Consider the following 56226-nt stretch of genomic DNA (forward strand, 5'->3'; position numbering starts at 1 on the left):
TCCGGTGGTATGAAACAGCGCGTGGCAATCGCCAGGGCGCTTTCCTACAAGCCACGCATGCTACTGATGGATGAGCCGTTCGGGGCGCTCGATGCGCTGACACGTCGCGATATGCAGGAGCTCTTGATTGATGTCTGGCAACATCACCGCTTGACGGTGCTGTTCGTGACCCACGATGTCGAGGAAGCGGTTTTTCTGTCCGACCGTGTGGTGGTGATGGGTCGCTACCCAGGCTGCATTCGAGAGGAGGTAAACATCGATCTGCCTCGGCCGCGTAAGCCCGAGGTGACCGGCTCGCCGGAGTTCGCCGAGTTGCACTGGCGAGTTATGTCCAGCATCAAGCAAGAGGCGGCACTCGCAAGCTAGTTCAAACGATTCCTGCAAGGCTCGTCTGGAAGATGTCGAGTATGCCAATGTCAACTGACGGTCCCAGGGCGAGGATGTTATGACTCAAGCGCTTTCATCCAATGGTTTTCTGAACCATGAAACTGTCCGCTGTGAGCCTCTGGCTCCCGGCCCACTCGATGGCCTGCGTTTCGCCGCCAAGGATGTGATCGACGTGGCGGGGCATGTGACCGGACTGGGCAATCCCACCTGGCGGGCCACGCACGCGCCTGCTACCGAGCACGCCAGTTGCGTATCACGCATGCTCAACAGTGGCGCTAGGTTCGTCGGCAAGACACACACCGACGAACTCGCCTACAGCCTGGCGGGGCAGAATGCCCACTATGGTACGCCGCCCAACCCGGCTGCGGCGGGCCGCATTCCCGGCGGCTCCTCGAGTGGGTCGGCGTCGGTCGTGGCGGCCGGTCTGGTGGACTTTGCCCTAGGCACGGATACCGGCGGTTCGATACGGATTCCCGCGAGCTACTGTGGGCTTTACGGCCTGAGACCCACGCATGGGGTGATCGACATGCAGGGTGTGGCTCACCTTGCGCCCAGTTTCGACACCCTCGGTTGGTTTGCGCGGGATGCAGCCACACTGCTGGCAGTGGGGCGTAGGCTGCTACCGCCAGCGAGTACAAAACCTCCGATGACGCTGCGAACGCTATCCGAGGCGATGGCAACTGCTGACCTCGCGCTGAGTGAGCAGGTCACTGACTGGCACTCCGCGCTGGTCGATAAAGCTCCTGCACTGCAAATGGGCGGGGCGTTCGATATCGGTGACTTGGCGCCGCTGGCCGAAGCGTTTCGTGTTTGTCAGGCCGCCGAGGCATGGGCGGTGTTCGGTGACTGGATTCTGGAGCACTCACCGGAATTTGGCCCCGGCGTGCGGGAGCGCTTCGAGGCCGCACGCGGGGTGAGCGATAGCGAACGCGAATCCGCCGCGACGCAGTTCGCGGCGTTGCGTCAGCAGCTCCGCGACGGTTTAGGGACGGACACGCTGCTGTGCCTGCCAACGGCGCCTGCCTCCGCCCCGGCGCTGGACGCTTCGCCCGCGCAGGTCGATCAGGTGCGGCGCCGAACGCTCAAGATGACCGCCGTGGCGGGTATTGGTGGCCTGCCGCAGATCACGATACCGGCGCTTTCGTTGGACGGGCCAGTCGGTGTGTCGTTGATCGGCCCTCCGGGTGGCGATCTCTACCTGTTGGAGTTGGCGGCTTCGCTGGCCATGAGAGGAGAAGGAGCCCCATGAACGATACGATACCGCTTGAAATCGGTCTACCGGAGATCGTCGCTGAAGTCACTCGCGCGTTCGAGCGCTACGAGCGTGCGTTGACGGGCAATGACGTTGCCGTGCTGGACGAGCTCTTTTGGGAAGATCCGCGGACGGTTCGCTACGGCGCAGGTGAAAATCTCTACGGCTACGCAGCGATTGCCGAGTTCCGGCGACGGCGCTCGCCAGCCGGGCTGGAGCGCACGCTTCACAATACCGTTATCATCACCTATGACGCGACATAGCAACCGCCTGGACGGAATTTACCCGCCCCAGTAGCGACAGTGTCGGGCGCCAGAGCCAGGTGTGGGGGCGTCGGCCCGAGGGGTGGCGCATCGTTGCCGCTCACGTTTCCCAGATGCGCTAGGCATGCCAAGATCGCCATGTTGAAGGATTAGTGATCGGCAGCAGAAAGCTCATATCTCGTAACTTGAAGCATCCTGAGTGCCGGAAGATCGTTAATCTTGGGGCGGCGATTCACGCCCAGTTTCGTTACTTAAAAGCCCCGTGCAATTTCTGAACGGTACGGGGCTTGTCATTTCACTCAAACGCCCTTCGGGGCGTTTTTTTGGCCGTCAGCCAGGGTGGCGAGTGCCTTGAATCGACGGTGAGGTGGCATCCTTGCCGGTGTTCCTAGGGTCGTATCGTCCCTTGCGCGCATCATGGAGCCAATGCCACGTAATAGATAGAGCCCTTGAAAGAAATAACTCGGGGCTTCGATGATCCTCTGTAGGCGAGATCGCCGACCGCCCGCAAAAGCCCCGCTGGTGCAATTAACATTTTCCGTCGCGAGTGCGAGTGGCCTTCGGCACGGTGGATCCGATCATGATCATTCCGGTTCCCGCGCGAGGCTCCATCCATGACTTACCCGAAGAAAGCCCGGCTGTTCCCCTTAGCATTCCTCTTTGCGTTGATGGCTGGCTGTGCCCAGCAGCAAACGCAGCCACCCTCCGAGAGTGAACGCATCGCTGCGCAATACCCTGATGCCGACAAGGTGACGATCGATATCACCAAACCGACAGCCCGGCCAGGTTCATCCTCCCAAGTCGTCGCGACCGGGATGGATCAACCAACCCACGATGTCGAGCCGGATGTCTACCGTGACCGGCGTCGGGATCGCCAATCTCGCATCGAGGTGCTGCGTGGTGGGCGGTACTCCCTGGTTTCCGCCAAGGCCACGCTACAACAGCGCGAACTGCTGGAGCAGGTTGTCGATATCTCGATTCCCGCGTCACTCAATCCCTCCGTCGAAGACGGTATTCGATACACGCTGCAGCACACGGGATTCGGGCTTTGCCGACCGCAGGGCGAACCTCAGCAATTGCTCTACAGCCGTCCGCTACCGGCTGCTCATTTCGACCTGGGACCGATGCCGCTACGTGAGGCGTTACAGGTGCTGGGCGGCCCGGCATTCGAGGTGCAGGCCGATCCGATCGCGCGGATGGTGTGCTACCAGGTTCGCGACCAGCGTTTGGTCAAGGAGTGAACCATGACGGACAAGATCATTCCTGACATGCCCGAAGACATGGAATCAACGGCCAAGGAACACGGTTTTACATCGGTCGTCGAGCGCCAGAAGCGCTTCAGTCTAATGCGCGTGGCGATCTTCATCGTCGTGTTACTGGTAGTCCTGGTGGGTGTGTTTCTGTGGGTGAAAGGGCGCGAACAGAGCGCTGGGCCGACACTCAAATCCGTGGTGCTGGAGCAACAACAGACCATCGTTCAGCTTCGGGATTCGGTTAACTCGCTGCAACAGGCGAGGGACACCCAGGCACAGTCGCAGCAAGACCTTGCTGGGGGACTGTCTGCCGTTCGAGATGCGCTGGCCCAGCAGGCGGATCGTTTGGCGAATACGGCGTCGAAGGATTTGTCGGGGGAGCTGGAAGCGCTCTCGCAACGCGTAGACGAGCTCTCCGCGTCGGTCGATACCCGTTTCGAGGCCGCCCTCGAAAAGCAACAGGAGCTAGAAAAGGGGATGGAAGCCGTGCGTAAGCTACGCGCAACGTCACAGCCTCGCCAATCGGCGTCAACGACGACGCGCCAGCGTCGTCCCGCACCACCATCTCCCTCGTTCTCCATTGCCGGAAGTGAGTTGCGCGGCGGACGGCACTATCTGGCGATTTCATCGGGGCCGGCCACCCGTCTCCGCGATCTGCGGTTGCTTGGCGTCGGCGAGAGCCTGGGGGCCTGGCGTCTGGCGTCGATCGATGGTCACTCGGCTGCCTTCTCCATCAATGGCCAGACGGTCGTCATGCCCGTTCCATAAGGAAATTTCCATGACAATGTTTCCGGTGGGACGAAAAAAGGGGCTAGGCGCGATGGTCTTACTGTTCGCTATCACCGCCCCGGTTTGGGCGCAGCAAGGGCAGGACAGCCAGTCGACACGGATCGATCAGACACAGGTTGAACAAAGCGCTCAACGCCCGGCTCAAGCCTGGGGGCTCGATCAGCAGGAGTATGAGCGCTATCAGGCCATTATGCAGGGGCCTCGCGGCACCTGGTCGCCTGACCTGGATCCTCTAACGGCTCTGGGGTTGGAAGCGCAGAGTGATGCCGAGCGACAAAAGTATGCCGAGATGTTGGTCGAAGCCGAGCGTAAACGCGTCGAGGCCGAGCTTGCCTTCCAGCGTGCCTACGATGACGCCTGGCGTCGACTCTATCCGGATGACATGCCGGTGCATTCGTTCACGACCAAGGGAGGCGCCGATGCATCGCAGTCGGTATTTGGAGCTAGCAGCAGAGACGCTTCACAGCGCTTGAATGTGGTCGTGGCGTCTCAGGGATGTGAGCAGTGCGAGTCCACGGTCAGGCGGCTGATCAGCCTAGGTGCAGCGATGGACATCTGGGTGGTCGACTCGAATGGGAATGATAGCCGGATCCGCACCTGGGCCGCCAAGGTGGGCATTCCTCCCGAGCAGGTTCGGGCAGGCGGTATCACACTGAATCACGGTGGCTCGTTGGATATCGACCCCTCAGAGCTACCGCGCGTCGCGCCGAGGGGCTGAATTATGCGGCGCTGGTCGGAGGTGATTAAGGTCCTGATTATTGGCGCGTTCGTGGCGATGACTCTAATCCATTCGATACAGTCTTATGCCGCCGAGCCGGACATCCCATCGGCCTACGTCGTGGCTGCAGAGGATAATGGCATTCCCCCCGAAGTCCTTTATGCCGTGGCCAGTGCCGAATCCAAAACCCGGTTGGATGCGGGTGTGCGACCCTGGCCCTGGACGTTGAACGTCGCTGGAAAATCGATGCGTTTCGGTGATCGCCAGTCCGCGTGCGAGGCGCTGCTTGATGCGCTTGAGACGACGCAGATCGTTGATGTCGGCATTGCTCAGCTCAACTTTCGCTGGCAGCCCCAGTTGTTCGGCCAGGGGCGTCGCTTTTCCGATCCCTGCGAGGGGTTGAACCCCTACGCGAATCTGGATGAAGCGGCGCGGCTGCTGCGTCAGTACCACGACGAGGCCGGTGACTGGCTGGTTGCAGCCGGTCGCTATCACCGCCCGGCGGGAGGCAAACCCGCCGCTCGCTATCGCGCCATCGTCAGCCGAGAGCTCGCGGCGCTGGGGGCGGCCCCCTCCCTGCAAACACCCTCGGCGGCCGTTCTGGCTGCACGGTCGCCCTCATCCTCGGCTCGCGAGTCTGGTGGCTTTACGCCGCCGTCCAAGGTCGTTGCAGCACGTCGCGCACTGGCCCCCGGCGCTCTCACCTGGGTGACACCGCAACCCCTGGCTGCCGATGACAGTGCCGTCACCTGGGTGACGCCTACAAAGCGTCAGTGGATGGCCGAAGTCGCGAGTCGTTGATCTTTACAGGAGTGAAACCATGGCTGCCTGGAGTATGACGCATCGTATCTGTCTCACGCTGGCCTTGATGGCCTGTTTGCCAGTGGCTTACGCCCAATCGCCAGCGCAGCGTCCTCCAGGTCTCCCGGACCTGGAAGTGGTGGCCGATCATGGCGGTGAGTCGACACGCCGCTATTTCGCGCCGATCGCCGGTGCCGGTGTCTCGGGATCGGAGGGCTACTCGCCGCAAATTGGCGTGACCCAACGCCGTACACAGCCATTCAGCGAAGCGGACATGTTGCCCGTGGTCAGTGAACGGCTTTCGACCGGAACCGTCGCCAGGCGTGAGCTGCAACTGCCCGGTGGCTTTACTCCGATCTTCCTGATCGGTGACGACGATCTGTCTCGGCAGTGGCTCGCCCAGCGTGGCGACATCCTGCGCGAGATGAATGCGGTAGGGCTGGTCGTGCAGGTATCCGATGAGTCATCCCTGCAGGCGCTTCGCGCCGAGGCTGCGGGCCTGGAGCTGCGTCCTGTGTCTGGCGATGGTCTCGCCGAGAGGTTGGGACTACAGCATTACCCGGTGCTGATCAGTGCCAACGGCATCGAGCAATAAGCGGAGGGACATGATGACATCACCATTGCCCGACAAGGATTCGATGATGGCGTCAGTGGCTCGGTGCTTTCGACGCTACAAGCGCAGTGCCACGCGGCGAGAGAAAGCGGTCGAGCTGATGTGGTTGCACGTAACGAAGCTGATGGCGACCTGGCTGGCCGAGGCCAACGTGACTCGACTGATCCGGCGAGAAACTACCGGCCGAGGAGAGGTCGATCACATTCTCCTGGGGCTATGGAAGATCCGGCACACGACGTCGGGGGAGACACGCACCTATCGGCTCGATCTGGCGAGTGGGCGCTGGCGACGTGACCGATGTCTGGATCGCTGGCCAGAGCTGAAACTGTTGCCTGTTACAGCAGAAGGGGTGCTGGCTTTCACTTGGGAAAGTCTGATTGGAGACGCTTTCGATGAAGTCTTCCGTCAAGCGTCGAAGGCACTCAGGTTGCCGACATTCGAGTACGGCTACCTCAATGGGGAGCTGGTCCGACGTTGGGAGCGACGCGATCTGTCGAAGGTCTGTTTGATACTCGCCAACGATCAGTCGTTGGAGCAGCAAATACGGACGGATGTCCGTTACCCCATGGAAGTCGATGCCTGCGAAAGCTGTGATCGGTGGTGGGATGAGCAGGGCGCTTTCGATGTAGAAGGTCTCGAGGTTGAGCCAAGAGGGCCCGAGCACTGCCATGAGTGCGCGGAGAACGAGAGCACGGTGATGAAACGGCTGGCCACGGTAAATGCGCAGTTTGGTGACATTCGGGCCTTGAACCTGGGGGAGGGGCGCTCCTATGCCCAGCTCAAGACCCTGGGCGGCTATCGCGTCAAGGCGTTGACGACCGGCCTGTGGCGAGAAGCCCTCGATCGGCGATCGATCTCTCTGACGTCACGCATCGTGGGCACGCGCGCGTGTCTCTACCTGACGTCAGTATTGCGGGTTCAGGCCAATCTCGATGCGGTGGAGCGCATTGCCACCGAAAGACCGCAGTGGTTGCCGGCACTGTCCAGGATCCATCCCCGTCAATGGGATCGACCCGACTTGTTCTCGCGCAAGCTCTGGGTCCGTCGAGGAGAATCTGAGGTCCCCATCGATCGGCGAGCGTTTGGGTCCGATCGGATGCTTTGCAGTCTGGGAAGTCCCAGTAGCTTTCGTTTCCTCAACGATTCCTCCCAGGTTGGCGTAGCCATGATTCTACTGGGTTGGGCGAAGCTGTCGGAGCATTTCGGCAGCGCCCGTGGCCACATCGATGAATGGATCACCTTCCTGCAGGCGCTTGCGCCGTCTGCCGACCGTCGCCCCGCGGCCCGAATGCTGGCCATCAGGGCGGGATTGATATTGATGCAGTACTGCCTTGCACGATGTGACGCGTCGCTCGCACTCGACAAGCTGAAACAGCCAGCGGTCATGCGCCTGGGGCGCGCCTGGGTCGCCGAGCGAATGACTGTCTGGCAGGACCAGGGGTATCGCGAGTTGATGCGCTCCAAGTCGAGGGGCGAGGCCAGCCTCCAGCAGGCCAGCGATTGGTGCCTGTCCCAGAACTGGCGCTACCCGGACCACAACATGCACTGGACTGCCATTGAGCGGCATTCCCATACCTGGCATGAGCAGGTGCAGGCGGAAGCTCGCAGACGGCGGGAGGAGCAGCAGCGACTGGATCAGGGAAGGGAGGCGCTGCCAAAAGACCTCGCCTGGGCGTCACCCGTCGACACCATTCAGACGGATCGTTTCGTGGCGACGCCACTGACCGATAGCGAAGCCCTGCGTGTCGAGGGGGATGTGATGCACCACTGTGTCAGCGTCTATGACGAGTCCTGCCACTATGGTCGATATCTGGTCTTCTCGATCGTACCCACTGCCGCCGGCGCGGAAAAAGGAGATCGCGCCACGCTGGGGGTTCATCTCGGGGCGGGAGGTTTCCAGCTCAATCAGCTCTACAGCTATTGCAACCAACCCGTCTCCAGGGATGTGCGAGCGTTCGCCGATCATGTCCTGGCGGCACTCAATCAGTCTCTGAGGGAGAAGGCCGCATGAGCCGTAATCACCCCCTGGAATCCCTGCTGCGACCTGCCGTCGAGCTCTATACCTTTTGGGTCTGTCTTGGTTGTGCAGCACTGTCTCTGTGGGCGCCCTGGTCGCTGGCGTTGGCTCCCAGTGTAGGCATCATCACCGCCGCCGGATTTCTGACCTTCGGGCTCTGGCGTTTTCGCCAGGCGTGGATCGTGCTGCGCTATCGCCGCAACATGCGCCGGCTGCCACGCTTCGCGCTCTCCAGCCGGCAGGTGCCGGTCAGCAAGCGTCATCTCTGGCTGGGGAAGGGGTTTCAGTGGCAGGCGCGGCATACGCAGCGTGTTCATGAAGCGCGCCAGCCTGCCGCCGAGTCCTACGTCACACCCAGCCCAATCTATGACACGGTGCGGCGCTGGGAGCATCGGCTTCAACGCCACCGCCTCGGTGAGGCGATCGCGAAAGTGACCGCCCTGGATACGCCGCTCAATCCGGTGCGGCCGCTGCCCCCGGTGGGCGGAAGCCCGATTCTGCACGCGGTGGAGTGGAAGGAGCGTGATGCCTGGTTGCCGTTGGGGGAGCGGGTCGGCCACACGCTGGTCGAGGGCACCACGCGCGTGGGCAAAACCCGCCTGGCCGAGATCCTGATTACCCAGGACATTCGCCGGGGCGACGTTACCATCTGCTTCGATCCCAAGGGCGATGCCGACCTGATGATGCGCATGTATACCGAAGCGCAGAAAGCAGGCCGGGGAGACGAATTCTATATCTTCCATCTGGGCTGGCCGGACATCTCTTGCCGCTACAACGCGGTGGGGCGCTTCTCCCGGTTGTCCGAAGTTTCGACTCGCGTGACCGGTCAGCTCTCCGGCGAGGGTAATAGTGCGGCGTTCCGGCAGTTCGCCTGGCGCTTCGTCAATATCGTGGCGCGAGCACGCCACGCTCTCGGCGAGCGCCCGACCTACAACCAGATTCTGTCCGATGTGGTGAACATCGATGCGCTGTTGATGCAGTACGTCCAGGTGACACTGGAGCCACAGATGCCTGGGGCGAATCAGCAAATCACCGAGATCGAGGGCAAGCTCAATGACCGCAACATGCCTCGCAACATGGTGGGGCGTCACAAGCGGGTGGTGGCGATCGTGCAGTATCTGCAACTCCCCGAGGTGATCGAGAACCTGACCGACCCGGTGCTGGACGGATTGCTGTCGGCCGTGCGCTATGACAAGACCTACTTCGACAAGATCGTCGCCTCGCTGTTGCCACTGCTCGAGAAGCTGACCAGCGGCAAGATCGCCGAGCTGCTGAGCCCCGATTACACCGATATCGAGGACGAGCGACCGATCATCGATTGGCAGCAGATCATTCGCAAGAAGGGCATCGTCTACGTCGGGCTCGATGCGCTGTCGGATTTCGAGGTGGCCCAGGCAGTGGGTAACTCGATGTTCGCCGACATCGTGTCGGTGGCGGGCCATATCTACAAGTTCGGGACCGAAGATGGGTTGCCGGGGAGCGGTGGTCAAAAAGCGCCGATCAATCTGCATTGCGATGAGTTCAACGAGCTCATGGGCGATGAGTTCATTCCCCTCATCAACAAGGGCGGCGGTGCCGGTATTCAGGTCACGGCCTACACCCAGACGCTCTCCGATATCGAGGCGCGGATCGGCAACGCCGCCAAGGCGGGTCAGGTAGTAGGTAACTTCAACAACGTCATCATGCTCAGAGTTCGAGAGGAGAAAACGGCGCGCTTGCTGACCGATCAACTGTCCAAGGTCAACGTCAGCACGCGGCTGATGGTCTCCATGGCCAGCGACAATGCCGATGTAAACAGTGACCAGGATTTCTCCAGCTCGGCGGGCGATCGTATCGGTACCGAGTCCGTCGAGATGATTGTGCCCAACGATGTGATCAACCTGCCCAAGGGTCAGGCATTTGCGCTCCTCGAGGGCGGGCAGTTGTGGAAGCTGCGCATGCCTCTACCGAAGCATGACAAGGCCGAGGATCTACCCAAGGATGTCGCGGACATCGCCGCTCGTATGCGCAACCAGTACAGCACCGGCGAGCAGTGGTGGGAGCCGTTGCGGCCCGCGCCGATCGACTTCGAGTTCGTCCCCCCCGAGCCGGTTCGAGCCGCATAGGAGCGTTGATCGATGGCAAAGGCCGAAGCACCTGCGCAACGCGCCGAGCAAAAGCGAACCGGATTGGTCGGCACCCTGATCAAGTTGCCGTTCACCCTGCTGTGGATTCTGCTCCTCTCGATTCTGACCTCGATCGCGATCGAGTGGATGGGGATCTACTTCGACTGGTTCAGTCAAGCGGGTTCCGAGCATGCCCGCTTGACCATGCTTTCCGAGCTGGGCTATCTCGATAGTCAGTTCACGCAATCGCTCCTGGTGTCGTCACCGGTCCAGTTCGCGCAAACCTTCGTCGACACCAGCTATCAATGGATGTTCGTCAAGACCGGCATCGCCGGCTGGGTCGAATACGGAGCAGGTGAAGTGGGGTGGACTGGGACGCTCAAGACCTACCTGCAGGCGGCAATGTTCGTCACGTTGATGACCATGACGCGCTGTGTGATTCTTATCCTGACATCGCCACTATTCATCCTGGCGGCCGTGGTGGGGTTTACGGACGGTCTGGTGACACGCGATCTCCGCCGTTTTGGAGCAGGACGAGAATCCGCGTTCATCTACCACCATGCCAAACGAATGGTGACACCGATTTTTCTGACCGGCTGGCTCATCTATCTGTCCCTGCCGTTCTCGATTCACCCCAATCTGTTCCTGCTGCCCTGTGCCTTGCTGTTTGGTCTGATGATTGCGATCGCTACATCGAGCTTCAAGAAGTATCTGTAGCCAGTGGCATGGCGCGATATCGACTTCCCCGCTAGACCCCGCATTTGCGGGGTCTTTTTGGGTCTGGTTTAGTGAGAGGTGGGTGCTGCATTCGCGGCACCTCTCAAACCGTCACCTGATACGTTCCCGCTGGCTTTGCCGGCGGGTTTTTTCATTCGGCTCTCTGAGAATACCCACCCGATCGGCTTAACGTTTCCTGCTGATCCCTTCGGCTTTCCTCTCGACACTGGATCCATGTCGTCAACATCTTCGACGGGATCCCAACATGACGCTGCATTCGCAACTTCGACGTTCCTCCCGAGGCCTGGCTGTCGCCACCGGGCTCCTGGTCGGGCTGGGCGGGCTGTCTCTGGTCTACGCCAATGACATTGATGAGATTCAGCGTCGAGACCTGGCACTGATCCAGACCCAGATCGAGCAGATCAAGGTTGTCGTCGACCGGATCGATGCTCGTCAGGTAAAAGCGGATCCCGCCTCCACTCGCCTTTATTTCAACATCCCTCGGCTTCGTTCGGACCTGGATGCCATCTCCCATGGCATCGATGGCTACCTCGCGCCGGATCGTTTGCTACCGCGCGAGGTTCAGCCACTCGATGGCGACTACCTCGATGACCGGGGCCACTGATGGAAGCCTTCGAGGCCGGGTCGGGGATGGAAGCCGCCCCTCTCAATTGGATGTTGGCGGGGTTGGGCTGTGTCGCAGTGCTGCTCTGCGTGTCCTGGATCCTGATATCGGCCTATCGCGGTTACGCGCGGGGCCGCGTCGATGGCGACATCTTCGGCGTCGTTTGGTGGCGAGCACTGCTGCTGCTCGTGCTGTTTCTGTGGCTGTTCCTCTGACGAGGGCGGTCTGGAAAGCCCCAGTCGGGGCGCCCCTCGGGGCATCGCAAGTCGTAACGGGCAAACACACTCTCAGTGAGGACATTCAAGATGCAACGTCGATCGACACTCATGAAACCGATTCAGTGGATCCGCCATGGCGCTCGCCGGCTGGCCGTGGCAGCCAGCGTGGCCACCACCCTGCCGAGCCTGGCCTGGGCACAGGGGCTACCGGAGCTGGAAGAACCGACCCAGGGCGGCGGGGGGATTCGCTCCACCGCCCAGGGCTATCTCTATGACTTCGCCATCCTGGGCGGATTGATCGTGGCCACGGTCGCGTTCCTGTTCGTGGCGATTTCCGCCATTGCGGCGTTCCGCGAAGCCCAGGCGCGTGGCGAGTGGAGCAAGTTCGGTATCACCTTCTGCGCCGGTGTCATCCTCATCCTCGCCGTGATCTGGCTGGGGACCGAGGCTGGCCCGATTCTGTCGCAGTAACGGGGTGGAGGGGTCATGGCGAGCATCGATTTTCTCCCGAAGCGGATCAACGATCCCCCTGTAGTCTTCCGAGGCATGACGATGCGTGAAGTCATGCTGATGGCGGGGACGGGTTTCCTGGTCTTTCTGATATTGGGAGTTCCGGTCGCGATTCTCTTTGGGATGCCCGCCCTGGCTCCCTCCATTGCGGTATTGGGGATGGCCTGTGCGCTGGGGGCCGGCGGCACGATCATGCGCCGTCTGCGGCGCGGCAGGCCCGCTTCCCTGTTGTATCGACAGATTTCCTGGAAGTTGGCCTCTAGGGGTATCTCGCTGGGGAGTGAACGCTTGATCACCCAGTCCAGCGTTTATCGCATCGGTCGTGAACGGCGGCCACAAGGAGGGCTTCGATGAGTCGTCATCGTAACGCGCAATCGGCGCGAGATGCGCATATCGCGACGCTGCGCGCAGTGATTGCGGTCCTGGTCATCGCCTGCGGTGGCATGTGGTACGGCTGGCAGGCCGCGCCCAAGGATCTCACGATCAACATCCCACCGGACCTGCGAACGGGGTCGACGCAGAAGTGGTGGGAAAAACCGCCGTCGTCCGTTTATGCCTTCACCACGTATGTCTGGCAGCAGATCAACCGCTGGCCGTCCGATGGCCAGAAGGACTACAAGCGCAACCTCTATGCGTACCAGCCCTTCCTGACCTCCTCTTGCCAGGCTGAGCTGGCCGAAGACTACACCTTCCGTAATCAGCGCCATGAACTCGAAGGGCGCGAACGCAGTGTATTCGAGATTCCGGGGCGAGGGTTCAGCAACGAACCCACGGGGCCGGGATCCGTTGAGATCGTGTCCCGCGACGAGTGGATCGTCAACCTCGATCTTGCCGTCAAGGAGACCTATTCGGGTACCTCGATTCGGGATGTCTACATGCGCTTCCCGCTGCGTGTGGTGCGTGCCGACGATGACCCGCAGCACAACAAGTGGGGGCTCAAGATCGACTGTCTGGCCAGGCCAACCGAGCGCCTGGAAATCCCGGACCAGGAGGGGAATACATGACTCGCATGACAGCAAGGCCCTGGCAGGGCGGGCTCTGTGCCGCGCTCCTGGCTGCCGCGACACAAGTCCAGGCCGTTGAGATTTTGCACTGGGATCGGCGGCCGCTGCCGATCGATCTTCCGGTTGGGCAGGAACGAGTGATCGTCCTGGACCGCAATGTCCGTGTCGGACTGCCCACCGAGATTGCGGATCCCGAGGTGCTTCGCGTGCAGAGCGCCGGTGGGGCGATCTATCTCAAGGCCGACAAGGCATTCGATACCCAGCGCGTCCGTATTCAGGACGTCGAGACCAACGAGGTGGTGTTGTTCGATCTCACAGCCAAGACGTCAGGGGCGAGCGATGAAGAGATTCAGGTGGTTATCCCGAAACAAGGGGAGGGCGGTGCCGGCACGCAGGATCGCTCGGCTGGTGGGGCTGGAAGCGCGCAAGCGGACGAAGAGACTTCCCCGTCGTCGGGAACGCCGATCCCCGTCATTCTGACACGCTATGCCGCACAGTCGCTCTACGCCCCGTCCAGGACGATAGAAACGGTGCCGGGCGTCAACCGGGTTGCCATGAAGCTCCCGGACAGCATGCCGACGCTGCTGCCCTCGCTGCCGGTGACGGCGACGCCACTGGCTGCCTGGAAACTCGATGGCTGGACGGTGACGGCCGTGCGTCTGACCAACCGGGATCCTGCCAGAACCTTTGAACTGGATCCCCGTTGGCTCCAGGGCGATCTCTATAGTGCCGCCTTCATGCATTCGACCCTGGGACGTCGTGGCAGTCTGAAAGATACCACCACCGTGTTCATCGTCACCGACGGCCAAACGCTAGCGAAGGCGGTGCCTCTCTCGCAGGGCGAAGGTGCCGCGCTGTCGGCATCGTTCGAGGACGGCGTGCGTCTGGGAGGTGATTCATGACGCTCAAAGGTAACAAGCTCTTGCTGGTTGGAGTTCCCGTCCTGCTGGTCATGGTGGGATTGGTATTGCTCAGAAGCTGCAGTAGCAGCACGAATGAAACCCAGTCCACGCCTCAGTCGTCATCCGATCCAACGCGGCAACTCTCTCAGGAGGAGCTCGATGCCCTAGGCATCAGCGGTGACTCCCCACGCGACACCGTGGCCACCCTGGTGGGCAAGATGAATGCCTGGGAAGCACAGCGCGAGCGTGATGAAGCGCAGCGCCAGAAGTTGCTGGAGGAGAACTCGCGCCTGGCTGACAAGGCAACCAACGTCGACAGTGCGGTACAGGCAGCGATCCGTGAGGAGCGTCGGCGGGCACGGGAGGAGCGCGAGCGCAGCGAGCAATCCCTGGTGTCGCGCTTCGAGCAGCGCATTAATCGGCTGCTTCCCGAGTCCGAGAATGATGCCGCAGACGATGATCTGCCGATTGGGCTGGGCCTGGAAGGCGGTGGGGGGCCAACGGGCTCCTACCGTGGCGGCGGCAATCTTGCCTGGGTCGAGCCGATGGACAAGCGTCAGGAAGAAGGCCGCTATGGCCAACGCCAGGACGGCCCGGCCTTTCCGACCTCCTTCCAGGCTGCGTCGGATGCCGTGGGCGGCGCTGCCACGCGCACGGCCAACGCCGTCGAGTCGCGCGTGACCGGCGAACCCGATGCGTCGACCGTGGATCCGGTCTACACCATCCCGGAAAACTCGACCCTGATGGGCTCGCTCTCCATGACGGCGTTGCTGGGACGTGTGCCGGTCGATGGCACGGTCAACGATCCCTATCCCTTCAAGGTGGTTATCGGCAAGGACAACCTGACGGCCAACGGAATCGAACTGCCGGAAGTCCAGGCTGCCGTGGTCAGTGGCACCGCCACGGGCGACTGGACCCTATCCTGCGTGCGCGGAAACATTCGCTCGATGACGTTCGTGTTCGAGGACGGCACGATCCGCACCGTCCCGACCCCGGATGATGTCAATCAGAACACCAGCGATAGCAATCGCAACAGCAATCAGACCATTGGGGGCGGTGACTCCATTGGCTGGATCAGCGATCAGTACGGCATCCCCTGCATCAGCGGCATGCGCCGTTCCAACGCCCAGCAATACCTGGGCACGCAGAGTCTTTTGACGGCGGCCGGTGCCGGCGCAGCCTCACTGCTATCCGATGACGATTCTGGCTCCGTCACCTCGATCGGCGCCGATGGCACGATTTCCCAAGCGGTATCGGGATCCCAGGCCGTCGATCAAATCCTGACGCAGGGCGTCAACGACATGAGCGATTGGGTCAACAAGCTCTACGGCGAAGCCTTTGCCGCCGTCTATGTGCCGCCGGGTCAGGACGTGGCCATTCACATCAACAAGCAGTTGCCAATCGATTACGAAACCGAGGGGAGGAAGGTGCGCTATGACACGTCAATCGCGACCCAGCATGCGCTCGATTAAGATCGGGGCATCCCTGGCCCTTGGCCTGGTACTGCTCTCGGGCTGTGCGACCTCCAAGGACGAGCTGCTGCCGCATGGCAATGTCTCCATGCAGCAGTTGTGGGAACAGGGTTCCTCGAGCGGCGGTAGCGCGATCGGAAGCGCCGGCAAGCAGTCCGTGGCCGAAGCGCGTGGACAACTCCGTCGCCCGATCGGCGATCGCCAGATGATCGACGAGCGTACCCACTACACCCGTGACGCGGCCAACGAGATCCACAGTCAGTTCTCGCGCCTGCCCAATCCCGACCTGGTGATGTTCATCTATCCGCACCTGGCCGGGGACGAGCAAGTGCCCATTCCGGGCTACTCCACGCTCTTTCCGCTTTACAGCCAGCCGCAGTATGCGATGCCGGGTGAAGGCGCACGTCCGCCGGGGAGGACGCGCTGATGTCGGCATTCGATGCATTCATGAACAACCTGTTTCCGCCCAAGGCCAAGGGCAAGACGGGGGCAACCGGCCAGGCAACGGCCAACGACGATGGCCAGCGGCATGAGGCCGTCAACGAGCGCACGTTGTTGACGGACGAGACGGGACGCCCGCTGTCGCTGCCTCGCGGCAAAGCCCCCACCATGGCGGATATCCGGGAGTCCTATCGGCGCGCGCCGTCGTTCGCCAGCCGCTTGCCCTGGGTGGAGTACCTGCCTGAGAGCGGCTGTTTCCTGCTCGAAGACGGACAATCCCTGGGCATCGTGGCGGAGGTGACGCCCGCGCCCTCGGAGGGGCGCTCCGCCGCCGCGCTGGAAGCGATTCGCGACCAGATCGAGTCCGCCCTCCAGGACAGTCTGCCGGAGGTGGATGAGAATCAGTGGGTCGTCCAGCTCTACGTCAAGGACGACACCGATCCGCGCGAGGATCTCGAGCGAATTCGTGAATCCATCCCCGCTGCACTCAGGGAGACCGAGTACACCCAAGCCTGGCTGGCCAGTATGGAGGCGCACTTCAAGGCCATCTCCAAACCGGGGGGGATGTTCGTGGATGACGTGATCACCCAGACGCCCTGGCGAGGACAGACCCGGCGAACGCGCCTGGTGATCTATCGCTGGGCGGGCAGTGGCAAATCCAAGCTGGGAGAGCGTCGCAGTCGTCTCTCGCCCGAAGCCTTGATCAATCATGTCTACGGCAAGCTCGAAGCCAAACTCGCCAGCACCGGGCTACCGGTGCGCCGCTACGATGGCCGCGACTTCCATCGCTGGATGATGCCGCGCTTCAATCCGTGCCCCAAATTTTCCCCGCAGGATCCGCAGCGCTTCTACGACATCTTCGACTATCCAGGCGATGACGAGAAGCTGTGGTCCTACGACCTGTCCGAGGGCATGCTGGCGAGCTCCCCACGGGCCGATGCCGAGTCGGGGCTCTGGTTCTTCGATGATCAACCGCAGTGCGTGATTCCGGTCGAAGAGATCCGCAAGGTGCCGAAAGTGGGGCACCTGACGGCGGAAATCGCACGCGGTCGCAATGCCATTCGCAACGCCACCTTCGATGTGCTCCCGCTGGGTGTCGAAGCCTGTCTGACGATCGTCGCCATTCCCCAGGAACCGCTGGAGAGCCATATCGACCTGCTCTACAAGAAGGCGGTCGGGGACAGCGTGCTGGCCGAGAACGTGCGGGAAGATTGCCAGCAGGCGCGTAAGTTTCTGGGCAAGGACCACAAGATGTATCAGTCCGCCCTGGCGTTCTTTGTCAGTGGCCGCGATGAAGCGGAGCTAGACCAGCGGGTCATGGATCTGACGACGCAGTTGAGTACCGCAGACCTCAAACCGGTCGAGCCGGAAAATGAAGTCGCTGGCCTCAATACGTATCTGCGCTGGCTGCCGATGAACTTCGATCCCGAGATCGATCGCAAGAATCGCTGGTATACCCGCTTCAACTTCGTGCAGCACCTGGCCAACCTCGCTCCGCTCTATGGCCGTGACCGGGGCACGGGGCACCCTGGCATCAGCTTCTTCAACCGGGGCGGCGAGACGTTGACCTTCGACCCGCTCAACAAGCTCGACCGCGCCCAGAATGCCCACATGTTCGTGTTCGGGCCAACCGGGGCGGGTAAGTCCGCAACGCTCAACTCGATCATCGCCCAGGTCACGGCCATGCGCCGTCCGCGCTGGTTCATCGTCGAGAAGGGCAACAGCTTCGGCCTGCTGGGCGATTATCTCGAGCGCATGGGCCTTTCGGTCAACAAGGTCAAACTCGCGCCGGGCTCCCAAACCCGCTTGCCGCCATTTGCCGACGCACACCGATTGCTGGATCCCGACGTCCTGGCCAAGCGGGCCGCGCGCGATCGCCAGGACTACGGTGAGTTCGATGAGCCTGCCCAGACCCCGGCTGACCTGCTCGAAGCGCTCGGGCCGATGGGGGGCGATGAGGACGAGGATGTGGAGCGCGATCTTCTCGGCGAGATGGAGATGATGGCGCGACTGATGATCACCGGTGGCGACCCCAAGGAGGAAGCCGACTATCGGCGGGCCGACAACCGCATGGTTCGTGATGCGGTGATGATCGCGGCAGAGAAGGCTCACGAAGCGGGGCGGCAGTGCCTGACCGAGGATGTGCGAGCCGCATTCCGGGAGATTGCGCAGGACGAGTCACTGCCCAAGGAGCGTAGTCATCGCGCCTTCATGATGGGCGAGGGCCTGGGCATGTTTTGTGACGGCTTCGATGGCCAAGTGTTCAATCAGCCGGGCGAAGCCTGGCCGGAGTGCGATGTGACGATCATCGACCTGGCGCACTACGCCAACCCCGGCTATGAAGCGCAGTTGGCCCTCTCGGTGATGTCGATCACCAACATGATCACCACCATGGCCGAGCGCGATCAGTACAGTGGCCGCCCGATCGTTCAGGTGATCGATGAGTGCCACTTGTTGACCGCCAATCCGCTGCTCGCACCGTTTCTGGTAGGCGTGGCCAAAATGGGTCGAAAACTCAACCACTGGCTGTGGCTGGCAACCCAGAACGTCAAGGACTTCCCGGATGTGTCGGCCAAGATGCTCAACATGCTGGAGTGGTGGCTATTGCTCAACATGCCACCGAATGAGATCGAGGAAGTGCGCCGCTTCAAGACCCTGACCGAGGATCAGCGGCTGATGGTCGAATCGGCTACCAAAGCCTCGGGGAAGTACACCGAGGGCGTAGTGCTGGGTGGCCGACTCCAGTCGCTGTTCAGAGTCGTGCCGCCGAGCCTTTATCTGTCCCTGGCGGGCACGGAGCCGGAAGAGAAGGCCGAACGGGCCGAGATCATGCGGGAGTTCAACTGTAGCGAGTTGGATGCCGCGATCAAGGTCGCCGAGAAGCTCGATCGCCTACGCGGTCTCGATGCCGCTTGAAGGGGAGGGATGATGATGGCTGTCAGCCCCGCTTTGCCTCCTCCCTCCTGCCGGCGTGCGACCCAGGCCGCTACCAGGACGTTGCTACGCTATCCGCTGCTGGTCACGGTGGCGTTGGGACTGACGCTGCTCTACAGCGTGATGATCGACGTCAACCGGGATGTGATGTGGTGGGCGTTTCCCCCCTTCGCGTTCTATCTCCAGATGTGGGCCACCGCCCTGACCCGGCTGGGCCGGGGGCCGTCGCGCCGAGCGGGGGATGACATTCTCGGGTTGGGGCAGATGTTGCTGCTCTGGGCTGCCTGGGGGGCGTTGCTGATCCTGATTATTGCGATCATCGTGGGCATCATTGCCCTGATCGATCCCTCTGGCCTGGCGGGCGTCGGTGAGCCCCCCATGCCGTATCAACCCCGCATCGAATCGGACCTGGCACCGATCCTGATCGATGAACCTGCACCATGGCATGAAGCGCATTGCCTGATGCTACTGGCCATGGCGCTAGCGCTTGTGGCCTGCCGCTGGTCACTGTTGGCGGGATACCTGGTGTTGACGTCGCGGCAGTCACTGTCCGGTGTGATCAAGCGCTGCTGGCTGGGTAGTCAGGCGACCGTGAGCGGGATCCTGCCGGCCATGGCCGTGGCGATTCCCATCGCGGTGTTGGCGATGCTGTCGCTGGCTTCACCGTCCCTCTCGATACTGTCATTGGCGGCGTCACCGTTGTTGGCCTTTTTTGCCGCCTTTGCCTTTGCCTTGGGGGATGCGCTCTACTCCGACCCGGAGATAACGGAGAGAGCGCCATGATTACCGAATTTGTCATCCTGAGTGTGCTGATTGTCCTGCTCATCGCCAGCGGCCTGTGGCTGCTACAGCGTCAGATTCGCGGCAAGATCAAGCTGCCCTATCGACGCCGCGACACCCTCAATACGCCCATGGAGCAGGCGTTCTATCGTGCCGTCTCGCGTGCGCTGGGTGACGATTACTATCTCGCCTGCAAGGTGCGTGTCGCGGATCTGCTGGAGGTGGCGTTTCGCCAGCGCCATGCGCGGGATCAACGCTGGTGGCGTCATTTCCGGCTGATCAGTTCGAAGCATGTCGATCTGGTGGTGTGCGAGCCGGCCGGCGGGCGCATTCTTCTGGCGATCGAGCTCGACGATCGCAGTCATCAGCGCGGCGATCGCAAGCGCCGCGACCGTTTCATAGACCGGGCTTTTTCATCGGCGAAGCTGCCCCTCCTGCGTGTTCCGGCGCAGGGCCGTTTCGATGTCGACGACATTCGGCGGCAGCTATCGCCCTATCTCACGACCCCGGAAGAAGGATCGGGCTTATGTCAGAAATCTCTCTCCCCGACGCGGTGAGCGTCGATGCGCGTGAGCGCGTACTCCATCTGCTTCCGGTCCTGCAGGTGGATCCTTTCGACCGCATCGACGTCGAGAACATCTCGTTGAGCGTATCGGTGAGCTGGCGTGACACCCCAATCATGCCGCAGGGGGGCTGGGGCATCCGTCAACCTTATCCGAATCGGCTGTATTTCGTGGGCGGTTCTGCCGACTGTCAGTTGGGACAATTTATCCCGTTACCGGCTGACGCCGATCGGGGCGAGGTGGTCTTTCATTGGACTGTGAGTGGTGAAGTGACACAGATAATGCCTGGGACGTTTCAGATTACCCACTCGCTCGATCTGACGTTCTGTGAGGGTGTCGGTATGACCTACTCCATGGACGTGGCCAACTGGTGGGCGCTGAGTGAGTTTGCCGAGGGCGGTTCGTCACCGGAGATTGGCCGCAACCGCGTGTCTCGTTTGAAGGCGGCTGGTGTTTCACCGTCTCGTCAAGCCACGGTAGAGAGCAAATCTCGTGATGGCGAGTGGCACTTGGATATTCGGGAGTCGTTGTCTTTGCCAGCCATCACTTTGGGTGAGTGTTGGACCATCGAAACCTATGGCGGTGAGGCTGCCAGGGACTACTTGGAGGCGTTGCGATGAAACCGTTAATGAGGTCGCTGTTGTCAGGATGTGCCTTGTCGCTGGTCCTCTCGGTACCCGCAAACGGTGCCGGACTCTCTCTCACTGATACGCCGGACACGGATCCTCCTGCCGCGTTGCAGAGCCTCACGATCAACGGACAGACGTTGACGCCGGAATCGGTGCAGCCGGTGCCGCTCGAAGGGCAGATCTACGAGGTTCGCTTGAAGAACGGTGACACCGTCTATAGCGATGCAGCGGGCCGTTACATGGTGCTGGGCAGTCTCTATGACAATTCTCCGGATGGCCTGGTCAATATGACCGAGCAGAACGACCGGGAAGGAAGATTGGCTCAGCTCGCCGGATTGAGCTCCGATCAAATTGTCGTGTTTCCTGCTATGGGGGAATCGATCGGTACGATCACGGTGTTCAGTGACACGACCTGCCCTTATTGCCAGATGTTGCATCAGGAGATCGGTCAGTTGACGGCTGCCGGCGTCGAGGTGCATTACGTGCCATTCCCACGCGATGGCAGTCAATCCCCAGCCGCACGTCAACTGGCTCAGGTGATGTGCTCTGAATCCCCCCGAGCAGCAATGACGGCTGCCTTTCGGGGGGAGGCGCTGGAAGCCACGCCGACGGATAGCTGCTCGGCTGCTGTGTCGAACGGCTTTGCGCTGGGGCAGCGGTTTGGTGTGAAGGGTACGCCCTCGATCGTTCTCCCCAATGGCGAGATGGGCGAGGGGTATGTGCCCGCGCAGCAGCTAATTGAGGCGATCAAGAGATCCAGCTCATGAATCCGATGCGACAGCGACAGATTTTCACTGAAGCTATGCAGTTTGCGATTGGTGACGATGAACCGGCCACATTTCTGCGGTTATGGCTCGAGGGAGAGTGGGAAGCGCTCGAAAAAGAGTGGCCGGATTACTCGATACCGGGCGAGCTGAAAAAAGCAGTTAATCGGTATTGGGATCTGGTACGTGCCGACAGACAGGTTGTGATGTATGCCTACCAGTACGACTTAGACGGTCCTGGGTGCGTTGCCTTGCAGCCCGTTCGAGACGCTGCCCCTATCGTACTCGAACCATCGGAAGTAGAGACGTTCCTGGCCATCATCGCCGGTGATGAACCCCTCGAAGGCCTCCTGCTCGAAAATTGTCAGGATGACCTGGTGGAGGAGGCTGACGATGGCGAAATACTAGTCTCGGCAGAAATCCCCTTGCTCGAGTTGAGAAGCCGAACTTTCTATTGGCAGCACACTGATGCGTCGCCGCTTGAAGCGCAGCTTCTGAAACGAATCCATCTGGCGTCAGCGCCATGGCAGGCACGGGGAGCTGATATGGTCCAAATCGTTGGATACTCTAGGTAGTAGAGTTATCAAATTCCAACTGCTTACAGCAAACCCTTACGCTCTCGTTTAACATTTCCCGATGACTGGCACTGCACCTTCCAGTGACAGTGACCCTGGGCTAGGCACGCACCACCAGGAGAGGAGAGCCTTGATCATGACTGATGATAGAAATGATGCGCTTGACAACCCGGCAAGGCTGAATGAGTCCCCACCGCCCTGTGAAGAGGCCGATCTGAGCTGTGACGAGTACATGGTTTTTGCGATGAAAGACAGTCATCACGCCTTCAGCCTTGGGCTCGAAACTGTGTTGGAATGCATTCGTGCGGCAGAGCTGGAAGGGGCCGTTCCTAAACTCCCTGCTCAATGGTGGTGGGATCTAAAACAACGCTACTCGCTCGACTTCAAGCACGCCCCGCTGGACTAGCAATCTGTTGTGGCACGCTGCCCTCTGGGCATGGCTTATCAGCGAGTGCCCAGAATTTCCTCCGCCAACTCAACCAGTTCTTCCCGCCGGGGTCGCTTTGCCCTTTCTGGCGACATATTGAGCAGGTTTTTGAAGTGATCCCGGTTAAATTCGATTGTCTGTCGGTAAATTTCCCTGGCATGAGGAGGTCGTCCGGTGGTGACTTGCATCACCATAGTTTCTTCGAGATGTTGATTGCTGTGACGTGCCCTGTGATGGATAAAGCAGACATCCAGCGATAGGTACTTCCCTTCTTGCCAACCAATCCGATGACTTTTATGGTCAATCACCACACCTCGCACCTGGTGCTCCTCTATGGCTGCAAGCAACTCTGGGTTATTAAACACAACGCGCCCCGCTAGGCTCTTTGAGACCGTCATATAGGCAAACACCCAAGGAATATTCTGGAGTGTTGCCCCCATGTAAAGATGCCCATCCCAGTCCCTATAATCCTCTAGCATTTGTTTGGCCAGGGCATATGAAATCCTGATCCCAATATCCTTCTCCAACAAATAAACCACTCGGTCGAAATTAGGTACAAGAATATCCAGTATCTTGTCGCCTAGGGGATCTGCCGCAGGTCGCCGAGAGTTTCGATCATATTCCTGAGGGTTAGAGTAAGGGCAGTTTTCGTAGGCCCAATCACGATACTCTGCAAGTCCTTCTACATTACCCTGGTAGTGGCGTGCATAAGGGGCGTCGGTGTTGGCTAATTTAAACAGAAACCCCAAAATCAAGATTGGATTGTCACATCCAGGACACACAGCGAAGGTGGCCGGATCCCCACCTCGGTTGTTGGTGTACCAAGGCTTTTGCTTACCCGTGGAGGCTTCAAAAGTCTCCTTATCCAATGGAAGTTCATCCCAATCCGACGTTTGTAGCTTATAGACGTCCATGCTGACTCCCCAGATTGGTCAGTAGAGTGGATGCAGGCTCCGAGTGTAACGCGGTCATTTTCCCAGTCACGTCGAATGCTAAAAACGCTACCCAATCCATTTAACATTCTCTACTGCCGACTCCCACTGACCCCGGTACACCTGATGGCTGGATCCATCCGCTGCGCGTGGAGTCAGCCATGCCCCTACCACATCTACGGCGTCTGGCCGTTGTCAGAACGCTCTGCTGTTTCACCTTTATGAGCCTGGCTGGCGCTGCGAGCGCCGGCGTCGAGGTCTTCACGATTGCGGGTTTGCCTGTCACCCACGCACCAGACGATGCGGCCATCGTGGAGCTCGATGCGCCGGCCCGATTGGATGCGCAACTCTCCCAGGGGTTGCCGGCAGACCCTGAACGGGCCAGACAGGCCATGAGGGCGCGGGTATCCCGCCCGGACTGGCCTGAGATGAAGGCTCGCTACCAATCGGCCTATACCGGGCTGACCCGCGCCTGGATGCTGGGCGTGACCAAAATCCCGGCGGTGGTCGTGGATGGCCGCTTCGTGGTCTATGGCGAGCCCGATGTGGCGCAGGCACTCTCTGAGATCGACCGAGCGCAGGAGGGGCAGCCATGATTCAGCGACTGCAACGTGTCCTGACAGGGGGGATGCTGGCACTAGCGCTGGCTTTGGCGGGAGCTGTCGCCGCACCGCCGGCCAAGGCGATCACCACACCGGAAATCGCCGCATCTGCCTTGAGTTTCGATTGTCTCGAGTACGAGGTGATCGGCATTTGCGCCTGGCTTAACTGTGGCATCTGGGGCTGTACGGTCGTGACGTCGATTCGGGTCAAGAACTACGTCCCCGAACTGGTCGTCTCTTCCTATGAGAACACTGGCGAGAACCCCTGGACCGAAATGTCCTACCTGTCCCCGCCAGTAGGGGACGCGCTCGGAGGAGGCAGGACGACCGAAGAAGCCACGACGCGCCACTCCAACACCCACTTCAAGAATGTGGACGTCGTTGGCCATCCCGGCAATCCCGGCTTTTACAGCTACTTCCAGGGCAGTCCCTACGACCTGGGTTTCATGTGCAGTGGTGAAGCCGTCTCGTTCAATCCCTATTTCATCTCGACGCTGGACGCCCTGGCGTGGCGCTCGGGTGTCCCTGAGTCGGCGTATCCCGAAGCGTTGACGCCAGGCATGAGAGAGATGGGCGCTCCAGGAGATCTGTGGAGCCCTATCTATCCGAGAAGTGGGTTCGTTTCCCAATACCACGACTACAAGGTCGCCGCCTCCACCGCACAGCGGGCCGCCGATATCCTGACGCGCGAAGGGCAGCCGCATGTTTATCAGCCATTGACGCCCCACGACTCGCCTCAGAGTGGATTCTGGGTGCCGGATCCCGTGATGGAGGGTGATGACAACACTCACAAGTGGCAGCGGCTCGAACCCAACCTCACGATGTCCTGCTCGCTGTTCCCCGACGGTGGCCAGGACAACGACCTGCGTGAGCCTGGCGATTACGTCTGGGCGTTGTGGCGACCCTACCGGTGTTGTCAGCGCCGTGGGCAGGAACTGCTGTGGTTTACAGGAGAGTAATCGATGAATCGACATTACCGTCTGTCCCGTGGAGGCATTCGGGCACTGACCCTCTCACTTGCGCTGACAGCTCCGATCATGGCCAATGCGCAGTCCTCCGATAGCCTTTACTACGACATCGGAGGTGCAGCTCCGTTTGGGGCATCGGCTGGCCTTGGCCATGGTCCTCGGGCTCGTGGCATCGGGGTGGCCTGGAACGTGAACGCGTCGTGTGGAAACTTCGACATCGGTTCGACCGTCAGCAATCAGTTGAACGGCGTCACCAACGGCTTCCAGTCCATGATGGGCAATGTGGTTTCCAATGCCACCGGGGCCGTGGCGAGCCTGCCGGCGATGATTATCCAGCGGGCCAATCCTGCGCTCTACGATCTGCTGACCAATGGTGTGCTCCAGGGCCGAGTCGACTTCGACAAGTCTAAATTGTCATGCCAACGCATGGCGGAGCAGTTGGCTGACGCCACCGTTGGAGATCGTATGCAGCAGGCCGCAATGGCGGAGAACTGGCATGACGTGGCGGCATCGACTACCGACGCCGTTGCGGCACAAAACACCGTTGAGCAGGAAGCGGGGGATAATGGCCGCACGTGGGTCGGCGGTCAACGCCGAGGAGGGGCTGGCCAGGAACCCGTGCGGGTGGTCGAGGATACCGCCAAGGCGGGGTACAACCTGCTCTATGGGCGCACCGATCCCACCTCTGACGAGGAGGTTTCGGGAGGCGGTGGAGGTTGGGGGTCCGTCGCGACATCCAGTGGGGATTGGATCGGCGGCGGTGGTATCGCGGGTGGGAGTGGTGGCGGAGGTGGCGGCGACTGTCAGGGCGGCATGTGTACGATCTGGGGATCCCCGGAAGAAGCCGCCGAGTGGACCAAATCGATTGTTGGCGACACCGAGCTTCGCACCTGCAACGGCTGTGAAAAGAGCGAGAGCATTGCGGGTACGGGCCTGGTACGTGAGCTAGAGGAAGCACAGCAGGAGATCCACGAAAACCTGTTGGAGATGCTCAATGGTGGAGAGATCACGCAGGCGAAGTTGAACGAGGTGTCTGCAGGCGATGGGTTGGCTGTGTCGCGTGGCGTGATCGAAGCCATGCGTTCCGATCCGCAGGGGCCGCTGCTGGCTCAGCGGCTAGCGAGCGAGATGGCACTGGCTCGAACGCTGACCAAGGCGATGTGGGGCCGCCGGATGCTGATGGCCGGGACAAGCGATCCAGGTATTGAGAGCAATGAGGAGGGGATGACGGCACTGGATCGCAAGATCGATGCCTTCAATCGCGATATCGAGTTGCTCAAGAGCGAGATGGAGATTCGTCAGTCCCTGGCCAGCAACGCCGCCTTGTCGGCACTCAAGCGTGCGGCGAATCGGGCTGCCGGTTCCAGCCCGGATGAGACGACGCTGCCGACACCGGCGCTCGATGAGCGTGGCCGCCCGACTGCGGGGGCCACGCCATGACCCTTCCCCGGCTACTGGATCCCAGACGATGGCCATCACTGGTGGTCTTTGGCATGGCGTTGATCGGTGCCTTTGTGGTGTGTGGGGCCATCGTTGCGTTGGGCATTCGGATGATGGGCAGCCAGGTGGCTTTCGAGGCAGCCTGGGGGCAAGCAACACCCTGGTTATTCCTCTGGCGGTGGGCTTGTTACGCCGGTTTGGTGCTGTGGTGGCTAAAACTCTGGCGCCCCCGTCTCGTCCGTCAACTGGGTGAAGACGATGACGGTGGAGAAGAAGCGCGATCGCGCATGAAGCGACTGGAGCGATACGCGATCGGCGTCATGGTGGCCATTGAATTCTTCAATCTGCTCGACTGGATGGGAGGTGGCCGATGACCGCCGATCTCAATGTCTCTGATTACCTGGAGATGGTCTTCCTGATCATGGGGTGGGTAATCAACAACGCCCTGTGGTCGGTCATGATGCAGACGGGGCTTGCCTTCGTTCCCTTCATTGCACTGATCGCTTCCGAGTGGTTCAAGGTGCGCCAGGAGGGCGAGGACGAGGGGAACAAGGGGGTGCTGCTGGTTGCCCGGCTCGAAACGAAACTGATCGCCATGGTCATCTGCTATGCGGTGACGTGCCTGCCGGTCATGAACCTGTCGATCAACCCTGTCAATAACATCGAGCGTCAGAACGCGGATGGCTCTCAGTGCAGCGTTGCGGTGATCGGTCAGGGCGAGTGGGGCAGTAATACGCTCAACGCGATCGATGGACAGACCGCCGATATCCCGCTGTGGTGGGCCTTCGTTCATGCCATTTCCAAGGGCATGACCAATGCGGCGGTATCCAGCATTCCGTGTAGCCCGGATCTGCTGGCCGTGACTTCCGAGGTCGATGCACAGTCGATCACGGATCCAGGACTCAAGCGCGAGGTAGGTGAGTTCCAGCGTCAATGCTATGGCGCGGCTCGCAATAAGCTCTTTCAGGAAGGCGGTACGATCGAGCCCTCTGAGGGCATGGATGTCGACTGGCTGGGAAGTGAGTATTTCATCGAGACACCTGGCTACTACGACTCGTTCTACGCCGGCCGGCCGGTGGAGGGGTTTCCCTACAACGCCAGCCGCGACCAGGCGCGCCCAGGGACGGGGCCGGGGCAACCTGGATATCCGAGTTGCCGTGAATGGTGGACAGCCGCTGGTAGTGGTCTCTATGCGCGTCTTCATGAGCAGGTCGAGCCAGGATTCTGGGACAGCTTCGGGTCGATTTTCTCGAGCGCGGATGCGGAGGACTACGTGATCCGACGGATGATCAGCGAAAGAACGGGATCGGCCAACGGCAACCAGGCTTCTGCCATCCGGGGCTACGGCAACCTCGACGGCGGCGCATTGGATGATGTCGGTGATGTCCTTTCCACGGCCGTGGGGGGCATTGGGGGTGCCGTGGTGGGTGCCACCGGCAAGGTGGGGATGGATATGGTGAAGCGCGCGCTGCCGATGGTGCAGTACCTGCTGATCATGGCGGTGGTGATCTGCCTGCCATTCGTGATGACGATCTCGGGCTACTCGTTCAAGGTGGCTGGAACAGCGACGTTTGGGCTGTTCGCCCTCTGGTTCCTGACGTTCTGGTGGGAACTGGCCCGCTGGCTCAACTCGAACCTGGTGGATCTGATCTATAACTCCGAAGCGGCCAAGATGAGCTTCCTCGCGGCCGCACAGAACACCTACGACCGGCTGCCGCTGCTGTTCGTGGAGTGGGCGACGTTTTTGCTTTTACCTGGTATTTGGGTGGCCGTGCTTGGTTGGTCTGGCATGAAGCTAGGAGGAGCTATCTCTGCTGGCCTCGAGTCTGGGACCAATGGAGCTAAGGCTGCAGGTAACAAGGGAGCAAGTATTGCAACTAGCGCAGCAACAAAAGGTGCGAAGTAAAAGAATGGGAGCATCTAGCTCCCATTGCTTGTTAGTCATCTACCTTTATGCCGCCTTGGTAGTAACCAATACCTTCCGGGCCATCCCGCAACTGGGTAAACGCACCGCTGCTCTCATCTTGGCTGTTGCGGCTCTCACTTGATGCAGAAGCCGCAGCCGCACTGGCCAGCGCGCCTAGTGCCATACCTGCCGCCTTGAAGGCTTCGCGGGTGATCTGCTTGGCTATGGGGGCGTGCTTGCGCACGGCGTCGCGTGCAGCGTCCAGGCGCTGCTCGTCGAGTAGCTTGCCACCGCCCCGGCGGTTGACCAGGTCGGAGGCGTTGTCGTTCCAGAGCCATTTCTTGATGCTCATGGGACACCTCCTTGCATTAGACATACCTGAATGTCAGGTTAGTCCGTAAGTTGGACCAGTGCAATTTTAGCTGTGTTCGCGGGCAAGTGGTTATGTCATGAGGCCTTACCTGAATCAGCTTCTATTGTGTCAATCCAGCTCGGCGAGATGCTCGATCGTTTGCGGGTATCGCTGTACCAGCCGAATTAGGGTCTGCGCTTGTGCATTGGGCTTCGATCGACCTTGCTCCCAGTTCTCCAGCGTCCGCTGGTTGGTACGTAGGTAATGGGCAAAGACCCCTTGAGACATATTCAGCTTTTCGCGTGTTTGAACCAGGTCTCGGGCGGTGATGTCCGGCAAGCTGGATGGTTTGACTGAGTGCGATCTCAGCGTCCGCTTTCCCTTCCGCGAATCGGCAAGGGCATCGAAGCCTTCAAGTACCTCATCGAAGATATTCCTGCTCATTTTCGTTTCCTCGCGTCGATCTCGACTTCAAGCAACTGCTTCAACACTTTTCTCTGATCAGGTGTGAGATCGTCCTGGACATCCTTACCATAGATCGTGAATAGCCAAAATTGGGGTATTCGGATTAAGTGGTAGATGGAGCCCCCTTGCTCCTTCGAACCCTTAACTCTCCCAGAAGGTTGATAGATCGACGCCGTAGTTTATCTCAGGCTCGGGAAGACCCATGCTGTAGGTCATGGTGGCCTTGCCCAGGAAGGGGGATTCCTTGGTCTGCGGCACCTTCTTCTTGTGCTTGGTGGTGTAGAGCATCCGGGCCCGCATCACCTCGAATGAGTAGCCACGGCCATCGCGGTTCTTATCCTTGGCCAGCCGGTTGATTGACTCCGTGAAGGCGTTGGTGATCGGGATGTCGGTCTCGAAGTAGGTCAGCATCTCCTCATGCCAGCCACTGATAGCACTGACGAGATCTTTCCAGACCTCCTTTTGCCCCTGTGGGATGTCGTCAATCCAGGCAGTCAGCGCCTTCTCGGCGTCACGCCGGGTTGTGGCGTCCCAGATGTGGAAGAACCGCTCCTTGTGCTCGTAGGCCGCCAAGAGCTGGGGGAATGCCCCTGTCCAGGTCTCCATGATGAGCCGTTCGCGATCTGAGACATCGTGAGCGCGCTTCAGCAGGATCTTCCGGTCACCCTTGAGGGTTCGGCGCTGGTTGGACGTCAGCTTTTTCCTGAGCCCCTTGCGGACCTTTTCCAAGGCCTCGTTGGCCATTCGCACGACGTGGAACTTATCGACCACAATGCGAGCCTGCGGCAGCACCGCCTGGACAGCACGGCGGTACGGTTTCCACATATCCATGCTGACGATCTCGACCTGGTGGCGCTCGGTCATGCTCATGAGGCGCCTCGTCACCGCGTCCTGCTGGCGACCGGGCAGCAGGTCCAGTAGGGTACGCTCCTCCAGGTTGGTCAGGATGCAGCGGTAGCGGCGGTTCAGGTACAGCTCGTCGATCCCCAGGCAGCGGGGTGTCTCGAAGCGATGCCAGGCTGCCAGGAACTCAGCCTTCTTCTTGAATATCTCGCGGACAGTCTTCTCGTCGAGGCCCGTGGTATCAGCCACGTAGGCGTAGGGGTGATTGAAGGCTTCCTTCTCGACGTGGTTGTAAAGCCTCCGCGTCATGCGGTGATCGTCTACCATTTCCGGAAGAGCTGGCCGGAACGTCCTTCCACACGCCCGGCAGGTGTAGCGGCGACGGACCACCCAGAGGGTGACCCGCTTTCCGTGGATGTGTAGGTCGCGATAGGCCACATCGCGCTTACCGAACCTGACAAACTCACTCTCAACGCCGCATTCCTCGCAAGCTAGAGGCTCAGGAGCTTCAACCTGGTAGTGGAGATCATGCTCTTCCATCTTGGTGGCTAGGACGTGGTACTCGGGAAGGTGAAGGATGTTGTCAGGCAAGCTGGTCATGCAAACTTTCCTTGTCGACATGGTCTATAGATGATCGCGACTCTTTGACCGCGTTGTTTTCTACGAACTGAAGGTGAGTTACTCCCTTGGGTCTTCTGCTTCTCTGAGCCCTTCATGCAATGACGCAATTAGCGGGCAAGTGATATTGCCTTGTTGTGCATGGCATCGGTCGACCATTTCGCTCAGCACCTTCTCAATTCTTTCAAGCCTGTCGATCTTCTCGCGAACGTCCCCTAACTTGTGCTCTGCGAGAGCACTGGCTTCTTGACAGTGGGCGCCATCTTCCAGCCGAAGTAGGTCACTGATCTCATCCAGACTAAAGCCTAGCTGCTGCGCCGTTTTCACGAACGTCAACCTGTCGATATCGGCGGCACTATAGCGTCGAATACCTCCGGGAGGTCGTTCGGGCTCCGATAATAGCCCTCGTCGCTGGTAATAGCGGATTGTCTCGACATTGACGCCGGCCGCCTTGGCCAGGCCGCCAATGGTCATGGTGTCCGCCACTTTATCTGCATGTCTCTTCATGATGCTTGACTCCGTACCAAGCTACGGAAGTAACCTTATCGTAGCTCCCCCCATCCCGAAAGGAGAATCGTCAATGCGGACATCTAAAACGGGGCGAGGGCCCCTGGCCGCCGGAGGAGTCGCGGCCCTCCTGGCCTCGGCGTGTTGCCTCGGCCCGCTGGTTCTGATCACGCTGGGCGTTTCCGGCGCCTGGATCAGCAATCTGGCGTCGCTGGAGCGCTATCGCCCGCTCTTTATCGGCGTCGCGCTGGTGGCGATGTTCTTCGCCTGGCGTCGCGTCTTTCGGCCAGTGGAAAAGTGCCAGCCGGGAGAGGTGTGTGCCGTGCCACGGGTCAGGACGGGCTACAAGGCGATCTTCTGGCTCGTATCGCTGCTGGTGCTAATCGCCCTGGTATTCCCCTACGTCTTGCCCTTGTTCTATTAAAAGGAGATCTACCATGAAAGCTCGTTTCGCCTTCATCGCGCTACTCGCCCTGCTCAGCACGCCCGCCTTAGCGGCCTTGCAGACCGTGAAGCTGTCGGTGCCGGGCATGACCTGTGCCGCCTGCCCGATCACCGTCAAGGCCGCCCTCAACAAGGTGGACGGCGTCTCGCAAGTCGACGTGAGCTACGCGGATCTCGAGGCCGTGGTCACCTTTGACGACGCCCGAACGTCGGTGGAGGCATTGACCGAGGCCACCACCAACGCTGGGTATCCATCAACCCCGACATCCTCGCAAGCGGATCGAGAGTGATCATGAAGAATCCCAAGACCCTGCTGCGCGTGAGCGTGATCGGCACCGTCCTGGTGGCATTGTGCTGCTTTACGCCGATCCTGGTGATCCTGCTTGGCACGGTGGGCCTGGCGGCGCTGACGGGCTATCTCGACGTTGTGTTATTGCCGGCCCTGGCCTTCTTCATCGGCCTGACCATTTATGCGATTTGGCGTAAGAAGCAGTTCGACGCCTGTTGTGACAACTGCTCTATCAAATCAAGGAATACGCCCCCTGAGTGACATCAAGCAGCTGCACATCGCGGTCATCGGGTGAGTTGTTTACGAGCTTGTCCGTCACGGTGAAGGAATAAGCGTGAAAGATTCGCAGAAATTTTTAAGCGTCGTGCTTGGCACCGGGTTGATGGTGCTGTGTTGCGCCGGGCCAATCGCCCTGGTGCTATTCGGTACGGCGGGCCTGGCCGCGTTGGCAGGCTATCTCGATTACCTGCTGTTTGCCGTCCTGGCCATCGTCATCGGCTTACCTCTCTACGCGCGATACCACAAGCGGAAGCAGGATGCCGGCTTTACTAATGAAGACTCGGAGAAACGTGATGATTGAACTCAACGTGAGCGGCATGACCTGTGACCGCTGTGCGGATCATGTCAGGGAAGCCTTGGAGAAGCTGCCCGGCGTGCAGTCGGTGGAGGTATCCTATCCTCAGAGGACGGCATCGGTAGCCGTTGATCCGGGGACACCGGCCTCGGCGTTGACGTTTGCCGTGACCCGACTTGGCTACCAAGCTCGACTGGCCAACAGTGGGCCCACTTCCCCGGCAGGCGCATCGGTGTCCAAGGGCCGTGATGAAGACGCCCCGCACATCGCGGTGATCGGCAGCGGCGGCGCCGCCATGGCGGCGGCCCTGAAGGCCGCCGAGCGCGGCGCCCGGATCACCCTGATCGAACGCGGCACCGTCGGCGGTACCTGTGTCAATACAGGCTGTGTGCCTTCGAAGATCATGATTCGCGCGGCCCATATTGCCCACTTGCGTACGGAAAGTCCCTTCGATGCAGGCCTGAGCGCCCAGGCGCCGGTGGTGGATCGGGCCAAGCTGCTCGAGCAGCAGCAGCGACGTGTCGAGGAACTGCGTGACGCCAAGTACGAGGGGATTCTGCGCGACCACCCGGCCATCACTGTCCTGCACGGCGAGGCCCGGTTTATCGATGCCCATAGCCTGATGGTCAAGCTGAACGAGGGCGGCGAGCAGGTCGTCCACTTCGACCGCGCCTTCATCGGTACTGGCGCCCGACCGGCAGTACCGCCGATCCCGGGTCTTGCCGACACCCCCTACCTGACCTCTACCAGTGCTCTGGCCCTGGACACTCTTCCCGAGCGGCTGATTGTGATCGGCGCCTCGGTGGTGGCCCTGGAACTGGCCCAGGCCTTCGCCAGGCTGGGCAGCCGGGTCACGGTGCTGGCCCGCAGCCGCCTGCTCTCCCAGGAAGACCCGGCGGTAGGGGATGCGGTGGAGGCGGCGTTTCGCCGCGAGGGCATCGAGGTCCTCAAGCAGACCCAGGCGAGCCGTGTGGACTACACCGACAATGAATTCATTGTCGACACCAACGCCGGCACCTTGCGGGCGGATCAACTGCTGGTGGCCACCGGACGGACACCCAATACCGAGGCCCTGAACCTGGCGAGCCTCGGCGTGGAAACCGCACATGGGGCTATTCTGGTCGATGAGCATCTGCACACCACGGTGCCGGGGCTCTATGCCGCCGGTGACTGCACCGATCAGCCGGAGTTCGTCTATGTCGCCGCCGCCGGGGGCAGCCGGGCTGCCGTCAACATGACCGGGGGCGAAGCCACCCTGGACCTGAGCGCCATGCCGGCGGTGATCTTCACCGACCCCCAGGTGGCCACCGTCGGCCTGACGGAAGCCGAGGCCATCGAGCAAGGCTTCAGCGTCGATACCCGTGAGCTGGACCTGGAAAACGTGCCGCGTGCGCTGGTGAATTTCGACACCGGTGGTTTCATCAAGCTGGTGGCCGAACGCGACTCGGGCCGGTTGCTGGGGGTGCAGGCGGTGGCGGGGGAAGCCGGTGAGCTGATCCAGACGGCGGTGATGGCGCTACGCGCACGCATGACCGTACACGACATCGCCAATGAGCTGTTTCCCTACCTGACCATGGTGGAAGGGCTCAAGCTCTGTGCCCAGACTTTCACCAAGGATGTGACGCAGTTGTCCTGCTGTGCCGGGTGAACGATATGAGCGCGACCGTGGTGCCACTGGGCGGCGGCACCACGGGTTTTGGGCATGGACACCACAGGGAGCCCTGTCACGATGAACACGACACTACCAGATTGCGGGATGATGGGGGCGATGGGCTGGATAATGCCAGTGATCGGAATTGCCCTACTATTGCTACTGGTCCTGGGCATCGCCTGTTTGGTGAAGTATCTGCTCTCTAGCAAGTGAGCGTACTCAGCGAGCCATCAACCAGCTAATCCGTTGTGGGTTGAGTTTGTCGGCCACCTTTAGCTCTCGCATACCAACCAGATAATCCGGATACCCAGAATTATACAGTCGTTTCCATACATACGATCCAGCTACGTTTACCATTTATAGATAAAATTCGATTGGAATGCTTGTCTACTACCTAGTAGTCGAAAACCTTTTCAGGTGATGCGATGAAGCGGGGAAGGTGCCATCCAGTCCATACAAAACCAAAGTGTTGCCTAATCAACAAGATAGGAAAATTAAGCAAATAAATTTTACCAATGCTTGATCAATCTGCATGCAGTAACTACACCTTAAAAGGTGTTTTTAACGCAGCAGACATACCTTTTCAAGCAACGGACGGAAGGTAAGGTCGCTAAGGAGTAGAGATGAATTTCGGAAAATATAAGTCCTGTATAGAAGCTTGCAACGTATGTGCAACCTACTGTGACACCTGCGCAATCGCTTGCCTGAAGGAAGATGATGTCAAAATGATGGCAGAATGCATTCGCCTGGATATGCAATGTGCACAGATTTGCCGTCTGGCTGCTTCCTTGATGGCACAGGGTAGTGAATATGCTAGCGAAGTTTGCAGGATCTGTGCAGATATCTGCAAGAAGTGCGGCGACGAGTGTGCCAAGCATGATGCTGAGCACTGCCAGGAATGTGCCAAGGCATGTCATCGCTGTGCTGAAGAGTGCGCTGCTATGGCGTAAAGAAGGGCTGATAGCAAGGTTCGCTTCATTGTATCGAAGCGTACTTAGATGCTCTGTAACTTGGACTCGATTTGCTGGGTCCAAGTCGCGTTTGGATTGGGCATTTTATGGATAGCAGCCAAGTATCATTTATCAAATAACTTCGAGTCGTTCAGCTTGAATTCAGAAAATCAGGCTAGCGTTTAGGAAGTCGCTTTCCGGTTTTCCATATCGGGCAACTGTTGGTGTTAACCGGCTTTCCGGTGCTTCGCGTGGTCAAAGCTAGTCGTTGTTTGTACAGCAATGCGAGGACGCACATGGCATTAATGACACTCTTTGTCATTCTCATATTCAGCCTGGGCGCTGGGATACTGATGCAGTGTTTGCCTATGCGCCGCCAGACGAAGCCTCCGTGGTCTCAGCGGGCACCGTTTCTGGGCGGGGGTACGCCAGACAGTCATGCCTGGAGCCGCTACCACATTCGCTATTACCCCATGACGCTGCTGCTGATCGCCTTCGAGATGGAGATGATGTTCATGTACCCGTGGGCAGTGGTCTTCGTCGAGAAGGGCATGAAGGCGATGATGGAAATGGGCATGTTCCTGGCCATCCTGTCAGTGGGTATCGTCTATGCCTGGCGTGAAGGAGTGTTCAAGTGGCAGTGAACTGGCTACGCAATCTTGCCTCGCGCAGGAGTGTTCCCGTGTTCCCCGTGTTAGGTGTGCAGGGGGATAAGGCACTGCGACATCTCACATTGTCGCCAGACATCGAGCTGGTCGACTCACCGCGCCATGCCAGTGTGCTGCTGGTGGCAGGAGAAATCCCGGCTGATCGGTTCGAACCTTTGCGCCGTGTGCATGATCAATTGCCATATCCCTTCACGACTTTGTGGTTCCGTTGCGAACCTTGGCCTCACCTGGAAAACGTGACTCGTATTGATGATCTGGATGTTTTGCCGGCGGCTCTGGTCACGGCGTATCACGAACTGATGGAAGGCCGCCGCGAAAGCTCGCCCAGAATCTTGTTGGATAAGCCGCCCAACCCCTGGGAGGGCGCGGGCGATTTCGGTCAGGGGGGCGAAGGCATGATGGGTGGCGTGCCCTACGGGCGGCCCATGGCGATGAATATGGAGGATGATATTCGCGACGGGCTGACGCTGGATTCGTTGACATTCCGGCTTGGGCCGTTCTTTTTCGCGTTTCCGCCGGGCATGGCGGCAGAAATCACGTTGCAGGGCGACCTCGTTCAGACATGGAAGACTCAGCGTGCGCCGTATCCACAGAGCCTTGATCCGGTGTTTTTCGCCGCCCGGAAACGACTGGTCCCCATCGCCGCGCTCGAGCTTGCCCGGGCCCGCCATCACTTGTATCGCTTGTTCCATGCGTTACATCTTGCCGGGCTGGAAAGTGCCAGCCTGAGCGCCTTGCGCTTGGCGAATAACCTGTCGACGACAAGCACGTTGGATGGGCTGCGTCGTTATTTATCGCGTAGCGGCTTCTTTCGCCTGGCTGCGATAAAAGGCGGTGAGCTCGGTCCCGAGCAGGCTCGCAGAATCGGTGGTCCAGCTGCTCGGGCTGCCGGATTGGACGAGGATCTGCGCTCAGACGATGCCGGCTATCGACGGCTGGGGTTCTCACCTGTGTGCCAGGCCAGTGGGGATACTCGTGCTCGCTGGCGGCAGGTTCTTGCAGAAATCGATCAGTCACTCCAGCTGGCTCGCCAGGCCGAGCGGGATGATGTGTCTACGAGTGAGGTAGATCGCATCGAGACTCCGCGTGGCCCTTGGCTCGAGAAGCGGCCAGAGGATGCGAGTGCACTCCTTGATGAGATATTACCGGGCCAGGAGTGGGGCGATGCACTGGCTACCATCGCCAGCCTGGATGTAGCAGCCGTCGCTGAAGCACCGCTCGACACGCAAACGACCGGCGAGTCTCCGATAACGGAACTTTCGGACGATGAAGGGGGCCCTGCATGATCGTCGAGGAGCTGGTCCTGCCGGTGCTTATGGTGTTTTTCATGCTGGCTGCAGGCGCTTACACGGTTGCGGTACTCGACCGTGTCATTGCCGGTGCGCTTGGCACGCCTCAGACCGGCAGTGTCTGGATTGCCCCCTTGGCGCGAGGGGCCTGGTTGATGACCCAGCACGCCAATGCCACCGAAGCCCCGGACTGGCGGGCTTGGCGACTGGCTCCGGCGCTTTATCTTTCTTTGGCCGCCATCGGGCTGGCCGTCGTGCCATGGTCGGGGTCGCTGGTCGCTACTGACCTGGTCACCAGCGTGGTGCTGTGGGGCAGCGTGGAAGCACTGGCGACCGTGGTCATCTTCCTGCATGGCTGGTCGGCCAATGCGCTATTCGCTTTGATCGGCGGCTACCGTTATGTGGCACTAGGGCTTTCCTACATTCTGATCAGCATGTTCGTGCTGATCGGCGTGGCATTGCCGGCCGAGTCGCTGCAGTTCACCCAGGTAGTCGCCTCGCAAGAAGAACTGTGGAATGTCATCCGCCAGCCGCTGGGATTACCGCTGTTTCTTATCGTCGGCCTAGGCATGACCTTCTGGGGGCCGCTCAACCTGGCCGATTCGGCAGATCTGGCTGGCGGCACGGCCGCTGAGATATCCGGGCCACCGCGGCTGGTCTGGGATGTGGCGCGTGCCGCAATGCTGGTGGCTTTCAGCGGCGTGGCAACGAGCGCCTTTCTGGGCGGTTGGCTGGGGCCCTGGTTGCCTGGGCCACTATGGGTGGCCATAAAGATGCTGGCAGTGTTGCTCGTGCTGTTATTGCTTGGCCGATTGCTGCCGCGCCTGGCGCCGGAGCGCTGCGTCACCTTGATGTGGGTCATTTTGCTGCCGCTGTCGTTTATCGATCTGGTATGGGCCGGTGTAGGAGCGTTGTTGTGATAGAGAGCATGAGTCACGGTATCGGCGTTGATATCGCATTTCTGCTGTTGGCCACGCTGGCAGTGGTAACCGCTTGGCGAGTGTTTCGTACCGATTCGATGGTGCGAGCCTCCTTTTTCCTGCTGGTGTCGTTCATCGCCGTGGGTGTGATCATGATTCTGCTAGCGGCGGAATATCTGGGCGTGGCGATGTTCTTCATGATGGCCGTCGAGATGACGGTCATGGCGCTATTCATGGTCATGTTCATGATGAATCCAGCCGGTCTGAATCCGATGAACATGGTCCATCAGGAGCGAATCTCGATCGGGGCAGGGGTGGTCAGCTTCCTGGTGCTGAGTGCCATGGCACTGTTGGCTGTCTTTCCCGACCGGCCGGTGTCGGCCGGCCTCGACCCGGTAAGGTCACTCGGCAACGAAATGCTAGGTGATTCGATGCTGATCTTCGAGTCGGCGGGCCTCGTGCTGCTTACCACCATGATCGGCGTGGTGGTGTTGTCGAGTCACCGTGGACGCTACGGCGCGGCCACGGAGGGCTCGCTACCACCGGGGCTGGAGTCGGGCGGCGATCCGGCGGGCAAGCCCGAAGAGGACGAAGATGGCGAGGATGGCGGTCATCACCACCATCACCACTGACCTATGCAGACAGGCAAGGAGGCTTGAATGACACTGGCGACACTTTTGCTATTGGCAGCGGCACTGATCGGCATCGGCATTTATGGCGCGCTTTCCCAGCAGTCATTCGTGATGCTGATGATGGGTCTTGAGCTGATCCTCAATGGCGTCATGCTGGCTGCCGTGGCGTTCTGGGCCTTTAGCGGGGCCGGCGCGCCGGAAGGGCAACTGCTGACGATCATCGTCATGGCAGTGATGGCTATCGAGATGACCATGGGCTTTGCTTTGGTGGTAGCGGTCTTCCGCGGTAAGCAGGCCGACACGACCGAATCACTGACCGGGTTGAAGCACTGATGTTGTGGTCGATAGCTCTGCTGCCGCTACTGGCTGCTCCCGTCATGTATTGGCTTGGCAAGCACGGGTTCGATAAACACTGGTTTGGCAAGAATAGCGGCCGTGCCGTGTTGGGCCTGGCGGGGGTAGGCGTCGCGATCGTCACCCTGATGCTCGCTGGTCTCGCGATTCTGGGTGACTGGAGTGGGGCTTACCGCTGGAGTTCACAGATCGTCCTGCTGATCGGGGTGACGCCAGTCAGTGCGGTGTTTGCTATCGTCGTGCCGCTGATCGCCGCGCTGATCGTTCTTTACAGCACTTACCACGAATCGGAACCTGGCGGTGATGGCGCAACGACAGGGCAGGCTCCTGCCAGGTTGATCGCCCTGCTGACGGCTTTTATCGGGGCGATGGAACTGTTGGTACTGGCTGAGGATCTGGTGACCCTGCTGATCGCGTGGGAGTTGGTAGGTGCCTGTTCATGGGCACTGATTTCCCATGATTGGCAGAAGACCGGCAATCTTCGGGATGCCGCTTGCGCGTTTCTGGTGACGCGTTTCGGGGACCTGGGGCTCTATATTGCTGCAGCGGCAGCTTATGCCGGCACCGGCTCGTTTGCCTTTGCTGACCTGACCCAACTCGATGGATGGCTGCTGAACGTATTCGTTGCCGGCGCGGTGTTGGCGGCGGCCGCAAAGTCCGCCCAGGTTCCATTCTCTCCGTGGCTATTTGCCGCCATGTCGGGGCCAACGCCGGTATCGGCATTGCTGCATGCGGCGACCATGGTCGCGGCGGGCATCTATCTGGTCATCAGACTCCATGCAGAGATGTCCGCCGTTGCCTGGTTTGGGCCGGTCGCGATCGCGTTAGGCCTGGCCACTGCCCTGGCAGGGGGTGCCGTGGCCTATCTTCAGGGGCATGCCAAGAAGCTTCTGGCGGCTTCGACATCGGCCCAGTATGGCTTGATGTGGTTGGCGGTGGGGGCAGGCTTTCCCGGTGTTGCCCTGGTGCACTTCGTCACGCATGCGTTCATGAAAGCTGCCCTGTTCCTGGCAGCCGGCATCGCCGAACGCCATGTCGGCAGCTACTCGCTAACTGCGATGCGCCTCGGGCGTCTGCTTCCGGGTATCGCGGTAGCCACCCTTGTGGCCAGTCTGGCACTGGCAGGGGTCGTCCCGCTGAGTGCGGCCTGGAGTAAGGAGGAGATCATCACTGCCGCTGGCCATCAGGCGTCCTGGCTGGCCGTGGTCGCCGCCATCGCGGGCGGGCTCAGCGCCCTGTATGCGACACGCTTTCAACTGTTGGCGTTCGGGCGTGGCCCGCATGGCGGTACGAGCACTGCGCCATCCCAGCCAGGTCATACCCGGATGGAAGCCATCGCGCTTTATCTGTTATCGGCAGCCACGCTGGTGCTGTCATTACTCTGGTGGCCTGGTGTCGGAACCCGTCTTGCTGATCTCTTATCAGTCGATCTTCCCCGATCCAAGCCATGGGAACTGATCGTATCGCTACTGTTGGTGGCGTCGGGCATTGTCCTGGGTGTCTGGGCGGTACGTCGTGAGGTATCAGACTCAGGTCGACAAAGTGCCAGGCGTACCGAGTTGGCGGACTGGTTCGGCCTGCCGACGTTGGCCGAACGTGGTGTGGGCGCAATGATGGCGTTCAGCCATGGCCTCGCGCGCTTCGATGATCGCGTGGTGGATGCGGGTATCCAAGCCAGTGCCCGTTTCGGAGCATGGCTGGCCAAAATGGGCGATCGTCGTGGCGAAGGTGTGCTCGATGGCGCGACGAGCCAGCTGGCGAAAGGTATCGACTGGGTGGGTCAATCGGCGCGCCAGGCCCACACCGGCCAAACGCATCATTACTACACCGGCATCGCGGCAGGACTCGCCGCGATCCTGATAATCCTGGGCATAGGAGCGCTCCTTTGATTCTCACTGCAGCCTTGGGACTCCCCATGCTGGGGGCTCTCGTACTCGCTATTTCATGCCGTTGGACCGAGGCCACGGCTCGCCTGTTTGCCATCGTGGTCTCGGTGTTACCCGTATTGTTACTGGCCTGGGTGTGGCTACAGTTCGACCTGCAAGGTGCTCTCTTCCAGTTCGTCGAGGAGGTGCCCTGGGTCCCCAGCCTGGGTATGGGGTACAGGTTGGGCGTGGATGGCATTGCGCTGGCCGTGGCGACGATGAGCGCAGTTGTCTTCGCTGCCAGTATCGCTTACCCCGTCAACACCCAGAACCAGCCTCGGCAGTACTATGCCTGGATGCTTTTTCTGCAGTCCGTGTCACTCGGGGTCTTTCTGGCGTTGGACTTGCTGCTCTTCTATGTCTTTTTCGATTTGAGTCTAGTGGGAATGTTTTTCCTGATCGGTCGATGGGGGCACGGCCAGGCTCAGCTAGCCGCATTCAAGTTCTTTCTTTACACCTTCTGCGGCTCGCTGCTGCTGCTGTTGGCGATCATCGGGCTTTATCTATCGGTCGAACCGCATACCTTTGACATGCGTGTGCTGATCGAACAGCAGCCACTCGCGGGGGCGGGAGTCACTGGCGGTCTGGTGTTCCTCGCCCTGATGCTTGGCTTCGCCATCAAGACGCCGGTCGTGCCCGTCCATACGTGGCTGCCGCAAGCGCATGTCGATGCCCCGGGTCCGGCCTCGGCGATCCTTGCCGGAGTGCTGCTCAAGATGGGCACTTACGGGATCATCCGCATTCCGTTTTCGATGATGGCAGAGACGTTCTCCCGTTATGCCCTGATCATCGCGCTTTTGGCTGTCGTATCCATTCTCTATGGCGCCTTCGTGGCACTCGGCCAGAAGAATTTGAAGCGACGTATTGCCTACACCTCGATCAATCACATGGGCTATACGGTGCTCGGGATTGCGGTGGCTGGCGCATTGGTTCAGGAGGCGGGATACGCTCGTGAGTTGGCTCTGGTAGGGGCCACGGTGCAAATGGTGGCGCACGGCCTGATTACCGGGGCGCTGTTCCTGATCTGTGGCTCGTTCTGGCAGCGCACCGAGGAGTACGATCTGGACAGTTATGGGGGGCTGCTCCGGCAGGCCCCGCTGCTGACCGCGTTTGCCGTGCTCGCGTCGTTTGCCAGTCTAGGCCTTCCTGGCCTGGCCGGCTTTGTGGCGGAATTCCATATCTTTGTCGGTACCTTTGGCGTCTATCCCTGGCTCGCCGTCATTGGCGTGCTGGGCATTCTGGTCACGGCTGCCTTGTTTTTACAGATGCTGCAGAAATTGTTCTTTGGAACGATGCCTCAACGCTGGGACCAGTTCGAGGATCTGCATGCCACAGAGTGGGGAGTGCTCGCCGTGCTGTCGGCAGGTTTCGTGGTCATCGGCGTCGCACCGCAGTTCCTGCTGACGTTGATAGAAGCCTCCGCGACGCTGTTGGTGGGAGGCCACTGATGCCTATCGGTGACGTACTGCCGGAAATCAGTCTGACGCTTGGCGCCGTGATTATTGTTCTGTTCGCTACCTTTACTCGGCAGCAACAGCATCACTGGGCAGCCGTTCTGGCCCTGCTGACAATTGCCCTTGGTGCGGGGCTGACTCTTGCGCAGTGGGATGGACCGCCGCAGCTGACGTTCTCCGGGGTCTGGGCGCTGGATGGTATGGCGATCTCCAGCAAGCTGGTGGTGCTGATCGCCGGGGCGCTTGTCGTCGCGATGTCGCCTGAATGGATGCAGACCGATCGCCGACATGGTGAGTACTACGCATTGCTCCTGTTCGCCCTGCTGGGCGTCGTCATGATGGCGTCAGCCAGCGATACCATGGAGTTGGTGCTGGGCGTGCTGTTGTCCTCGGTGGCCAGTTACCCATTGGCTGCCTACCACCGTGGCTGGGCGCCTGCTCTGGAAGCCGGCATGAAGTATTTTCTGATCGGCGCTCTTACCAATGCCTTGCTGACGATCGGTGTGGTGGTGGTGTTCGGCCTGACCGGCAATACCGGCTATACGGAAGTCGCCCAGGGGCTGGCTGGAGGAAGTGACAGCCTGGCACTGACCATCGCCACCGCTTGTATCGTGCTGGGCCTGACTTTCAAGCTGGCAGCTTTCCCGGCCCATGCCTGGATGCCCGATGTCGCCCAGGGCTCACCGGCCCCGGCAGCTGCCTTTCTGACCGTGATCCCCAAAATTGGCGCCGCCGTCGCGTTGGCGCGCTTTGTGTCCCTGCTACCGCCAGACGTCGCCTGGCGAGCGATTGTCGCTGTGATCTCTGTCACGACCATGACGCTGGGCAATGTGGCTGCACTGCGGCAGACAGACGTGCGGCGCCTGCTGGGCTGGTCATCGGTCTCCCAGTCCGGATATGCCCTGATGGCGATCGTGGTAATGGGCGTTGGCGATCAGGCTTTGCCCGCATTGGTGTTGTTTCTCGCGAGCTACGCCATTGCCAATCTCGCGGCCTTCGCTGTGGTCACATACCTAAGAGGGCGCACCGCACTAGCGGATTACCAAGGTTTGGTGAAAAACGCACCGATCGCCACCCTGGTTCTGATCATGTCGCTGCTATCTTTGGTCGGTATCCCACCTCTTGTCGGATTTTTCGGCAAGCTGATGCTATTCAAGGTCACGCTCGAAGGAGGATACGCCTGGCTGGCATTCGCGGCCGCCGCCAATACCGTCGTCTCGCTGTTTTATTATCTGCGCATCGTTGCCTCAATGATGTTCGCCAATTCCAGGCCCGTCGTTCATGTGCTGCCAGGCCAATGGACGAGGATCACGATGGTCATTGCCGGCCTATTGATCCTGGCTATTGGCTTGGGGGCGGAAGTCCTGGTCGAATATACAAGTGCCATCGGATTCGCGATGTAGCGGCTAGCAGGCCGAGTATGCCTGTTAGCCATTCATGGAGTTGTACTCAGGAGGGAATCACTTATGTCACCTGCTCAAGATTTGGCTATCGAAACGCCCGATAGCATCCACGCGAAAGAATGGCTACGCGCCTATCAGCGGGTCCGTGCCGCCACCGAAATGATCTGCGCGCCGCTGCACAAGGAAGACTACATGGTGCAGAGCATGTCGGACGTCAGTCCGCCCAAGTGGCATCTCGCCCATGTCAGCTGGTTCTTCGAAGCGTTTATCCTTGAGCCTTTTCATCCCGCTTATCAGACTCTCGATCCCGCGTACGACTACCTTTTCAACTCCTATTACGAGACCCACGGTACGCCGTTTCCGCGTTCCGACCGCGGCATGATTTCACGACCTACCGTTGACGACGTCTATCGCTATCGCGCGCATATTGACCGTGCGATGGAAGAACTACTCAACGACCCACCGCAGGAACACCTGCCGGAGATCCTCCGGCGTGTCGAACTGGGACTCCCTCACGAGCAGCAGCACCAGGAGCTGCTGTTCATGGATATCAAGCATATTCTGGCCCAGAACCCGCTCGGCCCCGTCTACCGAGACGACCTGGCGCCGCCGTCCGCACTTGAGGCCGGCGAGCTTCGGTGGCATGGCTATCCCGCCGGGGTTCGGCTGATTGGGCATGATGAAGCCGAGAAGGGTTTTGCCTACGACAACGAGATGGGGCGACACCGTCAGTTCGTCGAAGCCTTCCAGATCACCGACCGCCCGGTGACCAATGGCGAGTTCCTCGCGTTCATGCAGGCGGGAGGATACGACAGGCCCGATCATTGGTTGGCGGACGGCTGGGCCACGGTCAAGACCGAGGGGTGGAAGTCACCGCTCTATTGGGTCGAGCGAGATGGCATCTGGCATCACTTTACGCTGGGCGGCCTGGTGCCGGTCGATCTGAATGCGCCTGTCTGCCACGTCAGCTTCTTTGAAGCCGACGCCTATGCCCAGTGGGCCGGTGCACGCTTGCCGACCGAAGCCGAGTGGGAAACGGTAGCTCGTGATGTACCCATGCAGGGTAACTTCGTCGAGCAGGACCACCTGCATCCGGTCGCGGCTACACCGTCCACGGAAGTGCCAGAACAGATGTTCGGTGATGTCTGGGAGTGGACCGGCAGCGCCTATCGGCCTTATCCGGGGTTCAAAAAGTTGCCAGGGAGCTTGGGCGAGTACAACGGCAAGTTCATGTCGGGGCAGATGGTCCTGCGTGGCGGCTGTTGCGCCACGCCGAAAGACCATATCCGTTCAACCTATCGAAACTTCTTTCCCCCACATGCCCGCTGGGCATTCTCGGGATTCCGTCTGGCACGGGAGGCACGAGCATGACCATGATGTCGAACACGGCAACGGCCGTGCACTTCTACGATCAACAGCCTCCGGTTGCCTCGATGTCGCTACGAGACGAGCTGCTTCAAGGCCTGAGGTCGACGCCCAAGACGGCATCGCCCAAGTTCTTCTATGATCTGCGCGGTTCGGAGCTGTTCGACCAGATCTGCGTACAGCCGGAGTATTATCCCACACGCACGGAAGAAGCGATCCTGTGCGATGCCGCCGATGACATCGCCAATGTGGTGGGGCGGGACGCCACACTGATCGAGCTGGGTAGCGGAGCGAGCCGCAAGGTTCGCTTGTTGCTCGAGGCGGTGCGACCGACGAGCTATCTGGGCATCGATATTTCCCGTGATTTCCTGCTGAATAGCACACGCCGTCTCGCCGCCGACTATCCCTGGCTGGAGGTTCATGCCGCCTGTGCCGACTTTTCTCGGCGCATGACGATGCCCGAAGGAATGGCGTGTGATCATCCGGTAGCGTTCTTTCCCGGCTCGAGCATCGGCAACTTCACACCGCAGGAAGCGGAGTCATTTCTACAGGGCCTGCACTCATTGCTGCCTGCGGGCAGTGGCCTGCTGGTCGGCGTCGACCTGGTCAAGGACAACACAATCATCAACGCCGCCTACAATGATGTAGCGGGGGTAACGGCCGCCTTCAACCTCAATCTGCTCGAGCGGCTGCGCAGCGAATTCGAGGCCGATCTCGATCCGAAACGCTTTTCGCATCTGGCGTTCTACAACGAAGCACAGTCGCGTATCGAGATGCACCTGGTCAGCGATATTATCCAGGAGATCGAGGTGGCCGGCGAGGTCTTCCGCTTCGAGGCGGGAGAGACCCTGCATACCGAGAATTCCTATAAATACACGATCGAGGGATTCCAGGCTTTAGCTGGACGTGCGGGCTTTCAAGCTAGAGCTGAGTGGGTCGATGACGCCGCTCTGTTTAGTGTTCATTATCTAGAGAGATAGATACTATCTCTCTTAACCGCTCAAAAATCACAAAAGTAGCATTGGTTGGTTTAGTGCGGATACTGCACAACCCCATCGCTGCTGCCTGACAGCCCTCGGCGCCTTGGGTTGAACAAATATCAGTGGCGCCGGGGCCCGGTCATTCGGCGGATTATGCCGTCACGGCGTATCAGGCCGTGCCAAAGCAGTGCCATACCGGCATGAACGATAATCAGCGTTAGCAGGGTTCAGCCCAGCCAGCCATGCCACTGGCGAGCGAACATCATGCGCTTGCTGTTGGCGCTGCCACCGTCGAATAGCGGAATGCCCAGCGGCGTGAAGGGCTGGCCGCCGAGCCAAGTCATGTAGAGCCCGAGGGCGGGTATTCCCAGTATCAGCAGATAGAGTAGTAGATAAGAAAAAGCCGCTATTCTTCCCAGTTTGCCGGCATAGGCGGGGCGGCGAGGCAGATTGATCAGCGCCCAGAGTGCGCGAAGCGCGATCAGCCCCAACAGCAACGTTCCCAGCGGCCGATGGGTAGAAAGCCAAGCCTGTACCCATGGTGCATGCCCCTATAGCACCTTGGCTGTCATGCCGCCGAGTTGCCAAATCAGCAGAGCGCCGATTCTCCAGTGTAGCCAGCGGCTGGTCCGGCCGTAGTGCGTTGGTGTGTCCTTCCATGGTAACGATGCCATTATGATCCTCGTTCATTCGCGTGATTTGACGCTCAGTACCAGGCGCGCAAACCCACGACCATTGCCGTTGTCGATTCATTTTCATCGTAGTTGCGTTCATGACTGATCCCTACGTAGGGGCTAAATTCGCGCATCAGGTCGTAGCTCAATCGCAGGCCGAGCTCGCTACTGTTGATACCGCGGTCAAGGTCGTACTCAGGCACATCCTGGAACGACGCGGAGAGTTCCAGCCGTGGCTGCAGGATCAGTCGTTGGGTGAGTCTCATTTCGTATTCGAACTCGGCGCTTGCGCTGACATCACCCTCGTCACTGACGTATAGAGCGGTGTCGGTTTCCACCATCAGCGGCGCCAGACCCTGAAAGCCCACGACCGCAAAGCGTCGGTCGGGATCCGGATTGAAGCTCTGGCGTACGCCAGCCTGCAAGTTCCAGAACGGCGAAACCAGGCGGCTGTAGAGCAGTTGGAGGTCGCTATTTTCGGGGCTGCCACCGTCGACTGGGCCATCGCCCTCGCTTTTCCACCAGAACCGGTTAGTGTCGTTGCCGATCCAGCCTTGTGCATCCCATAACCACGCATTGGGTGCACCGTTACTGTCACGGTATTCGAGCCGATCAATCATTATTTGGCTGAATAGCGCGTCGTCATGTATCGGCTCGTTCCACTCAGTGGGAGAGCCGCTACGTTCATTCAGGGATCCGTCGGGGATGACCTCGTCCACGTTGGCACGACCGTGATCGTCGGCGACGGCGATGGCGGGCAACCAGAGGGCGGTGATCAGAAATGCGCCACGGTACGTGATTTTGCCGTTAAACATGATCGAACGCCTCCGCCGGGGCTACCCGTACCACCCGGAACATCCCGGCTTCCATGTGGTAAAGCATATGGCAGTGGAAGGCCCAACGCCCTGGCTCATCGACGGTGATTAACAGAGATGCACGCGAAGCCGGTAGCACGCTAATTGTATGCTTGAATGGCAGGTAATCCCCTTGGTCGTTCTCCAGCTCCATGAACATGCCGTGCAGGTGGATGGGATGCTCCATCATGGTGTCGTTGACCAGGATCAGGCGAATGCGGTCACCCAGCACGATGTCGATCGGCGCGGCGTCAGAGTATTTCACGCCGTCGAACGACCATATGTAGCGCTCCATATTGCCGGTCAGGTGTAGCTCGATCGTCCGCGACGGCGGGCGTCGGTCGCGCATCGGCTTAACGTTGCGCAACTGGCTGTAGGTGAGTACGCGATGATCGACAGCCTCGAGCCCGGTGCCCCGCTCACCGAGCCGGTCGCGTTGCACCTCGGCCACGTTGAGGTTGCCGGGACCATGACCGCCGGGTTCATGGCGTGCCACGACTGGCCCGGGATCGCCGACACCCATGCCAGCCATCCCGGCCATGGCGTCATGTCCCCCTCCGCCGTGGTTCATACCCGACATGGCACCATCGTTCATGCCGCCCATGCCACTTTGTCCCCCTTTGCCATGACTCATACCCGACATGCCGCTATCGTTCATGCCGCCCATGGCACTGTTCTCTCCCTCTCCATGGTCCATACCGGTCATGGTACCGGCGGCCATGCCGCCCATGGCGCCGTCCGTCATGTTCATACCCATGTCGATCATGGTGCGTTGGGGTGGTTCTCTCAATGCCGGTACCGCCGCCCGCATGCCGGCGCGAGGCGCCAAGGTGCCTCGCGCGTAGCCGCTGCGATCCATGGATTCCGCCATCAGCGTATAGGCGGTGCCGGCTTGGGGTTCGACCACGACGTCAAAGGTTTCCGCGACACCGATTTGGAACTCATCGGTCTCTACCGGCTCCACTTCCTGGCCGTCGGCGCCAACCACTGTCATCGACAGGCCGGGAATACGGAAGTTGAAGTAGGTCATGGCCGAGGCATTGATGACCCGCAGTCGTATGCGCTCTCCTGGCTGGAATAGTCCTTCCCATCCCACCGCCGAGTGGCGGCCGTTCATCAGGTAGGTATAGGTTGATCCTGTGATGTCGGCGATATCATTAGGGCTCATACGCATGTTATTCCATGCGAGCCGATCCCGGAGCGTCGACATCCAGCCATCCTTCTCCACGGCCTCGAAGAAATCGCCTGCCGTGCGTTCGTTGTAGTTGTAATAATCGCTCTGGCTTTTCAACCGTGCCATCACCCGATCCGGGTCTTCAAAGGTCCAGTCGTTGAGCATGATCACGTATTCACGATCGGTCTGTACTCGGTGTGGTGTCGCGGGATGAATGACAAGCGGGCCAGTCAGCCCGATCTGCTCCTGCAAGCCGGAGTGACTGTGATACCAATAGGTACCGCTCTGCCGCACGGGGAATATCGCTTCGAAGCTATCGCCGGGTGCGATGCCGGGAAATGAAACGCCTGGCACACCGTCCATCTCGAATGGCAGCATCAAACCGTGCCAGTGGATAGAGGTATCCTGATCGAGGTGGTTGTGGATACGCAGGCGCGCCCCTTGTCCCTCCCACAGTTCGATTAGCGGCGCAGGGATCGAATGATTGATGGTGATGCCGCTACCGTGGCCACCGGCAATGTCTACCCGTTCACGACGTACGTCGAAATCCAGCAAGACTGGGCGGGGTTGGCCGCCCACCACTTGAGCGGCGATTCCACTTCGGGGCGAGAGGGCGTCGCCCCGCGCGTAGCTCGGTAGCAACGACTCCAGCCCTGCCAGCGCACCGGTGCCCGCTAGCGCGATCAGAAGACGGCGACGATCGCCATCGATCGAGCGATGTTTCATGACGTTCCTTTCCTGAAGTTCCAATGGCGTGCCTATCCGAAATTCTAGGGGCGTGTGACCAGCACTTGATTCAGCACGATCTTTTGCTTTCTCCCGGCCTGGAATAAACCGAGTCTGTCGACGGCGAACGATAGCCGGGGACGATCTAATGTGACATGACCACCGTTCTGAGCCTTGGCAATCATGGGTAGTCAGTAGACTCCGGCAGCCTGAAAATACGCTGAAAGGAAATGCCGCCTGAGAAGATATCGGCAGTGTGTTTTAGGAAGAGGTCAGAGTGATTTCGACACGCAGCCCGCCCAGCCGTGACCGGTCATAGGTCACACGAGCGCCGTAACGGTCGGCGAGCTGTGCCAGAATGGAGAGCCCTAGGCCATGCCCACGGTACTGTTCATCGAGCCTCACACCGCGCTGCCCTAGCCGCTCTAGCATGGCGTCGGGTACACCTGGGCCATCATCCTCGAGTCTCAGGCGGCACGGCGAGGCAAGCAGAGTCAGTTCGACGCGTTGTCGCGCCCATTTTCCAGCGTTGTCGAGCACGATACCCAGCATCTCCATACCGTCCTGACGTTCCAGGGGCATCTGGAAATCAACGACGGCGGTATCATCGAGAACGAAGACTCGGTCGGGATAAAGGGTGCGAAACATTTCCAGCAGGGAGATTACCTCTGCCATGCCGGTATGTTGCTGACCGGTAGACTGGCCGGCGATACGCGAGTGGCGCAGCTCGCTCTCCAGCTTCTCGTCGATATCATCGAGCCGTTCGAGGATGCGCGTTCGGCGTGTCTCATTCAGCGCCCGCTTCGAGCGCAGGGCCTGCATGACTGCCGTCAGGGGGGTCCTGATGGCATGAGACAAGTTGGCGAGTGACTCCCGTGAGCGCTGCTGACGACGTTCATGTTCGTCGAGAAGCGTATTGAGTTGATCGATCGGAGCTTTCAGCTCGGAAACGGTCTTGATGTCTAGACGACGGCGTTCGCCGCGTTGCAGCTCAATGAGCTGGCGGGACAGCTGACCGAACGGGCGCAGGGCCCGGTTGACCGCAAACAGGTTGAGCAACACCAGCATTAGCAGCAGTGCCAGGGCCGCCGCACCGATCCACCAGTGCAGTCTGGTCAATCCTCGCTCGATACCGGCAAAATCCTCCCCTGCCGTCAGGGTGGCCGGTTCGCCACCCAGAGAGAATCGAGTCCGCCATAACAACAGGTGATGACCACGCCAACGCACCAGTTGGGCGCCTTCTGCTGACTCCTGAACCGGCAATGACTTCAGCGCATCATAGGTGCTGTAAATACGGTTTTGGGTACGCAACAGGTAGAAATGGTGAGAGGTATCAGCGGGGCTAGCGTCGGGTGGCAGTGATAAGGCTCCTGGCCCGTCTATGCGTAGACGACGTACGACCAGTTCGGACTCCTGCTGCAGGCGATCAGCGAGAAAATTTCGCGCCAACTGGTTCAGCAGCAGTCCATGCAGCACCCACGTGCTGCCCACCATCACCAGTGCGGCCAGGCCCAGGCTGCCCAGCAGTCGCAGGCGCAGGCTTCGCCAGTTAGGCCGAGACAAGCATGTACCCCTCGCCGCGCCGAGTCACGATACGCTCGCGTCCGAGCCGGTGACGTAACCTGCCGATGTAGACTTCGACGAGATTGGGCGCTGCAGCGTCCTGTTCGAGAGCGTAGAGCTGGTCGAGCAAGTGGCGCTTGGAGTGAACGCGATCGGGGTGGCGCATCAGATAGCGCAGCAGCCGAAATTCGGTGGAGGTCAACGTTTGCCACTCCTGGTGTGCCAGACTGAACTGCTGGCGTGCCTCGTCGAGACGAATATCGTTGACCTCCAGAAGGGTTGAGAAAGTATGTGCTTGGCGGCGCAGTAGCGCCTGCAACCGGGCCAGCAACTCTTGTTCGTGATAAGGCTTGGTGACGTAGTCGTCTGCGCCAGCGCGAAGCCCCTCGACCTTGTCCATCCAGCTATCTCTCGCGGTCAGAATCAGTATCGGCACCGACCATTTAACCCTCCGCCAACCGGCAAGTAGGCTTACCCCCGCGCCGTCTGGTAGACCAAGGTCTAGAATCACCAGCGTGTAGTCCTCGCTAGCCGATAGCGCGGCTGCCGATTTCATACTGGGCGCAATGTCGGTACGGTAGCCGGCGTCGTCCAGCAGCTCGGCAAGGCTCTCGGCCAGAAGTTCGTCATCCTCGACGAGTAGGACTTTCATTTTTCTCAATGGTCTGTTGGATTTTGCTCGATAGGTTAGACGTGTAGCCTGAAAACTTCCTGAAAGCGTTGGTCACCCAGCTTCCGGGCGATGCCAGTAGCGTCGAGGGCGGGCGATGAAAACCGACTGGCCTCGCTCTTACGCAAGACGACTATCACGATTCGTCCGCACTCAGCTGGCTAACCCTACTCCAGCCTCGGTCTCCGGGTCGGCGGCACAGTGCTGCGGCTCGACGGTAACGTGCACCAACGATGGGCATCGCGCCTGGATACGCTGCTTGTAGACGGCAGGTGACTTGGGGTCATGCGACACGACCGAGACGATGGCGGCATGAATATTCGGGCCGATGGCCCAGAGGTGCAGGTCGCTGATTCGTGCGCCATCATTCTCGATGGCTTGTCTGACGCCCTGCTCCAAGTCGCTGCGCTGCTGATCAAGCAGCACGCGGGAGGTATCCTTTAACAGATGCCATGACCACCGGGTGATGAGTACCGCGCCGACGATACCCATAATCGGGTCCATCCAGTTCCAGCCTGCGTACTTTCCGGCCAACAGGGCGGCAATCGCCAACAGCGAGGTCAAGGCATCGGCGAGTACGTGGAAGTAGGCGGCTCGACGATTGTGGTCGTGATGATGTCCATGATGATGGTCGTGACTATGGCCGTGGTCGTGATTCTCTCCGCCCAGTATCCAGGCCGATACGCTGTTGATGACCAGGCCTATGACGGCCACGAAAATAGCCCCGTTGAACGAGATCGCGACCGGGTGGATAAAGCGGTCGATGCTTTCGATCACCATGTACAGTGCGAAACCGGCTAATAGAATGGCGCCGGCGAACCCGCCTAGCGCGTTGACCTTACCGGTGCCGAATGAGAACTGTGTATTGCCTGCGTTCCGGCGAGCGTATGCATAGGCGAAGGCCGCAATGCCCAGGGCGACGGCATGAGAGCCCATATGTAGGCCATCGGCCAAAAGCGCCATCGAGCCATAAAGGACACCCGCTAAAATCTCCCAAACCATCATGGCAAGCGTCAGGCCGACGACGATGAGAGAGCGTGTTTCGCCGGATTGTTTTTGGTCTTGGCCGAAAACGTGATCGTGTTGCCATTCCTCGAGTGGGTGATGATGCATTCCGTAGCGCTCCAGATTGATGGTCATTACACGATGACCGGCAAGGCGGCCACGTTGGTTTTGTCGATGGTGATGCGCTGGCCTTTATATTGGCAATTGATTTAACGTTATAAATTATTTGGCATTGTTCTGGGGGCATGCTTTCCCAAGGAGCCGTCATGAATACCTTCGCTCTCTCGAAAGGCTGGCCCAACGTCGCTAATGCCAGTCAGTTAAGCCTGTTCTCACCCGGCTGATGATGAGATCTTCCCGTATAAGATCCACGGGTACGGGAAGATTCATGCAGTTCAGCGACGCCATTCATGCCATCGCCAAGGTGGCACCCGACGATTTCTCCAGCCTCTCCGATATACTCTCCCCTGAGCTGATCGATACCTGCCTCGAGCAAGCTACCGGTCACGACTACATGCCCGACGGCCGCGAACCGCAGTGGCAGAGCACGGTGCGTGAGCACAACAAGCACCGTCTCGGCGAGAGCAGCGAGACTGAATATGTCGAACTGCGCCATCGCCGCGATGGCGAACTGCCCATGCCGAAGCTGATCCTGCACGCGCTGCAGGTCAATATCCTCGGCGGCCGCCTCCCTGACCCGGAGGACAACGACAAGCGCTATCTGAAAATTCCGCTTGATGCCCTGGTGGGCGCTTCTTGGGAGTAAGACAGCGCTGCCGTCCGCTCGCTGATCTCATCCTGGCATCATCGGCGCATGTTAGGCTGCGCCGCGATAGGCTTTCGAGGCAATGAAACAGGGAGATGGGGATGCGCGTACTGCTCGTCGAAGATGACGCACCAGTAGCGGCGGGCGTCGAGGCCGGATTGGCACTGAGCGACTTCGTGGTCGATACCGTCGCCACGCTGGACGGTGCACGCGGGGCGCTGACCGCGATCGATTACGATGCTGTCGTGCTCGACCGCCGTCTTCCCGATGGCGATGGCCTGACGCTATTGCAACAGTGGCGTCGGGCGGGTGTTGCCAAGCCAGTGCTGATGCTGACGGCGAAAGATGCCGTGGTCAGCCGTGTCGAGGGTCTCCAGGGCGGGGCCGACGACTATCTGGTCAAACCGTTCGATCTGGATGAATTGACCGCGAGACTGCAGGCCTTGCTGCGCCGCGCAGCTGGGCAGGTCGACCGCTCGCTGCGTCATGGCAGTCTGGCGCTGGACCCCGTGGCCCGCAGCGTGACGCTGGATGGTGTGCCGGTGGCGTTGGTACGTCGCGAATTGATGTTGCTGGAAGCGCTGATCCGGGCGCGCGGAGGGATACTGAGTACTGATCAATTGAAGGATCGCCTTTACGGCATCGACGACGAGATCGAGAGCAACGCGCTCAACGTGCATATCTATCAGCTGCGTCGTAAGTTGGGGCACCATGTGATCGAGACGGTCCGGGGAGTCGGTTATCGTCTCGGCGCCCTCCCCACCAATACGCCATCCCATGGCAGCACGCCATCATGAGTCTGCGCCTGCGCCTCGTCGCCACGCTGGGGATCACATTGATGCTGCTGTGGGGAATCACGACGGCGTGGTCGATGCGCGATCTGTCGACCCAGCTAGAGCGCTCGCTGGATCAGCGCCTGGCACAATCGGCGCGCATGGTGGCAGGCTTGCTAGATCATGCGCCAGCGGCGGGGTGGAACGGCGAGAAAGGCGAAACCTCTTCCAACGCCGCGCTCGATGGTGTTGCCTGTCGCATTTCTTCGCTGCGCGGAGAGGTAGTTGCCGGCACGCACCCGGACATGAACGACGTTCTTTCGGTCAATGACGAGGGTTACAGCTATCGCTACTACAATGAGCAGCGCTGGCGTGTCTACACCCTGGTCGATGATGACAAGCGAATCACCGTGGCGGATCGTTTGCAGGAGCGGGAGTCGCTGTTGGCGCAAGTTCGCCGCGCGGCGTTCTATCCGTTTCTGCTCGCGCTGATCGGCAGTCTCGTTGCGCTGTGGTGGGGCGTGACTCGTGGGCTATCGCCAGTTTCGAAGCTACAGCGGCGACTGATCTTGCGCGATCATGATGACCTCTCGGCATTGCCCGTCCGTGGGCTGCCAAGAGAAATAAGGCCGTTGATCGATGGTTTTAACGCCTTGCTTGCACGAACTCGGCGCATGCTCGAGCTGGAACAACGTTTCACCGACGATGCGGCTCACGAGTTGCGCACGCCCTTGACCGCCATTCGCACCCATCTCCAGATCGCACGACGCGTCGACGGCGATCCCCGCCGGGAAGCGATGCAACAGGCCGAGGCAGGCGTGGGGCGGCTAACGAAAACGCTCGATCAGTTGCTTTTGCTGGCCCGCATGGAGAGTGATGAGATCACGCGGGGGAGCCTTGACCCCACGCCCCTCGCCGAGGCGCTGGAAACCGCGATGGTGGAAACCGGCAGCCATGATCGCTGCCACTGGAACGAGCCGGTAAACCGTATCCACGTGGAGTTATCCGAGGCGCTGCTGGTGATTGCGCTGCGTAATCTGCTCGAGAACGCGATGCGCCATGGTTTGCCTGGCGGGCCGATCGAAATCGAGGCGCATGAAACGAATGGTGTGGCGGTAATCGACATCATCAACCAGGGAGAAGCCATTCCATCCGAACAGCTCGCCCACCTGACGGAGCGGTTTCATCGCGGGAATCACCCTCAGGGCAGCGGTCTCGGGCTCTCCATCGTCGAAGCGATCGTCACCCGTGCCGGTGGCCGAGTGACGTTCGCATCCGGAGACGGCGTCGGGCTACGGGTGACGCTCTCGTTACCTTCGACTTGAGTTGCCGTCGGGTTGATCTCTTTTTGAGGCGCCGAAACGTTCGGGGCGACAGATTCCTGGATGATTGATTCCTGGTCGATATATTTCAGGGTGCGAAAGGTCAGGGCGAGATAGCTCAGGGCGCGGCGCTACCCATGACGGCGCGCAGCTTGTCCGGCCTGGGCGCCCCCATGGCCTTGTGTACCTCGCCATCGCTGTCCTGGTTGAAGGTCACGGGGGGCCGTAAAGTTGTCCATCGCGCATCGTCTGCGTGTTGTCGCTTACCCACTGCTCGCTTTGATCATTGCCTTCGTTGTTTGGCATGGCGCCAGTACGATAGTGCTCGGCGATCGCGCCGCCAGGGTTATCCGCGCTGAGAAGCGATGCCGGCGCCGAGGATTAGCGCGAGCCGCAGTGATGTCATGCG

59 protein-coding genes and 2 pseudogenes (1 of these 61 running past the window's edge) are annotated in these 56226 nt (G+C 60.1%); 50 read left to right on the plus strand and 11 right to left on the minus strand.

What is annotated here, in order from left to right:
• From DOM57_RS08340 to DOM57_RS08465, 26 genes and pseudogenes are all read left to right on the plus strand, one after another.
• Positions 1-366: the 3' end of an ABC transporter ATP-binding protein gene (locus DOM57_RS08340; RefSeq protein ID WP_110648767.1), read on the plus strand. The gene continues 411 nt to the left of window position 1, outside the view; the window shows 366 of its 777 coding nt (coding positions 412-777); its start codon lies beyond the left edge, outside the window; its stop codon occupies positions 364-366.
• Between the two features lie 79 nt (positions 367-445).
• Positions 446-1636 carry an amidase gene (locus DOM57_RS08345; RefSeq protein WP_110648768.1) on the plus strand — a complete coding sequence of 397 codons (1191 nt, stop codon included), beginning with the start codon at positions 446-448 and terminating at the stop codon, positions 1634-1636.
• Positions 1633-2024 (plus strand): annotated as a pseudogene (gene hpxZ / locus DOM57_RS08350) (oxalurate catabolism protein HpxZ). The gene DOM57_RS08345 and the pseudogene hpxZ overlap by 4 nt, the downstream one beginning before the upstream one ends.
• Positions 2025-2516: 492 nt before the next feature.
• Positions 2517-3143: a PFGI-1 class ICE element type IV pilus protein PilL2 gene (gene pilL2, locus DOM57_RS08355; protein WP_110648769.1), complete on the plus strand. Its 627-nt coding sequence runs from the start codon at positions 2517-2519 to the stop codon at positions 3141-3143.
• A 3-nt stretch (positions 3144-3146) separates the two neighbouring features.
• Positions 3147-3923 carry a hypothetical protein gene (locus DOM57_RS08360; RefSeq protein WP_110648770.1) on the plus strand — a complete coding sequence of 259 codons (777 nt, stop codon included), beginning with the start codon at positions 3147-3149 and terminating at the stop codon, positions 3921-3923.
• 10 nt (positions 3924-3933) lie between these two features.
• On the plus strand, positions 3934-4662 hold the full coding sequence (locus DOM57_RS08365; protein WP_162619492.1) for a TIGR03759 family integrating conjugative element protein: 729 nt from the start codon (positions 3934-3936) through the stop codon (positions 4660-4662).
• Positions 4663-4665: 3 nt separating this feature from the next.
• Entirely contained in the window at positions 4666-5463 is a 798-nt protein-coding gene (locus DOM57_RS08370) for a transglycosylase SLT domain-containing protein (RefSeq protein ID WP_204352898.1), read from the plus strand.
• A 19-nt stretch (positions 5464-5482) separates the two neighbouring features.
• The gene (locus DOM57_RS08375; RefSeq protein WP_239496154.1) at positions 5483-6058 is read left to right on the plus strand and encodes an integrating conjugative element protein; all 576 of its coding nucleotides are present in this window, start codon (positions 5483-5485) and stop codon (positions 6056-6058) included.
• 13 nt (positions 6059-6071) lie between these two features.
• A complete protein-coding gene (locus DOM57_RS08380; RefSeq protein WP_162619493.1) occupies positions 6072-8087 on the plus strand; it encodes a PcfJ domain-containing protein in 2016 nt (671 codons plus the stop codon).
• Entirely contained in the window at positions 8084-10198 is a 2115-nt protein-coding gene (gene traD, locus DOM57_RS08385; RefSeq protein ID WP_110648773.1) for a type IV conjugative transfer system coupling protein TraD, read from the plus strand. The genes DOM57_RS08380 and traD overlap by 4 nt, the downstream gene beginning before the upstream one ends.
• Before the next feature lie 12 nt (positions 10199-10210).
• A complete protein-coding gene (locus DOM57_RS08390) occupies positions 10211-10915 on the plus strand; it encodes a TIGR03747 family integrating conjugative element membrane protein (protein ID WP_110648774.1) in 705 nt (234 codons plus the stop codon).
• A gap of 265 nt (positions 10916-11180) precedes the next feature.
• Positions 11181-11540 carry an integrative conjugative element protein, RAQPRD family gene (locus DOM57_RS08395; RefSeq protein WP_110648775.1) on the plus strand — a complete coding sequence of 120 codons (360 nt, stop codon included), beginning with the start codon at positions 11181-11183 and terminating at the stop codon, positions 11538-11540.
• Entirely contained in the window at positions 11540-11755 is a 216-nt protein-coding gene (locus tag DOM57_RS08400; RefSeq protein ID WP_110648776.1) for a TIGR03758 family integrating conjugative element protein, read from the plus strand. The genes DOM57_RS08395 and DOM57_RS08400 overlap by 1 nt, the downstream gene beginning before the upstream one ends.
• A 90-nt stretch (positions 11756-11845) precedes the next feature.
• Entirely contained in the window at positions 11846-12229 is a 384-nt protein-coding gene (locus DOM57_RS08405; RefSeq protein WP_239496155.1) for a TIGR03745 family integrating conjugative element membrane protein, read from the plus strand.
• A gap of 15 nt (positions 12230-12244) precedes the next feature.
• A complete protein-coding gene (locus DOM57_RS08410) occupies positions 12245-12622 on the plus strand; it encodes a TIGR03750 family conjugal transfer protein (RefSeq protein ID WP_110648778.1) in 378 nt (125 codons plus the stop codon).
• Entirely contained in the window at positions 12619-13272 is a 654-nt protein-coding gene (locus DOM57_RS08415; protein ID WP_110648779.1) for a PFL_4703 family integrating conjugative element protein, read from the plus strand. The genes DOM57_RS08410 and DOM57_RS08415 overlap by 4 nt, the downstream gene beginning before the upstream one ends.
• Positions 13269-14174, plus strand: a complete 906-nt coding sequence (locus tag DOM57_RS08420; RefSeq protein ID WP_239496156.1) for a TIGR03749 family integrating conjugative element protein — start codon at positions 13269-13271, stop codon at positions 14172-14174. Before DOM57_RS08415 ends, DOM57_RS08420 begins: the two co-directional genes overlap by 4 nt.
• Positions 14171-15646: a TIGR03752 family integrating conjugative element protein gene (locus DOM57_RS08425; protein ID WP_110648780.1), complete on the plus strand. Its 1476-nt coding sequence runs from the start codon at positions 14171-14173 to the stop codon at positions 15644-15646. The genes DOM57_RS08420 and DOM57_RS08425 overlap by 4 nt, the downstream gene beginning before the upstream one ends.
• On the plus strand, positions 15633-16073 hold the full coding sequence (locus DOM57_RS08430) for a TIGR03751 family conjugal transfer lipoprotein (RefSeq protein ID WP_110648781.1): 441 nt from the start codon (positions 15633-15635) through the stop codon (positions 16071-16073). Before DOM57_RS08425 ends, DOM57_RS08430 begins: the two co-directional genes overlap by 14 nt.
• Positions 16073-19003, plus strand: a complete 2931-nt coding sequence (locus DOM57_RS08435) for a conjugative transfer ATPase (RefSeq protein WP_110648782.1) — start codon at positions 16073-16075, stop codon at positions 19001-19003. Before DOM57_RS08430 ends, DOM57_RS08435 begins: the two co-directional genes overlap by 1 nt.
• A 15-nt stretch (positions 19004-19018) precedes the next feature.
• On the plus strand, positions 19019-19804 hold the full coding sequence (locus tag DOM57_RS08440) for a hypothetical protein (protein WP_162619494.1): 786 nt from the start codon (positions 19019-19021) through the stop codon (positions 19802-19804).
• Positions 19801-20358 carry a DUF2726 domain-containing protein gene (locus tag DOM57_RS08445; protein ID WP_110648784.1) on the plus strand — a complete coding sequence of 186 codons (558 nt, stop codon included), beginning with the start codon at positions 19801-19803 and terminating at the stop codon, positions 20356-20358. The genes DOM57_RS08440 and DOM57_RS08445 overlap by 4 nt, the downstream gene beginning before the upstream one ends.
• Entirely contained in the window at positions 20328-20984 is a 657-nt protein-coding gene (locus DOM57_RS08450) for a hypothetical protein (RefSeq protein ID WP_110648785.1), read from the plus strand. The genes DOM57_RS08445 and DOM57_RS08450 overlap by 31 nt, the downstream gene beginning before the upstream one ends.
• A 35-nt stretch (positions 20985-21019) precedes the next feature.
• Positions 21020-21760, plus strand: coding sequence for a DsbC family protein (locus DOM57_RS08455; RefSeq protein WP_162619495.1), 741 nt, complete (start codon positions 21020-21022; stop codon positions 21758-21760).
• Positions 21757-22332, plus strand: coding sequence for a hypothetical protein (locus DOM57_RS08460; protein WP_110648787.1), 576 nt, complete (start codon positions 21757-21759; stop codon positions 22330-22332). The genes DOM57_RS08455 and DOM57_RS08460 overlap by 4 nt, the downstream gene beginning before the upstream one ends.
• A gap of 136 nt (positions 22333-22468) precedes the next feature.
• On the plus strand, positions 22469-22738 hold the full coding sequence (locus DOM57_RS08465; protein ID WP_162619496.1) for an XRE family transcriptional regulator: 270 nt from the start codon (positions 22469-22471) through the stop codon (positions 22736-22738).
• A gap of 38 nt (positions 22739-22776) precedes the next feature.
• On the opposite strand, the gene DOM57_RS08470 is transcribed toward DOM57_RS08465, so the two are convergent.
• The gene (locus tag DOM57_RS08470) at positions 22777-23673 is read right to left on the minus strand and encodes a hypothetical protein (RefSeq protein WP_110648789.1); all 897 of its coding nucleotides are present in this window, start codon (positions 23671-23673) and stop codon (positions 22777-22779) included.
• Positions 23674-23852: 179 nt separating this feature from the next.
• Here DOM57_RS08470 and DOM57_RS08475 point away from each other — a divergent pair, with 179 nt between their 5' ends.
• Genes DOM57_RS08475 through DOM57_RS08495 form a run of 5 tightly spaced genes read left to right on the plus strand, consistent with a single transcriptional unit; the run spans position 23853 to position 28607 of the window.
• Positions 23853-24287, plus strand: coding sequence for a TIGR03757 family integrating conjugative element protein (locus DOM57_RS08475; RefSeq protein ID WP_239496157.1), 435 nt, complete (start codon positions 23853-23855; stop codon positions 24285-24287).
• A complete protein-coding gene (locus DOM57_RS08480; protein WP_239496158.1) occupies positions 24284-25252 on the plus strand; it encodes a TIGR03756 family integrating conjugative element protein in 969 nt (322 codons plus the stop codon). Before DOM57_RS08475 ends, DOM57_RS08480 begins: the two co-directional genes overlap by 4 nt.
• A 3-nt stretch (positions 25253-25255) precedes the next feature.
• Complete coding sequence (locus tag DOM57_RS08485; protein ID WP_110648790.1) at positions 25256-26701, plus strand: hypothetical protein; 1446 nt, start codon at positions 25256-25258, stop codon at positions 26699-26701.
• A gap of 53 nt (positions 26702-26754) precedes the next feature.
• On the plus strand, positions 26755-27075 hold the full coding sequence (locus tag DOM57_RS08490) for a hypothetical protein (protein ID WP_110648791.1): 321 nt from the start codon (positions 26755-26757) through the stop codon (positions 27073-27075).
• Entirely contained in the window at positions 27072-28607 is a 1536-nt protein-coding gene (locus DOM57_RS08495) for a conjugal transfer protein TraG N-terminal domain-containing protein (RefSeq protein ID WP_110648792.1), read from the plus strand. The genes DOM57_RS08490 and DOM57_RS08495 overlap by 4 nt, the downstream gene beginning before the upstream one ends.
• Before the next feature lie 31 nt (positions 28608-28638).
• On the opposite strand, the gene DOM57_RS08500 is transcribed toward DOM57_RS08495, so the two are convergent.
• The 4 genes from DOM57_RS08500 to merR all read right to left on the minus strand — a co-directional run bounded on the left by DOM57_RS08500 (position 28639) and on the right by merR (position 31392).
• Positions 28639-28959 carry a hypothetical protein gene (locus DOM57_RS08500; RefSeq protein ID WP_110648793.1) on the minus strand — a complete coding sequence of 107 codons (321 nt, stop codon included), beginning with the start codon at positions 28957-28959 and terminating at the stop codon, positions 28639-28641.
• 129 nt (positions 28960-29088) lie between these two features.
• Entirely contained in the window at positions 29089-29403 is a 315-nt protein-coding gene (locus DOM57_RS08505; RefSeq protein WP_110648794.1) for a helix-turn-helix domain-containing protein, read from the minus strand.
• Positions 29404-29565: 162 nt separating this feature from the next.
• Complete coding sequence (locus DOM57_RS08510) at positions 29566-30867, minus strand: ISL3 family transposase (protein ID WP_022997615.1); 1302 nt, start codon at positions 30865-30867, stop codon at positions 29566-29568.
• 78 nt (positions 30868-30945) lie between these two features.
• Positions 30946-31392, minus strand: a complete 447-nt coding sequence (gene merR, locus DOM57_RS08515; protein ID WP_006911920.1) for an Hg(II)-responsive transcriptional regulator — start codon at positions 31390-31392, stop codon at positions 30946-30948.
• A gap of 73 nt (positions 31393-31465) precedes the next feature.
• Between merR and merT the strand changes: the two genes are divergently transcribed.
• From merT to egtD, 16 genes are all read left to right on the plus strand, one after another.
• Complete coding sequence (gene merT, locus DOM57_RS08520) at positions 31466-31816, plus strand: mercuric ion transporter MerT (protein ID WP_006911919.1); 351 nt, start codon at positions 31466-31468, stop codon at positions 31814-31816.
• Between the two features lie 13 nt (positions 31817-31829).
• Positions 31830-32126 (plus strand): mercury resistance system periplasmic binding protein MerP, encoded by a 297-nt coding sequence (merP, locus tag DOM57_RS08525; RefSeq protein ID WP_006911918.1) that lies wholly within the window; start codon positions 31830-31832, stop codon positions 32124-32126.
• Positions 32127-32128: 2 nt separating this feature from the next.
• Positions 32129-32386, plus strand: coding sequence for a mercury resistance system transport protein MerF (gene merF, locus DOM57_RS08530; RefSeq protein WP_021031449.1), 258 nt, complete (start codon positions 32129-32131; stop codon positions 32384-32386).
• Between the two features lie 73 nt (positions 32387-32459).
• Entirely contained in the window at positions 32460-32705 is a 246-nt protein-coding gene (gene merF, locus DOM57_RS08535) for a mercury resistance system transport protein MerF (protein WP_006911916.1), read from the plus strand.
• Positions 32698-34347 (plus strand): mercury(II) reductase, encoded by a 1650-nt coding sequence (gene merA / locus DOM57_RS08540; RefSeq protein ID WP_008957401.1) that lies wholly within the window; start codon positions 32698-32700, stop codon positions 34345-34347. Before merF (DOM57_RS08535) ends, merA begins: the two co-directional genes overlap by 8 nt.
• A gap of 626 nt (positions 34348-34973) precedes the next feature.
• A complete protein-coding gene (locus DOM57_RS08545; protein ID WP_110648795.1) occupies positions 34974-35300 on the plus strand; it encodes a four-helix bundle copper-binding protein in 327 nt (108 codons plus the stop codon).
• A 353-nt stretch (positions 35301-35653) separates the two neighbouring features.
• Positions 35654-35944, plus strand: coding sequence for an NADH-quinone oxidoreductase subunit A (locus tag DOM57_RS08550; RefSeq protein WP_239496159.1), 291 nt, complete (start codon positions 35654-35656; stop codon positions 35942-35944).
• A complete protein-coding gene (locus DOM57_RS08555) occupies positions 35935-37254 on the plus strand; it encodes an NADH-quinone oxidoreductase subunit D-related protein (RefSeq protein WP_162619497.1) in 1320 nt (439 codons plus the stop codon). The genes DOM57_RS08550 and DOM57_RS08555 overlap by 10 nt, the downstream gene beginning before the upstream one ends.
• Positions 37251-38177: a complex I subunit 1 family protein gene (locus DOM57_RS08560; protein ID WP_239496160.1), complete on the plus strand. Its 927-nt coding sequence runs from the start codon at positions 37251-37253 to the stop codon at positions 38175-38177. Before DOM57_RS08555 ends, DOM57_RS08560 begins: the two co-directional genes overlap by 4 nt.
• Positions 38178-38185: 8 nt before the next feature.
• Entirely contained in the window at positions 38186-38809 is a 624-nt protein-coding gene (locus tag DOM57_RS08565; RefSeq protein WP_110648798.1) for an NADH-quinone oxidoreductase subunit J, read from the plus strand.
• Positions 38810-38836: 27 nt separating this feature from the next.
• Positions 38837-39142, plus strand: coding sequence for an NADH-quinone oxidoreductase subunit NuoK (gene nuoK, locus DOM57_RS08570; protein WP_110648799.1), 306 nt, complete (start codon positions 38837-38839; stop codon positions 39140-39142).
• Positions 39142-41052 (plus strand): NADH-quinone oxidoreductase subunit 5 family protein, encoded by a 1911-nt coding sequence (locus DOM57_RS08575; RefSeq protein ID WP_110648800.1) that lies wholly within the window; start codon positions 39142-39144, stop codon positions 41050-41052. Before nuoK ends, DOM57_RS08575 begins: the two co-directional genes overlap by 1 nt.
• A 14-nt stretch (positions 41053-41066) precedes the next feature.
• Positions 41067-42536 (plus strand): complex I subunit 4 family protein, encoded by a 1470-nt coding sequence (locus tag DOM57_RS08580; RefSeq protein WP_275425967.1) that lies wholly within the window; start codon positions 41067-41069, stop codon positions 42534-42536.
• Complete coding sequence (locus tag DOM57_RS08585; RefSeq protein ID WP_110648801.1) at positions 42536-43945, plus strand: NADH-quinone oxidoreductase subunit N; 1410 nt, start codon at positions 42536-42538, stop codon at positions 43943-43945. Before DOM57_RS08580 ends, DOM57_RS08585 begins: the two co-directional genes overlap by 1 nt.
• Before the next feature lie 63 nt (positions 43946-44008).
• A complete protein-coding gene (gene egtB / locus DOM57_RS08590; RefSeq protein ID WP_110648802.1) occupies positions 44009-45316 on the plus strand; it encodes an ergothioneine biosynthesis protein EgtB in 1308 nt (435 codons plus the stop codon).
• Positions 45313-46290, plus strand: coding sequence for an L-histidine N(alpha)-methyltransferase (gene egtD, locus DOM57_RS08595; RefSeq protein WP_110648803.1), 978 nt, complete (start codon positions 45313-45315; stop codon positions 46288-46290). Before egtB ends, egtD begins: the two co-directional genes overlap by 4 nt.
• Before the next feature lie 227 nt (positions 46291-46517).
• Here egtD and DOM57_RS08600 read toward each other — a convergent pair.
• The 6 genes and pseudogenes from DOM57_RS08600 to dmeF all read right to left on the minus strand — a co-directional run.
• A pseudogene (locus DOM57_RS08600) lies at positions 46518-46817 on the minus strand (cytochrome b/b6 domain-containing protein); the annotation flags it as partial.
• A gap of 179 nt (positions 46818-46996) precedes the next feature.
• Positions 46997-47779 carry a copper resistance protein B gene (locus tag DOM57_RS08605; protein WP_110648805.1) on the minus strand — a complete coding sequence of 261 codons (783 nt, stop codon included), beginning with the start codon at positions 47777-47779 and terminating at the stop codon, positions 46997-46999.
• On the minus strand, positions 47772-49718 hold the full coding sequence (locus DOM57_RS08610; RefSeq protein WP_110648806.1) for a copper resistance system multicopper oxidase: 1947 nt from the start codon (positions 49716-49718) through the stop codon (positions 47772-47774). Before DOM57_RS08610 ends, DOM57_RS08605 begins: the two co-directional genes overlap by 8 nt.
• 261 nt (positions 49719-49979) lie before the next feature.
• Positions 49980-51281: a sensor histidine kinase gene (locus tag DOM57_RS08615; RefSeq protein ID WP_110648807.1), complete on the minus strand. Its 1302-nt coding sequence runs from the start codon at positions 51279-51281 to the stop codon at positions 49980-49982.
• Positions 51268-51933, minus strand: coding sequence for a response regulator (locus DOM57_RS08620; protein WP_110648808.1), 666 nt, complete (start codon positions 51931-51933; stop codon positions 51268-51270). The genes DOM57_RS08615 and DOM57_RS08620 overlap by 14 nt, the downstream gene beginning before the upstream one ends.
• Before the next feature lie 171 nt (positions 51934-52104).
• Entirely contained in the window at positions 52105-53091 is a 987-nt protein-coding gene (dmeF, locus tag DOM57_RS08625; protein WP_239496162.1) for a CDF family Co(II)/Ni(II) efflux transporter DmeF, read from the minus strand.
• Positions 53092-53344: 253 nt separating this feature from the next.
• On the opposite strand from dmeF, the gene DOM57_RS08630 reads away from it, so the two are divergent.
• From DOM57_RS08630 to DOM57_RS08640, 3 genes are all read left to right on the plus strand, one after another.
• Positions 53345-53722 carry a hypothetical protein gene (locus DOM57_RS08630; RefSeq protein WP_239496163.1) on the plus strand — a complete coding sequence of 126 codons (378 nt, stop codon included), beginning with the start codon at positions 53345-53347 and terminating at the stop codon, positions 53720-53722.
• Positions 53723-53823: 101 nt separating this feature from the next.
• Complete coding sequence (locus DOM57_RS08635; protein ID WP_110648810.1) at positions 53824-54519, plus strand: response regulator; 696 nt, start codon at positions 53824-53826, stop codon at positions 54517-54519.
• A complete protein-coding gene (locus DOM57_RS08640) occupies positions 54516-55820 on the plus strand; it encodes an ATP-binding protein (protein WP_110648811.1) in 1305 nt (434 codons plus the stop codon). The genes DOM57_RS08635 and DOM57_RS08640 overlap by 4 nt, the downstream gene beginning before the upstream one ends.
• The last annotated feature ends 406 nt before the right edge of the window (positions 55821-56226 follow it).

Origin of the sequence: Salinicola peritrichatus (genome assembly GCF_003206715.1) — a bacterium.
Classification (GTDB): domain Bacteria; phylum Pseudomonadota; class Gammaproteobacteria; order Pseudomonadales; family Halomonadaceae; genus Salinicola; species Salinicola peritrichatus.

Excerpts from the sequence above, each read along its gene's own strand:
- DOM57_RS08575 (WP_110648800.1), top strand. The coding sequence starts at position 39,142 with ATGTTGTGGTCGATAGCTCTGCTGCCGCTACTGGCTGCTCCCGTCATG.
- DOM57_RS08370 (WP_204352898.1), top strand. The coding sequence starts at position 4,666 with ATGCGGCGCTGGTCGGAGGTGATTAAGGTCCTGATTATTGGCGCGTTC.
- DOM57_RS08605 (WP_110648805.1), bottom strand. The coding sequence starts at position 47,779 with ATGTTTAACGGCAAAATCACGTACCGTGGCGCATTTCTGATCACCGCC.
- DOM57_RS08480 (WP_239496158.1), top strand. The coding sequence starts at position 24,284 with ATGATTCAGCGACTGCAACGTGTCCTGACAGGGGGGATGCTGGCACTA.
- DOM57_RS08445 (WP_110648784.1), top strand. The coding sequence starts at position 19,801 with ATGATTACCGAATTTGTCATCCTGAGTGTGCTGATTGTCCTGCTCATC.
- DOM57_RS08450 (WP_110648785.1), top strand. The coding sequence starts at position 20,328 with ATGTCAGAAATCTCTCTCCCCGACGCGGTGAGCGTCGATGCGCGTGAG.
- DOM57_RS08470 (WP_110648789.1), bottom strand. The coding sequence starts at position 23,673 with ATGGACGTCTATAAGCTACAAACGTCGGATTGGGATGAACTTCCATTG.
- DOM57_RS08425 (WP_110648780.1), top strand. The coding sequence starts at position 14,171 with ATGACGCTCAAAGGTAACAAGCTCTTGCTGGTTGGAGTTCCCGTCCTG.
- traD (WP_110648773.1), top strand. The coding sequence starts at position 8,084 with ATGAGCCGTAATCACCCCCTGGAATCCCTGCTGCGACCTGCCGTCGAG.
- DOM57_RS08360 (WP_110648770.1), top strand. The coding sequence starts at position 3,147 with ATGACGGACAAGATCATTCCTGACATGCCCGAAGACATGGAATCAACG.
- DOM57_RS08345 (WP_110648768.1), top strand. The coding sequence starts at position 446 with ATGACTCAAGCGCTTTCATCCAATGGTTTTCTGAACCATGAAACTGTC.
- egtD (WP_110648803.1), top strand. The coding sequence starts at position 45,313 with ATGACCATGATGTCGAACACGGCAACGGCCGTGCACTTCTACGATCAA.
- DOM57_RS08460 (WP_110648787.1), top strand. The coding sequence starts at position 21,757 with ATGAATCCGATGCGACAGCGACAGATTTTCACTGAAGCTATGCAGTTT.
- DOM57_RS08500 (WP_110648793.1), bottom strand. The coding sequence starts at position 28,959 with ATGAGCATCAAGAAATGGCTCTGGAACGACAACGCCTCCGACCTGGTC.
- DOM57_RS08440 (WP_162619494.1), top strand. The coding sequence starts at position 19,019 with ATGGCTGTCAGCCCCGCTTTGCCTCCTCCCTCCTGCCGGCGTGCGACC.
- DOM57_RS08390 (WP_110648774.1), top strand. The coding sequence starts at position 10,211 with ATGGCAAAGGCCGAAGCACCTGCGCAACGCGCCGAGCAAAAGCGAACC.
- DOM57_RS08495 (WP_110648792.1), top strand. The coding sequence starts at position 27,072 with ATGACCGCCGATCTCAATGTCTCTGATTACCTGGAGATGGTCTTCCTG.
- DOM57_RS08380 (WP_162619493.1), top strand. The coding sequence starts at position 6,072 with ATGACATCACCATTGCCCGACAAGGATTCGATGATGGCGTCAGTGGCT.
- dmeF (WP_239496162.1), bottom strand. The coding sequence starts at position 53,091 with ATGACCATCAATCTGGAGCGCTACGGAATGCATCATCACCCACTCGAG.
- DOM57_RS08630 (WP_239496163.1), top strand. The coding sequence starts at position 53,345 with ATGCAGTTCAGCGACGCCATTCATGCCATCGCCAAGGTGGCACCCGAC.
- DOM57_RS08365 (WP_162619492.1), top strand. The coding sequence starts at position 3,934 with ATGACAATGTTTCCGGTGGGACGAAAAAAGGGGCTAGGCGCGATGGTC.
- DOM57_RS08435 (WP_110648782.1), top strand. The coding sequence starts at position 16,073 with ATGTCGGCATTCGATGCATTCATGAACAACCTGTTTCCGCCCAAGGCC.
- DOM57_RS08395 (WP_110648775.1), top strand. The coding sequence starts at position 11,181 with ATGACGCTGCATTCGCAACTTCGACGTTCCTCCCGAGGCCTGGCTGTC.
- DOM57_RS08550 (WP_239496159.1), top strand. The coding sequence starts at position 35,654 with ATGCAGTGTTTGCCTATGCGCCGCCAGACGAAGCCTCCGTGGTCTCAG.
- DOM57_RS08475 (WP_239496157.1), top strand. The coding sequence starts at position 23,853 with ATGCCCCTACCACATCTACGGCGTCTGGCCGTTGTCAGAACGCTCTGC.
- DOM57_RS08585 (WP_110648801.1), top strand. The coding sequence starts at position 42,536 with ATGCCTATCGGTGACGTACTGCCGGAAATCAGTCTGACGCTTGGCGCC.
- DOM57_RS08635 (WP_110648810.1), top strand. The coding sequence starts at position 53,824 with ATGCGCGTACTGCTCGTCGAAGATGACGCACCAGTAGCGGCGGGCGTC.
- DOM57_RS08400 (WP_110648776.1), top strand. The coding sequence starts at position 11,540 with ATGGAAGCCTTCGAGGCCGGGTCGGGGATGGAAGCCGCCCCTCTCAAT.
- nuoK (WP_110648799.1), top strand. The coding sequence starts at position 38,837 with ATGACACTGGCGACACTTTTGCTATTGGCAGCGGCACTGATCGGCATC.
- DOM57_RS08640 (WP_110648811.1), top strand. The coding sequence starts at position 54,516 with ATGAGTCTGCGCCTGCGCCTCGTCGCCACGCTGGGGATCACATTGATG.
- merT (WP_006911919.1), top strand. The coding sequence starts at position 31,466 with ATGCGGACATCTAAAACGGGGCGAGGGCCCCTGGCCGCCGGAGGAGTC.
- merR (WP_006911920.1), bottom strand. The coding sequence starts at position 31,392 with ATGAAGAGACATGCAGATAAAGTGGCGGACACCATGACCATTGGCGGC.
- merA (WP_008957401.1), top strand. The coding sequence starts at position 32,698 with ATGATTGAACTCAACGTGAGCGGCATGACCTGTGACCGCTGTGCGGAT.
- DOM57_RS08405 (WP_239496155.1), top strand. The coding sequence starts at position 11,846 with ATGCAACGTCGATCGACACTCATGAAACCGATTCAGTGGATCCGCCAT.
- DOM57_RS08620 (WP_110648808.1), bottom strand. The coding sequence starts at position 51,933 with ATGAAAGTCCTACTCGTCGAGGATGACGAACTTCTGGCCGAGAGCCTT.
- egtB (WP_110648802.1), top strand. The coding sequence starts at position 44,009 with ATGTCACCTGCTCAAGATTTGGCTATCGAAACGCCCGATAGCATCCAC.
- DOM57_RS08565 (WP_110648798.1), top strand. The coding sequence starts at position 38,186 with ATGAGTCACGGTATCGGCGTTGATATCGCATTTCTGCTGTTGGCCACG.
- DOM57_RS08505 (WP_110648794.1), bottom strand. The coding sequence starts at position 29,403 with ATGAGCAGGAATATCTTCGATGAGGTACTTGAAGGCTTCGATGCCCTT.
- merP (WP_006911918.1), top strand. The coding sequence starts at position 31,830 with ATGAAAGCTCGTTTCGCCTTCATCGCGCTACTCGCCCTGCTCAGCACG.
- DOM57_RS08610 (WP_110648806.1), bottom strand. The coding sequence starts at position 49,718 with ATGAAACATCGCTCGATCGATGGCGATCGTCGCCGTCTTCTGATCGCG.
- DOM57_RS08410 (WP_110648778.1), top strand. The coding sequence starts at position 12,245 with ATGGCGAGCATCGATTTTCTCCCGAAGCGGATCAACGATCCCCCTGTA.
- pilL2 (WP_110648769.1), top strand. The coding sequence starts at position 2,517 with ATGACTTACCCGAAGAAAGCCCGGCTGTTCCCCTTAGCATTCCTCTTT.
- DOM57_RS08415 (WP_110648779.1), top strand. The coding sequence starts at position 12,619 with ATGAGTCGTCATCGTAACGCGCAATCGGCGCGAGATGCGCATATCGCG.
- DOM57_RS08510 (WP_022997615.1), bottom strand. The coding sequence starts at position 30,867 with ATGACCAGCTTGCCTGACAACATCCTTCACCTTCCCGAGTACCACGTC.
- DOM57_RS08490 (WP_110648791.1), top strand. The coding sequence starts at position 26,755 with ATGGCGTTGATCGGTGCCTTTGTGGTGTGTGGGGCCATCGTTGCGTTG.
- DOM57_RS08545 (WP_110648795.1), top strand. The coding sequence starts at position 34,974 with ATGAATTTCGGAAAATATAAGTCCTGTATAGAAGCTTGCAACGTATGT.
- DOM57_RS08485 (WP_110648790.1), top strand. The coding sequence starts at position 25,256 with ATGAATCGACATTACCGTCTGTCCCGTGGAGGCATTCGGGCACTGACC.
- DOM57_RS08420 (WP_239496156.1), top strand. The coding sequence starts at position 13,269 with ATGACTCGCATGACAGCAAGGCCCTGGCAGGGCGGGCTCTGTGCCGCG.
- merF (WP_021031449.1), top strand. The coding sequence starts at position 32,129 with ATGAAGAATCCCAAGACCCTGCTGCGCGTGAGCGTGATCGGCACCGTC.
- DOM57_RS08560 (WP_239496160.1), top strand. The coding sequence starts at position 37,251 with ATGATCGTCGAGGAGCTGGTCCTGCCGGTGCTTATGGTGTTTTTCATG.
- DOM57_RS08465 (WP_162619496.1), top strand. The coding sequence starts at position 22,469 with ATGACTGATGATAGAAATGATGCGCTTGACAACCCGGCAAGGCTGAAT.
- DOM57_RS08430 (WP_110648781.1), top strand. The coding sequence starts at position 15,633 with ATGCGCTCGATTAAGATCGGGGCATCCCTGGCCCTTGGCCTGGTACTG.
- DOM57_RS08375 (WP_239496154.1), top strand. The coding sequence starts at position 5,483 with ATGGCTGCCTGGAGTATGACGCATCGTATCTGTCTCACGCTGGCCTTG.